Source organism: Actinomadura alba, assembly GCF_014323705.1.
GTDB classification, from domain to species: domain Bacteria; phylum Actinomycetota; class Actinomycetes; order Streptosporangiales; family Streptosporangiaceae; genus Actinomadura_C; species Actinomadura_C alba.
The window spans coordinates 1-40,747 of the sequence record NZ_JABVEC010000051.1 but is presented as its reverse complement, the minus strand read 5'-3'; the positions used below and the strand labels follow the sequence as shown (position 1 = coordinate 40,747).

42 protein-coding genes and 1 riboswitch are annotated in these 40,747 nt (G+C 70.8%); of the genes, 24 read left to right on the top strand and 18 right to left on the bottom strand.

All coding sequences use genetic code 11. From position 1 onward, the window contains the following. Positions 1–234 precede the first annotated feature (234 nt). On the bottom strand, positions 235–1,254 hold the full coding sequence (locus HKK74_RS36325) for a glutathione S-transferase family protein (protein WP_187247957.1): 1,020 nt from the start codon (positions 1,252–1,254) through the stop codon (positions 235–237). A gap of 299 nt (positions 1,255–1,553) precedes the next feature. Here HKK74_RS36325 and HKK74_RS36320 point away from each other — a divergent pair, with 299 nt between their 5' ends. Both HKK74_RS36320 and HKK74_RS36315 read left to right on the top strand, forming a co-directional pair. Continuing rightward, positions 1,554–2,486, top strand: a complete 933-nt coding sequence (locus HKK74_RS36320; protein ID WP_187247956.1) for an ABC transporter ATP-binding protein — start codon at positions 1,554–1,556, stop codon at positions 2,484–2,486. Further along, positions 2,483–3,310, top strand: coding sequence for an ABC transporter permease (locus tag HKK74_RS36315; protein ID WP_187247955.1), 828 nt, complete (start codon positions 2,483–2,485; stop codon positions 3,308–3,310). The genes HKK74_RS36320 and HKK74_RS36315 overlap by 4 nt, the downstream gene beginning before the upstream one ends. A 94-nt stretch (positions 3,311–3,404) precedes the next feature. Here HKK74_RS36315 and HKK74_RS36310 read toward each other — a convergent pair whose 3' ends face one another. Together HKK74_RS36310 and HKK74_RS36305 are read right to left on the bottom strand one after the other, a co-directional pair. Then, positions 3,405–4,685, bottom strand: a complete 1,281-nt coding sequence (locus HKK74_RS36310; RefSeq protein ID WP_187247954.1) for an FAD-binding protein — start codon at positions 4,683–4,685, stop codon at positions 3,405–3,407. Between the two features lie 51 nt (positions 4,686–4,736). Then, complete coding sequence (locus HKK74_RS36305) at positions 4,737–5,756, bottom strand: aldo/keto reductase (RefSeq protein WP_187247953.1); 1,020 nt, start codon at positions 5,754–5,756, stop codon at positions 4,737–4,739. 193 nt (positions 5,757–5,949) lie between these two features. Here HKK74_RS36305 and HKK74_RS36300 point away from each other — a divergent pair, with 193 nt between their 5' ends. From HKK74_RS36300 to HKK74_RS36270, 7 genes are all read left to right on the top strand, one after another. Beyond that, a complete protein-coding gene (locus HKK74_RS36300) occupies positions 5,950–6,906 on the top strand; it encodes a glycoside hydrolase family protein (protein WP_246492340.1) in 957 nt (318 codons plus the stop codon). A gap of 187 nt (positions 6,907–7,093) precedes the next feature. Then, the gene (locus HKK74_RS36295; protein ID WP_187247952.1) at positions 7,094–7,999 is read left to right on the top strand and encodes an ABC transporter ATP-binding protein; all 906 of its coding nucleotides are present in this window, start codon (positions 7,094–7,096) and stop codon (positions 7,997–7,999) included. Position 8,000: 1 nt separating this feature from the next. Continuing rightward, positions 8,001–8,741 (top strand): ABC transporter permease, encoded by a 741-nt coding sequence (locus HKK74_RS36290; RefSeq protein ID WP_187247951.1) that lies wholly within the window; start codon positions 8,001–8,003, stop codon positions 8,739–8,741. Positions 8,742–8,756: 15 nt separating this feature from the next. Further along, complete coding sequence (locus HKK74_RS36285) at positions 8,757–10,043, top strand: sensor histidine kinase (RefSeq protein ID WP_312882143.1); 1,287 nt, start codon at positions 8,757–8,759, stop codon at positions 10,041–10,043. Then, positions 10,036–10,668: a response regulator gene (locus tag HKK74_RS36280; RefSeq protein WP_187247950.1), complete on the top strand. Its 633-nt coding sequence runs from the start codon at positions 10,036–10,038 to the stop codon at positions 10,666–10,668. The genes HKK74_RS36285 and HKK74_RS36280 overlap by 8 nt, the downstream gene beginning before the upstream one ends. A gap of 85 nt (positions 10,669–10,753) precedes the next feature. Continuing rightward, positions 10,754–10,924, top strand: a riboswitch (M-box (ykoK) riboswitch). A gap of 253 nt (positions 10,925–11,177) precedes the next feature. Next, the gene (locus HKK74_RS36275) at positions 11,178–11,363 is read left to right on the top strand and encodes a hypothetical protein (protein WP_187247949.1); all 186 of its coding nucleotides are present in this window, start codon (positions 11,178–11,180) and stop codon (positions 11,361–11,363) included. Between the two features lie 534 nt (positions 11,364–11,897). Beyond that, the gene (locus HKK74_RS36270; RefSeq protein WP_187247948.1) at positions 11,898–14,483 is read left to right on the top strand and encodes an ATP-binding protein; all 2,586 of its coding nucleotides are present in this window, start codon (positions 11,898–11,900) and stop codon (positions 14,481–14,483) included. Between the two features lie 142 nt (positions 14,484–14,625). Here HKK74_RS36270 and HKK74_RS36265 read toward each other — a convergent pair whose 3' ends face one another. Then, positions 14,626–15,183 (bottom strand): GNAT family N-acetyltransferase, encoded by a 558-nt coding sequence (locus HKK74_RS36265; protein WP_187247947.1) that lies wholly within the window; start codon positions 15,181–15,183, stop codon positions 14,626–14,628. A 243-nt stretch (positions 15,184–15,426) separates the two neighbouring features. Here HKK74_RS36265 and HKK74_RS36260 point away from each other — a divergent pair, with 243 nt between their 5' ends. Beyond that, entirely contained in the window at positions 15,427–15,987 is a 561-nt protein-coding gene (locus HKK74_RS36260) for a hypothetical protein (RefSeq protein WP_187247946.1), read from the top strand. Between the two features lie 47 nt (positions 15,988–16,034). Here HKK74_RS36260 and HKK74_RS36255 read toward each other — a convergent pair whose 3' ends face one another. Beyond that, positions 16,035–16,829 (bottom strand): MMPL family transporter, encoded by a 795-nt coding sequence (locus HKK74_RS36255; protein WP_312882141.1) that lies wholly within the window; start codon positions 16,827–16,829, stop codon positions 16,035–16,037. Between the two features lie 38 nt (positions 16,830–16,867). Next, on the bottom strand, positions 16,868–17,512 hold the full coding sequence (locus tag HKK74_RS36250; RefSeq protein WP_187247945.1) for a TetR/AcrR family transcriptional regulator: 645 nt from the start codon (positions 17,510–17,512) through the stop codon (positions 16,868–16,870). 190 nt (positions 17,513–17,702) lie between these two features. Here HKK74_RS36250 and HKK74_RS41175 point away from each other — a divergent pair, with 190 nt between their 5' ends. The 3 genes from HKK74_RS41175 to HKK74_RS36240 all read left to right on the top strand — a co-directional run bounded on the left by HKK74_RS41175 (position 17,703) and on the right by HKK74_RS36240 (position 19,822). Then, the gene (locus HKK74_RS41175; protein ID WP_281398191.1) at positions 17,703–17,828 is read left to right on the top strand and encodes a hypothetical protein; all 126 of its coding nucleotides are present in this window, start codon (positions 17,703–17,705) and stop codon (positions 17,826–17,828) included. Further along, the gene (fabG, locus tag HKK74_RS36245; protein WP_187247944.1) at positions 17,825–18,589 is read left to right on the top strand and encodes a 3-oxoacyl-ACP reductase FabG; all 765 of its coding nucleotides are present in this window, start codon (positions 17,825–17,827) and stop codon (positions 18,587–18,589) included. Before HKK74_RS41175 ends, fabG begins: the two co-directional genes overlap by 4 nt. A 63-nt stretch (positions 18,590–18,652) precedes the next feature. Next, complete coding sequence (locus HKK74_RS36240) at positions 18,653–19,822, top strand: acyl-CoA dehydrogenase family protein (protein ID WP_187247943.1); 1,170 nt, start codon at positions 18,653–18,655, stop codon at positions 19,820–19,822. A gap of 31 nt (positions 19,823–19,853) precedes the next feature. Here HKK74_RS36240 and HKK74_RS36235 read toward each other — a convergent pair whose 3' ends face one another. The 11 genes from HKK74_RS36235 to HKK74_RS36185 form a co-directional block, all read right to left on the bottom strand. Then, entirely contained in the window at positions 19,854–20,567 is a 714-nt protein-coding gene (locus HKK74_RS36235) for a L,D-transpeptidase family protein (RefSeq protein WP_222723176.1), read from the bottom strand. A gap of 212 nt (positions 20,568–20,779) precedes the next feature. Continuing rightward, entirely contained in the window at positions 20,780–21,610 is an 831-nt protein-coding gene (locus tag HKK74_RS36230; RefSeq protein ID WP_187247963.1) for an NmrA family NAD(P)-binding protein, read from the bottom strand. A gap of 202 nt (positions 21,611–21,812) precedes the next feature. Next, positions 21,813–22,208, bottom strand: coding sequence for a hypothetical protein (locus HKK74_RS36225; RefSeq protein ID WP_187247941.1), 396 nt, complete (start codon positions 22,206–22,208; stop codon positions 21,813–21,815). 127 nt (positions 22,209–22,335) lie between these two features. Further along, a complete protein-coding gene (locus tag HKK74_RS36220) occupies positions 22,336–24,366 on the bottom strand; it encodes a bifunctional copper resistance protein CopD/cytochrome c oxidase assembly protein (RefSeq protein WP_187247940.1) in 2,031 nt (676 codons plus the stop codon). Next, positions 24,356–25,015, bottom strand: a complete 660-nt coding sequence (locus HKK74_RS36215; RefSeq protein ID WP_187247939.1) for a copper resistance CopC family protein — start codon at positions 25,013–25,015, stop codon at positions 24,356–24,358. The genes HKK74_RS36220 and HKK74_RS36215 overlap by 11 nt, the downstream gene beginning before the upstream one ends. A 147-nt stretch (positions 25,016–25,162) precedes the next feature. Then, positions 25,163–25,963 (bottom strand): amino acid ABC transporter ATP-binding protein, encoded by an 801-nt coding sequence (locus HKK74_RS36210; protein ID WP_312882140.1) that lies wholly within the window; start codon positions 25,961–25,963, stop codon positions 25,163–25,165. Then, on the bottom strand, positions 25,960–26,607 hold the full coding sequence (locus HKK74_RS36205; RefSeq protein WP_222723175.1) for an amino acid ABC transporter permease: 648 nt from the start codon (positions 26,605–26,607) through the stop codon (positions 25,960–25,962). Before HKK74_RS36205 ends, HKK74_RS36210 begins: the two co-directional genes overlap by 4 nt. Before the next feature lie 14 nt (positions 26,608–26,621). Then, positions 26,622–27,461 carry a transporter substrate-binding domain-containing protein gene (locus HKK74_RS36200; RefSeq protein ID WP_222723174.1) on the bottom strand — a complete coding sequence of 280 codons (840 nt, stop codon included), beginning with the start codon at positions 27,459–27,461 and terminating at the stop codon, positions 26,622–26,624. Positions 27,462–27,499: 38 nt separating this feature from the next. Then, positions 27,500–28,612, bottom strand: coding sequence for a cation diffusion facilitator family transporter (locus HKK74_RS36195; protein WP_246492338.1), 1,113 nt, complete (start codon positions 28,610–28,612; stop codon positions 27,500–27,502). Then, positions 28,609–29,502: a ZIP family metal transporter gene (locus HKK74_RS36190; RefSeq protein WP_187247938.1), complete on the bottom strand. Its 894-nt coding sequence runs from the start codon at positions 29,500–29,502 to the stop codon at positions 28,609–28,611. Before HKK74_RS36190 ends, HKK74_RS36195 begins: the two co-directional genes overlap by 4 nt. A 156-nt stretch (positions 29,503–29,658) precedes the next feature. After that, complete coding sequence (locus HKK74_RS36185) at positions 29,659–30,162, bottom strand: DivIVA domain-containing protein (RefSeq protein ID WP_187247937.1); 504 nt, start codon at positions 30,160–30,162, stop codon at positions 29,659–29,661. 181 nt (positions 30,163–30,343) lie between these two features. Here HKK74_RS36185 and HKK74_RS36180 point away from each other — a divergent pair, with 181 nt between their 5' ends. Beyond that, positions 30,344–30,523: a hypothetical protein gene (locus HKK74_RS36180; RefSeq protein ID WP_187247936.1), complete on the top strand. Its 180-nt coding sequence runs from the start codon at positions 30,344–30,346 to the stop codon at positions 30,521–30,523. 12 nt (positions 30,524–30,535) lie between these two features. Here HKK74_RS36180 and HKK74_RS36175 read toward each other — a convergent pair whose 3' ends face one another. Then, positions 30,536–31,384, bottom strand: a complete 849-nt coding sequence (locus HKK74_RS36175) for an IclR family transcriptional regulator (protein ID WP_312882139.1) — start codon at positions 31,382–31,384, stop codon at positions 30,536–30,538. Positions 31,385–31,486: 102 nt separating this feature from the next. On the opposite strand from HKK74_RS36175, the gene HKK74_RS36170 reads away from it, so the two are divergent. From HKK74_RS36170 to HKK74_RS36125, 10 genes are all read left to right on the top strand, one after another. Further along, positions 31,487–32,707, top strand: a complete 1,221-nt coding sequence (locus HKK74_RS36170; RefSeq protein ID WP_312882138.1) for a CaiB/BaiF CoA transferase family protein — start codon at positions 31,487–31,489, stop codon at positions 32,705–32,707. 5 nt (positions 32,708–32,712) lie between these two features. Continuing rightward, positions 32,713–33,495: an enoyl-CoA hydratase/isomerase family protein gene (locus HKK74_RS36165; protein WP_187247934.1), complete on the top strand. Its 783-nt coding sequence runs from the start codon at positions 32,713–32,715 to the stop codon at positions 33,493–33,495. 11 nt (positions 33,496–33,506) lie between these two features. Further along, the gene (locus HKK74_RS36160; protein WP_187247933.1) at positions 33,507–33,959 is read left to right on the top strand and encodes a PaaI family thioesterase; all 453 of its coding nucleotides are present in this window, start codon (positions 33,507–33,509) and stop codon (positions 33,957–33,959) included. 46 nt (positions 33,960–34,005) lie between these two features. Continuing rightward, a complete protein-coding gene (locus tag HKK74_RS36155; protein WP_187247932.1) occupies positions 34,006–34,992 on the top strand; it encodes a Bug family tripartite tricarboxylate transporter substrate binding protein in 987 nt (328 codons plus the stop codon). Further along, on the top strand, positions 34,989–35,582 hold the full coding sequence (locus tag HKK74_RS36150) for a tripartite tricarboxylate transporter TctB family protein (protein ID WP_187247931.1): 594 nt from the start codon (positions 34,989–34,991) through the stop codon (positions 35,580–35,582). Before HKK74_RS36155 ends, HKK74_RS36150 begins: the two co-directional genes overlap by 4 nt. A 39-nt stretch (positions 35,583–35,621) precedes the next feature. After that, complete coding sequence (locus HKK74_RS36145) at positions 35,622–37,166, top strand: tripartite tricarboxylate transporter permease (protein ID WP_187247930.1); 1,545 nt, start codon at positions 35,622–35,624, stop codon at positions 37,164–37,166. A 6-nt stretch (positions 37,167–37,172) separates the two neighbouring features. After that, a complete protein-coding gene (locus tag HKK74_RS36140) occupies positions 37,173–37,661 on the top strand; it encodes an AbrB family transcriptional regulator (protein ID WP_187247929.1) in 489 nt (162 codons plus the stop codon). Between the two features lie 88 nt (positions 37,662–37,749). Beyond that, the gene (gene lhgD / locus HKK74_RS36135; RefSeq protein WP_187247928.1) at positions 37,750–38,952 is read left to right on the top strand and encodes an L-2-hydroxyglutarate dehydrogenase; all 1,203 of its coding nucleotides are present in this window, start codon (positions 37,750–37,752) and stop codon (positions 38,950–38,952) included. Positions 38,953–39,076: 124 nt separating this feature from the next. Then, positions 39,077–39,850, top strand: coding sequence for an SDR family oxidoreductase (locus HKK74_RS36130; RefSeq protein WP_187247927.1), 774 nt, complete (start codon positions 39,077–39,079; stop codon positions 39,848–39,850). Positions 39,851–39,885: 35 nt separating this feature from the next. Then, a complete protein-coding gene (locus tag HKK74_RS36125) occupies positions 39,886–40,734 on the top strand; it encodes a fumarylacetoacetate hydrolase family protein (protein WP_187247926.1) in 849 nt (282 codons plus the stop codon). Positions 40,735–40,747 lie beyond the last annotated feature (13 nt).

Below are 40,747 nucleotides of genomic sequence, written 5' to 3'. Positions count from 1 at the left end.
AAACGGAAGAACTTCGACATCACCGTGGGCATGCACCTCTGCCGGGGCGACGACCGCAGCGCGTGGACGTCCCAGGGGAGCCACCTCAGCCCCCAGTGCGGCTTCGCCTCGATCGAGAGGGGCAACCTGCTCGCCGTCGACGACGAACGCCGCAGTCCGGAACTCGTCGTCGACACCGCCCAGAGGGTCTGGGGTCGGTTCTCTCCCTCGGCTCCCGGATCGGGCGTCGCGGGATCAGCCGATCGGCGGCACCCGGTCGATCAGCGGTGGGGGACCGGGCGGAGTGCCGTCGCCGAACGGGCGTCCGCCGAGCTGCTCGCGGAAGTGCGGCGTGAGCCATCCGCCCGGGTGCGGGCCCGCGGCGACGACCCGGGCCGGATTGATGGCGGAGTGCACGTAGTAGTAGTGCCGGCGGATGTGGTCGAACTCGACCGTGTCGCCGAAGCCCGGGGTCTGGAACAGGTCGCGCGCGTACGCCCACAGAGCCGGGTACTCGATCAGCTTGCGGATGTTGCACTTGAAGTGGCCGTGGTAGACGGCGTCGAACCGGACCAGCGTCGGGAAGAGGCGGATGTCCGCCTCGGTGATCGTGTCCCCGAGCAGGAACCGCTGCCGGGTCAGCCGGGCCTCCAGCGCGTCGAGCCGCGCGAACAGCGCCGTGACGGCGCGGTCGTAGTTGTCCTGCGCCGGCGCGAAGCCGGCGCGGTAGACCCCGTTGTTCACGTCACGGTAGATGTCCTCGTTGAGGGCGTCGATCTCGTCGCGCAAGGCCTCGGGGTAGAGGTCGGGGGCGTCCTCGCGCCATAGCACGGACCACTCCGACCCGAGGTCGAGGGTGAGCCGGTCGAAGTCGTTGCTCACCAGGTGGCCGGTCGGGACGTCGACGAGCCCGGGGACGCTGACACCACCGTCGTAGTCCGGCTCGCGGGCGAGGTAGGCCTCGCGGAGGGCGTGGATGCCGAGGACGGGGTCGAGGTCGTTCGGGCTGCCGGTCTCGGCGGTGAAGACCCAGTGCGGATCGCCGTCGATGATCTCCTGGACAGGGTCGGTCACCGCCAGCGAGATGGCCTCGTCGAGTCCCATGAGGCGGCGCACGATGACGACCCGGTGCGCCCACGGGCACGCGCGGTTGATGACGAGCCGGTAGCGGCCCGCCTCGATGGGCCAGCCGTGCCGGGCGTCCGCCGTGACCCGGTCGGTGAACCGCATCGGCGTCCGCTCCACCTCACGGGTCGGGATCTGGTTCGCTCTCATGTACGCATCTCCCTCTGCTCGATGTCGGTGACGACGACGCCGGCCGCGGTGTGCGGCAGATCCTTTCATGACCGTCATGAGAAGGTCGCATGACGCCTGCCGCTTCGGTAGCGGAGTGCCGCACGGGAAGGGGCCTTTTCCGTGCGAGAAGGATGCCGGAGGCCGATTCGTCGGCCGAAGGGCTTGGGCCTGAGGCGGAGAAAGAAATCGTCCGGTAGGTGGATACGCCCGACAACATACGGACGCTACCGTTACCTCGCTCTTGACGATCGAATGATGAGACCCTGGGACGAACCATAATGATCGAGGCGAAGAATCTCACCAAACGCTACGGCGACAGGGTCGCCGTACGCGATTTGTCCTTCACGGTCGAGCCCGGCAGGGTGACCGGCTTTCTCGGCCCGAACGGCGCGGGCAAGTCGACCACCATGCGGCTCATCCTCGGCTTGGACCGCCCGCATCAGGGCGACGCGACCATCGGTGGCAAGCACTACCGGGACCTGGGCCAGCCGCTACGGGTCGTCGGCGCGCTGCTCGAGGCCCGCGCCGTGCACACCGGCCGCAGCGCCTACAACCACCTGCTCTGCCTGGCGCAGACCCAGGGCATCCCGAAGAAGCGCGTCGACGAGGTCATCGAGCTGGTCGGCCTGAGCGAGGTCGCGCGCAAGCGCACCGGGGGCTTCTCCCTCGGCATGGGTCAGCGGCTGGGCATCGCGGTGGCCCTGCTCGGGGATCCCTCCGTGCTGATCCTCGACGAGCCCGTCAACGGGCTCGACCCCGAGGGCATCCTGTGGATCAGGAACCTGATGAAGCAGCTGGCGAGCGAGGGACGGACCGTCTTCGTCTCCAGCCATCTGATGAACGAGATGGCGGTGACCGCCGAGCACCTCATCGTCATCGGCCGGGGTCAGTTGATCGCGGACTGCTCGACGGAGGAGTTCATAGAGCGCAGCACCAAGCAGATCGTCGTGGTCCGCAGCCCGGACGCCGAGGGCCTGGTCGGCGCCATCACCGCCGAGGGCGGGACCGCCACGGCGAACGGCGACGGCATGCTGACCGTCACCGACCTCGATGCGGCGCGCGTCGGGCAGCTCGCCGCCGCCGGGGGCTTCGTCCTGCATGAGCTGACCCCCCGCCGGGGTTCGCTGGAAGAGGCGTTCATGGAACTGACCAAGGAGAGCGTCGAGTACGGCACGACCGTGGCCGCCGACGGTCAGGGAGGTGCCCGATGACCGCCGCGACGAGTACCGCTCTCGCGCCCGCGGACGGCCGCAACCGCTTCGACCGGCTTCTGCTCGCCGAGTGGACCAAGATCCGTTCAGTCCGGTCGACCATCTGGTCGCTGATCCTGCTCGTTGTGCTCAGCGTGGGCTTCACCGCGCTGTTCACCGCGCTCACCGCCACGGGCTGGGACGACTTTACCGAGCGGGACCAGGCGTTGATCGCCGGAGATCCCACCAGCATGATCCTCGGCAGCGGGTTCATGCTCGGCCAGCTGACCGTCTGCGTTCTCGGCGTGATGGTCATCGGTTCCGAGTACTCCACCGGAATGATCCGGGCCAGCGTGCTCGCCGCGCCGCGGCGGCTGCCGATGCTCGCCGCCAAGTCGGTGGTGTTCGGGGTGCTCGTCCTCGTGCTCGGGGTGCTCGTCTCGTTCGCCTCGTTCTACCTCGGCGCCGCGATCATCAACGAGAAGGCCCCGGTCTCGATCGGCGACCCGGGCGTGCTCCGCGCCGTCGTGGGCGGCGGGCTGTACATCGCGGTGCTCGGGCTGTTCGCCCTCGCCATCGGCTCGATCGTGCGGCACACGGCCGCGGGCATCACCGGGGTGATCGGGTTCGTGCTCGTGCTGGCCCCGCTGGCGCAGCTGATCCCGGGCCGGGCCGGCGATTACATCCACGCCTACCTGCCGTCGGAGGCCGGTCACCTGATCGCCCAGGCCAAACAGGCCCCGAACGACCTGCTCACCCCGTGGCAGGGGTACGGGGTCTTCTGCCTCTGGACGGCCGCTCTTCTGCTCGTCGCCGCGTTCCTGCTCAAACGCCGCGACGCCTGACCCACCGCAGCCGCCGACGGGCGCCGACGACAGTGATGTCGTCGGCGCCCGCGGCCTTTCCACCGCGGTGTCCTCCGCGTTTCCCTGAGTGTTCTCAATGACCTCCGAGCAGGTGCCGGTCGAGGAAGTCGTTGGTGAACGTGCCGCCCGGATCGAAGTGGCGCACCAGGGCGTGGAAGTCGGGCAGCCGCGGATACCTGGACCGGAGAGCCTCGGGCGGGGTGGTGAAGAGCTTCCCCCAGTGCGGCCGGGCGTCGAAGGGTGCCAGCCGCTCGTCGAGAAGTGAGATGACCGGCAGCACCGCCCCGGTGTCCGGGATCCAGGTGAAGTGCAGCGCGACGGTGTCCCGCCCGTAGGAGGGGCTCATCCAGAGTTCGTCCGCGGCGATGGTGCGGATCTCGGAGATCTGCAGCACCGGTGCCACCCGGTCGCGGATCCCGTTCACCGCGTGCAGGGCGTCGACGGCGTACCGCCGGGGCACGAGGTACTCCGACTGGAGTTCCGCCCCGCTGCTCGGAGTGAAATCGGGCCGGAAGTGCGGCAGCCGTTCGAACCACGGGCCGGGCATGCCCAATTGTTCGGTGCAGTGCACGGCGGACATGCCGGGCACCGGATGCCTTGGGCCGCCGGCCGGCCGCGCCCCGAACCAGTCCTCCTCGTCCGCCGACCGCTCGCCGGGCCGGTCGACGCGGTACTTCACCCACACCTGGTCGATCCGCGCGTCCCGCCAGCCGGTGAACAGGCTGACGCTGTACGCGCGGGAGACCACGTCGGAGAAATGCTGGTCCAGGACCTCGAACGGCAGCCCTTCGTAGACGTGCTGGCGCACGTCGAAGGACGGCGTGATGTCCAGCGTCACGCTGACGACGATCCCGAGGGCGCCGAGCCCGACGACGGCCCCGTGGAACCGGTCGCCGTCCCGGCTCCGGGTGAGCGAGACGAGGTCGCCGTCGGCGGTGACCATGTCCAAGGCCGACACCGCCGTGGCGAGGTTGCCGTTCGTGTCGCCCGAGCCGTGCGTCGCCGTGGCGATCGAGCCGGCCACGGAGATGTGCGGCAGGGACGCGAGGTTGGGCAGGGCATGCCCCTTCTCGTGCAGACGCCGGCCGAGCTCCGCGTAGCGCACGCTCGCGCCGACCGTGACGGTGCCGGCGGCGGCGTCGATCTCCAAGGTGGGGGGCAGCCCGGCGAGCGAGACCAGCGCGCCGGGGGTGTCGGCGATGTCGTTGAAGGAGTGTCCGCTGCCCAGGGCGCGGACCTTCCCGTTCCGCGCGACCAGGCTCTGGACCTCCCGCAGTGACGCCGGGCGGTGAACGCCGTCCGCCCGGAACGCGACGTTGCCCGCCCAGTTCGTCGATCTTCTGGTCACCGGCATCCGCGCCTCTCCTCCACAGTGCCGCGTCGGGACGACCCCGACGCGGCCGGTTCACAGTCGGCGGGACCGCTGTTCGACGCCCGGCACGCCGTACGGGTAGTCGGCCACCTCGGGGGCGCTGACCTCGTCGAGCAGCGCGGTCTGCTCCGCCGACAGACGCAGCCCGGCGACGGCCAGGTTGTCGTCGAGCTGCTCGACGGTGCGGGCGCCCAGGATCACCGAGGTCACCGCCGGGCGATCGGCCACCCACGCCAGCGCCACCCGCGACATCGACACCGACTGCTCTTCGGCCACGCGCCGGACGGCGTCGATGATCCGCCAGGTCCGCTCCTGCGCGTTGCGCGGGCCGTACGCCTCCATGCCGCGCTCGGGGTCCTCGCCCAGCCGGCTCGCTCCGGTCGGTTCCTCGTCGCGCCGGTACTTCCCGGTCAGCCAGCCGCCGGCCAGCGGCGACCACGGCAGTATCCCGATGTTCTCGTTCCGGCAGACGTCGACGAGTTCGAATTCGATGTCGCGGGCGAGCAGGTTGTACTGCGGCTGCAGCGTCACGATCGGAGCGAGACCATGCACCTCGGTGAGAATGGCGGCCTTCTGCAACTGCCAGCCGACGAAGTTGCTCACCCCGATATAGCGGATCTTGCCCGCGCGCACCGCGTCGTCGAAGAACCGCAGGGTCTCCTCGATCGGGGTGATCGGATCCCACGCGTGCGCCTGGTACAAGTCGATGGTGTCCACGCCCAGCCGGCGCAGGCTGGCGTCCAGCGCACGGGACAGGTGGGTACGGGTCAGGCCGCGGTCGTTGGGCCCGTCGCCCATCGCGAACCGGCCCTTGGTGGCGATCACCAGCTGGTCCCGTACGGCCGGCCGCGCCGCCAGCCACCGGCCGACGATCTCCTCGGAGACCCCGTACGAGTAGACGTCCGCGGTGTCGACGAAGTTGCCGCCGCACTCGACGAACCGGTCGAGCTGGGCGTGCGACGTCTTCTCGTCGGTCTCGTCCCCGAACGTCATGGTGCCGAGGCACAGCGTCGAGACCGCGGTGCCGGTGCCGCCGAGAGGGCGGAATTCCATGTGCGCGCCTTCCACCAGAGGATCTGCGACCGCACGGTGCCGAGGTGGCCCGGGTCGTCCTGTTCGATCATTATGGCGGTCTTCGGGAACGGGCCGGGTCGCGGGGCCGCTCCCGCTCAACGACCGTCGGCCGGTACGGCCTCCAACCACGCGACACCAGGGGCATCGATCCCTGAACTCCTATCATTGCCCCGTGCCCACCGATGTGCCCGCGCCAGAGCCCGTGCCCGCCGACGAACTCGAGCCGCCGTTCGCCGCTCCCCGGATCGGCCGGTCCCGTCCGGTGGTGCCGCCGCCCCAGGAGGCGCACGGCTACTGGGCCGGGGCGCCCAGCGCCTGTGTCGTGAACGGGGTGACGTATCTGGCCTACCGGCTGCGCCGGCCGGTCGGGGCCGGCCGCGGGTACGCCATCGTCGTGGCCGCGGCCGCCGACGGAGAGCGCTTCGAGACGCTGACGGTCATCGGCAAGGAGCAGGTTGCGGCCGAGTCGCTGGAGCGGCCGGCGCTGGCGGTGACCGACGACGGGACCTGGCGGCTCTATCTCAGCTGCGCCACGCCCGGTACCAAGCACTGGCGGGTCGAGCTGCTCGAGGCGGCGGACCCCGCGGCCTTTGACCCGGCCCGCTCCAGCGTCGTGCTGCCCGGCAGCTTGAACGTCGGCGTCAAGGACCCGGTGATCCTGCGGCACGGCGGCAAGTGGCATCTATGGGCGTCCTGCCACCCGCTGGCCGATCCCGACCAGGCCGACCGGATGGTGACCGACTACGCCACCAGCGCCGACGGGCTGGACTGGTCCTGGCACGGCACCGTGCTGAGCGGCCGGCCAGGGCAGTGGGACGCGCGGGGCACGCGCGTCGCGGCGGTCGTGCCGCACGAGGGCCGCACCTTCGCCTACTACGACGGCCGCGCCAGTACCGCGGAGAACTACGAGGAGCGCACCGGCCTGGCCGTGGGAACGGGGTTCGGCGTGCTCGTGGCGCAGGGCGGCGGGCCCGTCGCCGCGTCACCGTACGGTCAGCGAGGACTGCGCTACCTGTGCGCGCTGCCGCTGCCCGACGGCGGGTGGCGCCTCTACTACGAGGCGACCCGGGCCGACGGGGCCCATGAGCTGCGTACCGAGCTGCACCCGGGCGCAGGCCAAGCCGGGTAGCCCCCTGCACCCGGGCGCCGGCCGGGGAGGGTGGCTCCCCGCCCCGGGCGCCCGTGGCCGCCGCTCGGGCGCGCTTCGCCCGGCCTCGCGAGCACCGAGGTCGTACGCCCGGATCAACCGATCGGTGGATGCGTTCAGAGCGCGATGGGCGATGCCGCGAGCGGTGGTGCTCCGGGATCGTCGGAGCATGCCAATCATCGAAGTCAACGGCCTGCGCAAGGTCTACGGGGGCCGGGCCGTGGTCGACGGCATCACGTTCGCCGTCGAGGAGGGCGAGATCTTCGGCGTCCTCGGCCCGAACGGCGCGGGGAAGACGACGACCGTCGAGTGCGTCGAGGGGCTGCGCGTCCCCGACGCCGGTGAGGTCCGGGTGGCCGGCCTCGACCCGATCCGCGATCACGACCGGGTCACCCGCTTCCTCGGCGTCCAGCTCCAGCAGAGCGAGCTGCAGGCCAAGCTGACCGTGCGCGAGGCACTCGAGGTCTACAGCGCCTTCTACTCCCGGCCGGCGGACTGGCGGTCCCTGGCCGAGCGGCTCGGTCTCACCGACCGGCTGGACGCCCGGTTCGGCAAGCTGTCCGGTGGGCAGCGGCAGCGGCTGTCCATCGCCCTCGCCCTCATCGGGAACCCCAAGGTGGTCGTGCTGGACGAACTCACCACGGGGCTCGACCCGCGCGCCCGGCGCGAGAGCTGGAAGCTCATCGAGGAGGTACGGGACTCCGGGGTGACAGTGCTCCTCGTCACCCACTTCATGGAAGAGGCGCAGCGGCTGTGCGACCGCGTGGCCGTCATCAACGCGGGCCGGATCGTCGCCCTCGACAGCCCCGCCGGTCTCATCGACCGGTCGGCGAGCGCGGCCGTCGTCTCCTTCATCCCCTCTGAACCGCTCGGCGACGATGAGCTCGCCGCCCTGCCCGCGGTCAAGTCCGTCGAGCGAGGGGACGACGACACTCTGGTCATCAGCGGGACCGACGAGACCGTCAGCGCACTGATGTCCATGCTCGCCCAGCGCCGGATCACCGCCCGGCGGCTCCGCGTCACCGAGGGCACGCTCGACGACGCCTTCCTCGACCTCACCGAGCAGGAGAACTGACATGTCCGCGTCCACCGCCGTCCTGAAGTCCGAGGCCCGCCTGTTCGGCCGCGAGCTCGGCGCCGTCTTCTGGATCGGGGCCTTCCCGACCGCCCTGATGGTGATCCTCGGCCTGATTCCGGCCTTCCGCGAGACATCCCCGGATCTGGACGGCCGCAGGGTCATCGATCTCTACGTCCCCGTGTCGGTGCTCCTCGCCTTGATCATGGCCGGGGTGCAGGCCATGCCGGCCGTGCTCACCGGCTACCGGGAGCGCGGGATCCTGCGGCGCATGTCGACCACACCGGCACGGCCCGCGACACTGCTCATCGCGCAGATCGTCCTGCAGGGCGCCGCGGCCCTGTCCTCGGCGCTGCTCGTCCTGGTCGTGGGCCGGCTCGCGTTCGGGGTCGACCTGCCCGGGCAGCCGGCCGGCTACGCGGTCGCGCTGATTCTCGCGACACTCGGGGCGATCGCCCTGGGTGCGGTCATCTCCGCGGTCTCGCCCACCGTGAAGGCCTCCACCACGATCTCCACGATCGTCTTCTTTCCGATGATGTTCGCCGCGGGCGTGTACGTGCCGGTCCAGGTCATGCCGGACGGCCTGCAGCGCGTCATCGAGTTCACCCCCTTCGGCGCCGCGTCGCAGGCGCTCGATCAGGCGATGGCGGGCGACTGGCCGGACGTTTCGCACCTCGGAGTCCTGGCGCTGTGGACGGTGCTGCTGGTCGGCGCCGCCGCGCGCTGGTTCAAATGGGAGTGACCAGGGAGAATGCTCGTGGCCGTGGACAAGATGACCGTCGAGGAATGGTGGGACCGGTTCTTCCGCTGGGGTCCCTACGCCCTGCTGCTTCTCGGCGCGCTGCTCACGGCCGCCACCGCCCATCTGCTCATGACCCGGGCCGAGATGTACGCCGTCGTGCCGGTCGGCCTGACCGCGCTCGCGCTCCAGCTGTGGTGGAGCCGGCCCGAGCGGCGGCGGCCCGAGGTCAGGCAGCGGCCCGGGGGTGCCACGCCGTCCGAGTACACCGTGGCCGGCCGGGTCTACTACACCGTGCGCCTCGCGCTGGCCTTCGCGCTCACCTGGCTCAACCCGTTCTTCGCCGTCTACGCGGTGCTCGGTTACTTCGACGCCGACCGGCTGATGCCGCGCCCTGCGGCGTACGCGGGAGTGGTCGGAACGGCCGTGACCATGGCGGGTTCGCAGTCCGGGGGGTTGCCGCCGGAGAACGCGGTGCAGTGGGTGGGCTTCGGCGCGCTGTTCGCGCTCAACACCTCGCTGTCCCTCTTCTTCGGGCACCTCGGGTTCCAGGAGGAGCAGAACACCAGGGCGGACGAGGCCACCATCGTGGAGCTGGAGCGGACCAACGCACGGCTGGAACAGGCGCTCCAGGAGAACGCGGCGCTCCACGCCCAGTTGCTCGTCCAGGCCAGGGAGGCCGGTGTCGACGACGAGCGCCGCCGCCTCGCCGCGGAGATCCACGACACCATCGCCCAGGGGCTCGCGGGCATCATCACCCAGCTTCAGGCGGCGGCCGACCAGGAGGACCCGTCGGCCGCCCGCGACCACATCGAGCGGGCCGCGGCCCTCGCCCGGCAGAGTCTTGGTGAGGCCCGCCGCTCAGTGCAGGACCTCGGGCCCGGGGCACTGGAGCACGATGCCCTGCCCGAGGCCCTCAAGAAGATGGCCGAGGCATGGTCGGCGTCGTCGGGCGTCGCCGCCGATTGCACGGTCACCGGCATCGTCGAGCCGTTGCACGACGAGGTCGAGGCCACGCTGCTGCGCGTCGCCCAGGAGTCCCTCGCCAACGCGAGCCGGCACGCCCGCGCCACACGGGTCGGCGTCACCCTCTCGTACATGGACGACGAGGTGAGCCTGGACGTCCGCGACGACGGTCGCGGCTTCGATCCCCTTGCGCCGCCCTACCGGGAGGCCAGCCGGGGCTTCGGCCTCGGTGGCATGCGGATGCGCGTGGAGCGCATCGCCGGGGCCTTCGACATCGAGACCGAACCCGGACGGGGCACCGCCGTCTCCGTTCGCGTACCGTTGGTGCGCTATGGCTGAGCGCACCGTCACCCTGCTCATCGTCGACGACCATCCGGTCGTACGGGACGGGCTGCGCGGCATGTTCGCGTCGTCGTCCGGCTTCGAGGTGCTCGGCGAAGCCGCCAACGGGGCCGAGGGTGTCGCGCTCGCCGCCCGCCTCGATCCGGACGTGGTCCTGATGGACCTGCGGATGCCGGGCGGGGGCGGGGTCGACGCGATCTCGGAACTGATCCGCCGTGGGCTGCGTTGCAAGGTTCTCGTGCTCACCACGTACGACACCGACTCCGACACCCTGCCGGCGATCGAGGCCGGCGCGACGGGCTACCTGCTCAAGGACGCGCCGCGCGACGAGCTCTTCACGGCGGTACGCGCGGCGGCCGAGGGCAGGACGGTGCTGTCTCCGGCCGTCGCCTCCCGGCTGGTCTCGCGGGTGAGGGCACCGGGCAACGAGCCGCTGAGCGGCCGCGAGCGCGAGGTGCTGCGGCTCGTCGCCAAGGGCACGTCGAACCGCGAGATCGCCTCGGTCCTGTTCATCAGCGAGGCGACGGTCAAGACCCACCTCACCCACATCTACGGCAAGCTGGGCGTCAAGGACCGGGCCGCGGCCGTCGCCGTCGCCTACGACCGCGGCATCCTCGGCTGACCCCGCCCGCCGCCTCCACGGGGATCCGGCCGCCTTGCCCGCCACATCGTTTGACAAGGCGCTGACCAGCGGGTCCACTAGAAGTGCCGCACCTCGTTAGGTGAGGCGTATGCGCGGACAAAGGCCACTGACCCGCAACGTCGAGAGACGCCCTGGGTCAGGACAGGTCTCCCCGGCTCAAGGGGTGACCCCAGGTGGCTTCCCGCTTGCGGGATCACGCCGTGCATTGCCAAAGCTCTTACGTGAGGGGTGCGTCCTGCCGTCGTCACCACGTCGTCGACCGTGCGCGGTCCCGGTCCGGCGTGGCATGAGCGCGAGGAGGTGAACGGGATGAGTCCCGGCAGCGATCATCATCATCGCTGGTTCGATTCCGCTTCACCTGGCATGCGTGGCGTACGCCGCCTGCGCTGACCCGCGCCGTCGAGCCGGCCGACCCCGGCCGGACATACCGGCGGTCACGCGTGACGGGTTGCGCAGCGCCGCGGCACGCCGCGGACGGGAGGTCCGTCATGACGATCACCATCACGATTCCGAAGCTGACCCTGCCGGATGGTCTCGCGGGAACGGTGCGGTTGCTGCTCCCGATCGTGGAGCCGGTCGCGCTCGCCTTCGCCGGCGCGTGTGGTGTGGGAATCCCGCTTCAGCTGGGGCTGGGCTTCGGGTTCAAGCTCGCCCGCCGGGCGCTGCGGGGCTGACCGGCCCCACCACGTGACCCGCGTTCCCGACGGCCCGTCGACGGTCGCGCCCGTCCGGGGCGGTACCCCGTCCCTCTGCTGCCTCCGACCCCCGACCGGCGCGAGCCGTACACCGGGGAGAACAACGTCGAGTTGTGGACCAGGCGCGCCAACGTGCTCGTGCGTGTGAGCTTCATGGCAGAGCGTCCCGCCGCGCAGGTACGGGCCGAGGCGGAGACGCTGGTACGCCAGGCGCTCAGCCGCATCCGGCTCGAGTGAGGCAGGGAATCCGCTGAGACGACGGCGGGGGCGGGGGAACGGTTCGCCGAGCCACGGAGTCGTACTCAGTGAGGTCGCCGGTCGGTGAACAGTTGGCTAACGCCAGGATGCGCCGCTGCCGGGCCTACCACCGATGAAGCCACGCCGACCAGCGGAAATCGGCCTGGCGAGGTGCACGGCGCCGTCGGCCCCGAGCGCCACCGGCCTTGGCCGATGTCAGTGGTAGACGAGATCGTGTTCACCGGGACAGACGGGAACCGGTAACGGAGGGCGTCGATGGCCAGAAGGGCGTCCGGAACTGTTGCCGGCGCTGAGCGGGCGTCGCGGGCGACCCGGCTCGCGGCGCCGTGGACGGTCGGCGGTCTAACCGCTGCGGTCACCGGCCTGACCATGTCGCTCGACCTGGTGGAGCTTCCGGTCGCGGCACGGTTCGCCGTGACGGGCGGGGTGACGCTGCTCGCCGGCCTGGTCGCCTGGAGCACCCAGCGGGCGGGCGGGTCGGCCGAGATCGAGGCGGCCGCCGAGGACGCCGGTCACCGGCCGCCCGCTCAGCTGCCCCCGGTCATCGCGCACTTCACCGGCCGCGCGGACTCGCTCGCGGAGCTGCGGCGGCTGTTCGAGGATGCCCACCCGAGAAGGCGCTCACGCGACGACGCGCCGACCGGCGCGCGCGTCGTGTCGATCCACGGCCCGGCCGGGGTGGGCAAGTCGGCGCTCGCCACGCGGTTCGCCCATGAGGTGGCCTCACGGTATCCGGACGGCCAGCTCTACTTCGACCTGCGCGGCGGGGGAGCGTCACGGGTGCGGCCCGAGGAGGTGCTCACCGGCTTCCTGCTCGCACTGGGCGCCCGGCTGACGACCGCTCCCGGTGGCCTCGAGGAACTGCGCAAGCTCTGGTGGACGTGGGTGCGGGGGCGGCGCATCCTCGTCCATCTCGACAACGCGCATGACGCCGAGCAGGTACAGGCGCTGATCCCGCCGGAGCCCGGCTGCGCCGTCCTGGTGACCTCCCGGCAGCCCCTCTACCTGCGCAACACCAACGACCGCCGGCTCCGCGAGTTCACCGAGGCACAGGGCATCGAGCTGCTCACGAGGCTGGCCGGTGACGACCGCGTGTCCGACGACCTCGCCTCGGCCGTCGCGATCGTCGAGCTGTGCGGCCGGCTGCCGCTGGCGATCAGCATCTGCGGTGGACGGCTGGCCGCCCGGGAGAACTGGTCGCTACAGGAGATGGCCGACCGGCTGGCCGACGAGAGGCGCCGGCGGCTGGACGAGCTCGAGGTCGCGCAGCGCATCGACCAGAGCGTCCGGGCCTCTCTGCAGCTCAGCTACGACGACTGCACCGAGACCCAGCGCCGGCTGCTGCGCTCGTTCGGGTTGCTCGCGGCACCCGACGTCCAGGGCTGGGCGGCGGGCGAGCTGCTCGGCGTGTCGGAGCTGGAGGGCGGCGACCTGCTCGAGGCGCTGGTCGACGCGCAGCTGGTCGAACATTCCGGCGTGGACCGTACGGGGGCGACGCGCTATCGGCTGCACGACCTCGTACGGCTCTATGCGCGTGAGCGGGCCGACAAGGAGGACACCGTCGAACACCGGCAGGCGGCCATCGAGCGGGTCCTGGGTGGTTACCGGGAGCGCGCGGAACAGATGGCGGCGGCGCGGTGGCCGCAGGACTGGCATCGCCAGGGCGGCGGGGGCGGCGGATCCCGTGGTGGCACGGTCGCGATGGACTGGCTCACCAGCGAGCGGATGGCGCTGCTCGCCCTGGTGGACCAGGCCACCGGCCTGCGGCTGTGGGCTCTCGTGTGGCGGCTCGGCCGTGCGTCGTGCTCGCTGTTCCATTCCATGCGGGTGTTCTGGACCGAGTGGCGGCACGTCGCCGAGGTCACGTGCGATGCCGCCGGGCGGCTAGGGGATCGCCGCGCGGTCGGCATCGCGCGGCTCGAACGGGCGGCCGTGCTCGGCGGGCTGGGCCAGATCGGCCGGGCGCGGGCCGACGCCAAGGAGGCTCTGGAGATCTTCGAGGAGTCACGTGAACGGTGGTGGGCCGCCCGCGCCCTCCGTACGGTGGGCATGACCCTTCGCGACGAGGGCAATCTCGACGAGGGCCAGCGCTACCTCCTCGACGCGATCGCCGCCTTCCGCGAGGAGGGCGACCAGTGGTGGCACGCGCGCACCCAGCGGAACCTCGGCGAGCTGCGATTGGCGCAACGCCGGTACGACGAGGCCCGTGAACTGCTGGAGCAGGCCCTCGACGTCTTCAAGAGCAACGGCAACGCCTACTCCGAGTCACAGACGCTGCGGGCGCTCGGTGAGGTGCTGGCCGCGGAGGGACGCCATCTGCGCAGGCGCGGCGACCAGCGGGCGGCGGACGCCAAGCACGCCCAGGCGGCGGCGGTCCTCGAACGCGCCGCCGAGAGCTTCCGGGTGCGCTCCGAGCACTGGGAGGAGGCGCGCTGCCTGCGCGCGGCGGGCGAGGTCGGCGACCCCCGGAACGGGTTGCGCGAACTCGCCTTCGTTCGGCGCGCCGAGAACACGCTGGAAGGCCTCGGTGACTCGTGGGGGGTCGCCCGCACGCAACTGTCGGAGGGCCGGGCCCTCGGCCGCCTCGGCCGCGACGCCGACGCGGTCGGCGTCCTGTGGCAGACGGTCGAGAGCTTCCGCCGGCTCGATGATCGCTGGTGGGAGGCGCGCGGCCTGCGCACCCTGGCCGAGGTCCTCCTCGACGCGGGCCGCGCCGAGGAGGCCAGGGAGCCCGCCGCCCAGGCACTGGACATCTACCGCAGTCTCGGCAACGAGGCGGGGGTGAGCCGCGCACGCGACGTGCTCGCGCGGAGCCTGGGTGAGCGGCGGGCCGGCAGGTGAGCCTTCGCCCGGCCTGAGGTGGTTCGCCGGATGTTCACCGGCGCCCAGGTGAGGGAAGTACTCAACGCGGGCAAGGCGTGTTGGCGGGTCAGGTTCTTGAGGCCATCCCGCTGCGGAGCCGAAATCAGGCTGCCGTGATCGGTTACCGGGAGCTGCTGCTGGAGTCGGGGACTGAGCGCAAGGCCATCACGTAGAGGTCGAACGCGGGATTTGTTTCGCCCGCCGTGCCGGGGACGCGGCCGACCCTGCTCCAACCCCAACGCTCGTACATCTGCTGGACGCCACGCTCGTCCGGATTCGTTGCGAGCGTGGCACGCTCCTCGGACCGTGACCCAAGCAGCTCGTCCATGAGGCGTCGGCCAAGCCCTTGGCCTCGGTGCGAGGGGAGCACCGCCAAGTCGATCACGGCGAAGGTACGGCGCCCGGTCTCGGCGGTAAAGTCATCCGAGCGAGACGGCTTGAGACCCTTCCACCATGCAGAGTGCAGGGAGAGCGGCAAGCCGTAGACGAAGCCCACCAACGTTCCTTGCGTGCTGGCTGTGACCGTTTCGAATCCGGCAGACGCGGCCTGTCCCATGGTCCTGTGCTCGTGGTCGCCGAGGTCGTTGCCAGGGAACGCTGCCGCGTAAACGACCTGGATCTCTTCGAAGTGTGCCCGGGTCTGTGCGCCGTCAAGGCGCTGCAGTTCGACGTCGCCCATGGGTCCATGCTGTCTCTTGCGGCGAGAAGAGGCCAGCTGTGAAGTGGGCGTGCCGGATCGATCATCGGTCCCAGCGCGCCCGCCGGGCGGGCCGGCGGTCCCCGCCGCAAGGTGGCCGCCGGGCAGCCCCTTTAGACACACGTACGGGTGATGGCCGGCGCCCAGGGCGGGTTCGTCGGCGGTCCTCGCCCAGGCATGCCCGCGGGCCGATCAGTGATCAACGCGTCGATAAGGTTGCCGGTCATGCAACGTATGACCGGAATGTTGATCGGTGCGACCTTCGGTGCCGTCTTTGTGATCGTCAACGCGCACAGACCGCTGAACGGTGCGGTCGGAGCGGTCCTCCGCGCGCTCGCGATCCTTGCGCTCGTCAGCGTCGTCGGGATGTGGGTCCTCTCGATCAGACGGGCGAGGGCCACCGGTGCCGAGCCGGAGGCCGTTCCCGGGGTGACGAACATGTTCAGCCGGGCTTACTGGCTGATCGTCGCGGCCGAGGTCGTACTGCTCTTCGGTGGGATCGCGTTGCTGGGCGCCTGGGACCGGCCCGAGGAGACCAACGTCGCGTGGGTCGCGGTCGTCGTGGGCGTCCATTTCATCGCACTCGCACCGGTCTGGAAGCACCGCGGAATTCTTCTGCCCGGTGTGATCCTCAGTTTGTTCGGTGTCGCTGGGCTCGTCCTCGCCGCGACGTCCGCCGTCGAGTGGGTGCCCCTCGTCAGTGGCGTGCTTTCCGGAGTGACGCTCATGGCGGGCTGCGTCCACTTCGCCTGGCGGGGGCTGGCGTCCCAGGCCGCGCCGGCCTGAGCGGTGCTCGCCTGAGGGGCCCGGAGAGCGGGCCCCTCAGGTGAGGATCAGCGGGTCGACGGAATGGACGGCTCCGCCGGTACCGCCGGTTCCACCGCGGCGTCGCGATGGGCGAGCCGGCCCGGCCACCAGAACAGCCGGCCCAGGTCCAGCGCGAGAGCGGGCACCATGACCGACCGGACGAGGAAGGTGTCGAGGAGGACGCCGAGAGAGACGAGCAGCCCCATCTCGATGAAGAGCACCAGGGGGAGCGCGCCCAACGAGCCGAAGGTGGCGGCGAGCACGAGACCCGCGCTCGAGATCACTCCGCCGGTCACGGCGAGCCCGCGGAGCACTCCGTCGCGATGGCCGTGGCGGGCCGTCTCCTCCCGGATCCTGGAGACCAGGAAGATGTTGTAGTCGACGCCCAGGGCGACCAGGAACAGGAAGCCCATGAGCGCGACCTGCACGTCGACCGCGGGAAAACCGAGCAGATGGTTGAAGATCAACCAGCTGCCGCCCAGGGCCGTGAAGTACGACAGCACGACCGAGGCGACAAGCAGCAGGGGAGCGACGAGCGACCTGAGCAGCACGATCAGCACCCCGAGGACCACGGCCAGCACGAGCGGGATGACCACCCGCCGGTCATGGCCCTGGGCGCGCGCGATGTCGAGATCCTGGGCGGTGCTGCCGCCGACGCGGGCGTTCGCCTCCGGCACCCCCCGGAGGGCCGTCCGGACGCGATCGACCGAGGCCGCGGCCGCTTGCAAGGGAGATTTGCAAAATGGCCTTGCAGCTCTGTACGACGGGTGAGCCGGACAGAACGGGCCGACGCGAAGCAGGTCGCCGGGGCTGAGCGCCACCGCCGTGCGCCGACCCGGCGGGCCCGGTGGATCGCCGGTCAGCGCACCGCCTGCCGGTACTGCAGGGCGAGGCCGTCGAGCAGGGCCTGGAGGCCGGCCTCGAAGGCGCTCTCGTCGATCTCCCGCTGCCGGTCGGCCAGCAGGTGCGCCTGGTCGAGATGGGGGTACTCGCCGGCGTAGACCTCCGCGTCGTCGGGGAAGCCCCCCGCGAACGAGCCGAGGGCGGAGCCGGTGATGAAGTACCGCATGATGGCCCCGACCCGGGTGGCCTGCGCGCGTGGCCAGCCCGCGTCGACGAGGCCGCCGAACACGGCGTCGGCGAGCCGCAGGGCGTTGGGGCGGCGGCCCGGTCCTTGAGCGAGGGCCGGTACGAGATTGGGGTGGGCGGCGAGCGCGGCGCGGTAGGACCGCGCCCAGTCGCGCAGCGCCGTGCGCCAGTCGCACTCGCCCGCGCCGAGTGCGCGGAACATATCGGTGTCGACCTCACCGAGGACCGTGTCGACGACGGCGTCGAGCAGATCGTCCTTGGTCGTGAAGTGGTTGTAGAGGGACGGCCCGCTGACGCCGAGTTCGGTGGCGAGCCGCCGGGTCGACACCATGTCGAGGCCCTCGGCGTCGACGAGGGCCAGGGCCGCCGCCACGATCCGCTCGCGACTGAGCAGCCGCCGGCGTGGTCGCGCCACGGTGGGTACCTCCCGGGTCGAGGCGGACGGCCGGGCGGCCGTCCGGGGCCGTCCAGTGCCGCGGTGATCAGGACCGGCAGAAAACTTGCACTGCTAGTTTAGCGGAGCTAGCATCAAAACTAACAGCGCTAGTTTAGGGCCGCCCAGCGAGCCGGGGCGCCGCCGCTCACCCCCTTAGCGAGGTAGGCAGATGAACCTGGAGCTGTCCGAGGAGCAGTCCGCCATCCGGCGGCCGGCGGCCGAGTTCGCCGAGCGCGAGATGCTCATCAGCGACATCGCGGTGGACGTCGACGCTCCCGCGAGGAGAACCCCATGAGCCGGTTCACCGGCAAGATCGCAGTCGTCACCGGAGCGGCCCAGGGGATCGGCGCCGCCACCGCCCGCCGCCTCGCCGAGGAGGGCGCCGCCGTCGCGGTGGTCGACCTCACCGCCGATCGCGCCAAGGAGACCGCGGCCGCCATCACGGGCGCGGACACGGGCGCCACCGCGCGGGCGTACGGCTGCGACGTGGCCGACCGGGACGCGGTGGGGGAGCTCTTCACAAGCGTCGCGGACGATCTCGGCTCGCCGCACATTCTGATCAACAACGCCGGCGTCCCCCGTGACGACCTGCTGTTCCGGATGTCGGCCGCCGACTGGGACACCGTGCTCGCCGTCAACCTCACCGGTGCGTTCAACTGCGCGCAGGCGGCGCAGAAGTACATGGTCGGGCAGCGTTACGGCAAGATCGTCTCGTTGAGCAGCCGGTCGGCGCTCGGCAACCGCGGGCAGGCCAACTACGCCGCCGCCAAGGCGGGCATTCAAGGACTCACCGCCACGCTGGCGATCGAACTGGGCCCGTACAACGTCAACGTCAACGCGGTCGCGCCCGGTTATGTCGCCACCGCCATGACCGAGGCCACCGCCGAGCGGGTCGGCCTCAGCGCCGAAGAGCACCAGAGCGCCGCCGCCGAGCGCATTCCGCTCCGGCGGGTCGGGCGCCCCGAGGACATCGCCTCCGTCGTCGCCTTCCTGGCCAGTGACGACGCGTCGTACGTGAGCGGCCAGACCCTCTACGTCAACGGCGGAGCCCGCTGACGTAGAGTCCCCGCCCTTCGCGTCTCACCGTCCACGTCCCACCGTCCGCACCCTGGAGCCGACATGGATTTCTCGCTCTCCGACGAGCAGCAGGCCGTTCGCGACACGGCGCGTGCCTTCATCACCAAGGAGATCATGCCGCTGGAGCAGGAGGTGCTCCGCCGGGAGCGCCTGCACCAGCCCGGTCTCGACCGCTCCGAGCTTCGTGAGCTGCAGCTCAAGGCCAAGGAGTTCGGCTTCTGGGGGCTGTCCACCCCGGAGGAGTACGGCGGGATGGATCTGCCCGCCGTCGTCCAGTCGCTCATCTGGACGGAGATCGGCCGCTCCTGGGTGCCGTTCCGGTTCGGCGGCGAGGCCGACAACATTTTGTACTACGCCGACGAGGAGCAGAGGAAGGAGTACCTCCTGCCCACCATCGCCGGCGACCGCGTCTCCTGCTTCGCCATCACCGAGCCCGATGCGGGCTCCGACGCCGCGAACATCAAGCTCGCCGCCAGGCGCGACGGTGACGACTGGGTCCTGAACGGGGAGAAGACGTTCATCACCAACGGCAACGACGCCGACTTCGCGATCGTCGTCGCCGTCACCGACCGGGAGAAGGGCGTGCGAGGCGGTGGCACCACCGCCTTCCTGGTCGACCGCGACATGGGCTGGACGTCGGAGTTCATCCAGACCATGGGGGAGGGCGGCCCCGCCGCGCTCGTCTTCGACGACGTCCGGGTACCGGCCCGCAACATCCTCGGCGAGATCGGGCAGGGCTTCGAGCTGGGCATGAAGTGGATCGTCAAGGGCCGCTTCACCATCCCGTCCCACGCGATCGGCATCGCCGAGCGGGCACTGGAGATGGCGATCGAGTACGCCCGAACCCGCCAGACGTTCGGCAAGCCGATCGGCGCCAACCAGGCGATTCAGTGGATGATCGCGGACTCGGAGGTGGAGTTGGAGGCCGCGCGCCTGCTCGTGCTGCGCGCCGCCTGGGCCGTCGACCAGAACCTGGACCCACGCCACAGCTCCTCGATGGCGAAGCTGTACGGCGCCGGCATGGTCAACCGGGTCGTCGACCGGGTCATGCAGATTCACGGTGGCATGGGCTACACCCGTGAGCTGCCCATCGAGCGCTGGTACCGGCAGGTGCGGCTCTACCGCATCTTCGAGGGCACCGACGAGATGCAGCGGCTGATCATCTCCCGCGATCTGCTGAAGGGCTACACCAAGCCCGGCCGGATCGGCTGAGGGCGCCGCGACGAGGGTCAGGGTGTGACCCCTATGACCTGAAGAGCGCCGCCCGTGGGCCCATGATGATCCGATCGCCCTTGACCAGCGTGCGCATGATGGCGCGCAGCTTCGGCTTTTCGATCGAGATGCAGCCGGCTGTCGGCATCACGCCGCCGACGTGGAGGAAGATGGCGGAGCCGTGACCATCGACGGCCTCCGGCCGGTTGTAATCGATGACGACGGCCTGCCGGTAGGCGCCCTGCCGCATGATCTGGGAGAGGTCTTCGTCCGTGGAACGGCAGGTCCCGGAGTAGTACTGGTTGTAGTCGCTCTTTCCGGACGTGGAACCCCAGCAGTCGCCACTGCCGCTCAGACGGCGGTACGGAAGGCCCGTGCCGGGGTCGCGGACGCCGAACGCCTCGCTGAGGACGTAGGAGCCGGTCGGGCTCTTGCCGTCTCCCTCGCGCTTCTCGCCGGGCTCGGCGAAACCGTTCCTGCCCGCGCGCCCGCTCGTCACCGACACCTTCTCCCATGAATCGCCCGCCTTCACGCACTCGGTCACGACGACCTTGTTCGATGAGTAGCCGGGGGAGACCGCGAAGACGAGATGCCGCGCCGTGCCCGTGGAGTAGCGCAACTTCCCGTTCCCGGTGTCGGCGCACGGATCGGTCGTGGCCGCCTGAGCCGACGGTGCGGGTACCGCCAGCGCGGCCCCGCCGGCCAGCATGATCGAAATGAGCATTGCCCTGCGACGTGTGTTCAACTGCCCTCCAGACCTCACTGCCGGACCGTGGCCGCGCGCGGGACCCATCGATCGCGCGCGCGGACAGGCGTTTCACCAGGTTAGACGGGGTTTCGCCATGCTCGGGTGGATCGGGCGGAGACCGGTACCAGGGCGGCACATCGCCCACAGCGCGGCACGGCGGCCGGTGCGCTGCCCGGCCCGCGCGACCCGGCAGGCACGAAGCCCATGGCCTAACCAGCTATAACGCGGGGGGCCTTGAAGCGTTCTGCGTGCTCGGCCGTCCACTGTGCGAACGTGCGCGACGGGCGGCCGGTCACCTGCTCGATGGTGTCGACGACGGTTGTGGAGGCATCGTTGGGAGCGGAGTACCAGCCGATGACATATTCGGCGTCCGCCCGGGACACGCCGGTGGCCATCAGCCTGTCGACGGCCTGTTCGTGCGTGATCGAGACGAAAGCGATGTCGCGGCGGATCGCCCGAGACAGGATTGCGATCCGTTCACGCGGGGTCAGCGATTCGGGCCCGGTGAGGTTGTAGGCACGCCCCGCATGGCCATCGTCGAGCAGTGCGACTGCTGCCACTGCCGCTATGTCGGCCTCGTGGACGAGCGCGCTGGGAAAATCGTATGGCTCGCGCACGATCCCCTCGGTCCGAACCGATTCGATCCAGGTCAACGTGTTTGACATGAACTCCTGCGGTTCCAGGCGTGTCCACTCCACACCCGAGTCCGCCACAGCCTGCTCGACCGGCCCCACGCCACCACCCCACACCACGGTGATGCGCCGCACACCCGCACCGACCGCCCGCCGCACCAACTCGGGCCCGACCTCGGCGAGCCCCGCCGTCACCGTGATATGCAACCGGCTGACGCCATCGAGAGCGGCGTCCAACCTCTCCGGTGCCGTGTGCGTGCCGGCCACCAGCTCCACCTCGGCCGGCAACCTTCCCGCGGCCGCAGCCGGATTTCGCGTCAGTGCCCGAACGCGCTCTCCTCGGCGGACCAGCTCTGCCACAACGTGCCGGCCGGTGTTCCCGGTGGCACCCGTAACCAGTGTCGTCACAGTCGAGCTCCTTTTCGTCGTCGACGACCCTAGAAGCTCAAGTGCACTCGAGGTCAAGAAGCCCGCCCGGATCAACCAAGCCCGCACCCTCTGCCCGGAGCGGTGGGGAATTGTCATTCCGGCGTCGGCCGCGAAGCCGGGCACACCACCGGCGCCCGACGAATTTCTCGTGGGCGCCGGTGGTCTCGGTGCTTTCCGGTGCTCAGCGTCCGTGCCCGGAGCGCCCGGAGTCATGGTGTTTGTTGCCGGAGAAGTGCCAGCGGTCGAAGTCGTGGCGGTGCGCATAGTCGGCCGTCACGAGCCGCCATTTGCCGCCCTTCCACTGGTAGAAGCGGTGGCCGTCGAACCGGTAGCGGTCGCCGTGGTCGGTGCTGTACCAGTGGCCGTGTCCGTTGTGGCGGTTCCACCACCGGTGACCGTCCCAGCGATGGCCGCTGTCGCCATTTCGCGTCCCATGGTCGCGGGCGACGGCGGTGGTACCGCTCTGCAATTCGGTGCCGTTCGACGCCGCCGAGGCGGCACCGGCGGTGAAAAGGATTCCGCCCGCGACCGTGAGGGTGGTGGCCGCGGTCGCCAGGTGACGAGTGATCTTACTCATGACCGTGTTTCTCCTTGCTTCGCACGCTGGTCCAGTGGTTCCGGACGATCACGTGCTGAGGTGTTACATGGGCGTTAACTCCCGCTATATGACCCTTAGTCCGAATAATCCTGATATGTGACACTACTCACGAGCGGCGAGCGTGAATGGAAAGCATGTCCTCGTGCTGCCGGTCACAAAGCCCGGCATCGAGCTCGCCGTCGACTCCGGCTGGACCCGACCTCCGCCACCGGCCGGCCAGGACCAGCAGCACCAGCGACGCGGCGGCCACTCCGGCGCCCAGTGCCAGCCCGCCGGCCGCCTGCTGGTCGCGCAGGGGCGGGAGCCCCCAGTCACGTCCGAGCGCCGCGTACCAGTCCGGTGCGAGCACGCCTTCGGACCTCATGAGGCCGATGCCGAAGACGGCGTGCAACGGCAACATGGCCAACGCCAGGAGGAATCGCGTCACTGCGGCCGGCCGGTGCGGAGCCGTGCGTCCGATGATGGGCCACAGGTACAGCAGGCCCGTCACGACGAAGAACAGCATGGTGAGCGAGTGGACGGCGTGGTCGCGCAAGGACGCCTCGAACAGCGGCGAGCGGTAGAAGCCGTACAGGCCGGCGACGAACACCGGCAACGCCACCAGAGGATGGGCGAGGAACCGTATCGTCCTGCTGCGCACCGCGGCCGCCGGCAGTTCGCGCGGGCTCACGCCCGTGCCGGCCCGGCCCGGGTGAAGGGCCCGCAGGGCGAGCGTGACGGGGGCGCCGAGCAGCAACGCGATCGGTGCCAGCGCGCTGAGCGCCATGTGCTGTGCCATGTGCGCGCTGAACAGCACCATGCTGTACCTGCCCAGGCCACCGCAGGTCGCGATCAGCACGATCGCCAGGCCGGCGTACCACGCGACGGTTCGGGCGATGGGCCAGCCGCCGCCCTCGCGGCGCAACCGGAGCACCGCCGCGCCGTACAGCACCGCCCCGATGAGCACCAGCGTCAGGAACAGCGGATCGACCCACCAGTCCAGCGCGTACGCCCGAGGGCCGGGTGGCCCCGGGAGCGGGAAGCCCAGCAGGACGGCCGCGCTGGTCTCCAGCGGCAGGTCGGCGGGCGGCGGAGGCGTCCGCGACAGGCCGGTCGCGAGCGCGAACACGGCCGCCATGACGATGATCTCCACGGCGGCGAGCCGGACGAAGGCGCCGACGCGTCGCCGGTCCCGCAGTGCCGGGATGCTGGAACGGCGGTGCCACCAGCCCAGTACGGCCAGGGCCGCGAGCGCCGCGGCCTTGACCACCACCAGCACGCCGTAGCGCGAGCCCAGGTGCGGGCCGCCGAGCCGAATCCAGGCGTTGATCAGGCCGGTCGCCCCGACCGCGGCGAAGCACACCAGGGCGAGCCGGCTGTACCGGGGAACGATCTCGGGCAGGACGGCCGTCCGCGCTCCGATCGCGAGCAGCACGACCAGCCCGCCCACCCAGGTGGCCGCGCCGACGACATGAACCGCCAGGCTGAAGACGGCCAGTGAGTGTGCACCCGTGGACATCGAGTGGCCGGTGAAGACCGGTGGCAGCAGGGCGAGCATCGCGAGGATCAGCAGGTGGCCGGCTCCGCCGAGGGTGCGAATCCGGCCGGCCGCGACGGACAGGACGGCGGCGAGGGCGGTGACGGCCAGCAACGCCCGGCCCTGGGACAGGTCGGTCAGGTAGCCGAGCAGGTCGCCGCCCCCCGCCAGCGCGGTGACGGGCACGCCCAGCAACTCCGAGGCGGAGAAGGCCGCCAGCCCGAGCGCCGACACGGCCCAGGTGACCGCGCTCAGCGAGGCGGCGCGCGCGCAACGCCGTCCGGCATCGGACAGCTCACGCCCGTCGGGCGGGAGGAGGACCACGGCCATCAGCAGCCAGCCCACGGTGATGGCACCGGCCACGTTCATGGTGAGCCTGGCGATCGGCGACCCGACGGTCGTGAAGTATCCCGCCTGCCTCAGCGTCGGCACATTGGGGCGGAAGGCACCACCGAACCGCAGGACGACGGCCAGTGACAGCAGCGCGACGGCGGTGGCGCCCAGAACCGGAAGCGTGCGGTCCGGTGGGGTGCGGTCCGGCGGCGGATCCGGCGGGGTGCGACCCGGCGGTGTCCGATCCGGTTCGGGTGAGCCGTGCTCGCGTCGGCGCTCAGTCATCATGGCGCCGCCTCCGGATCGCCGTCACGGACGCGGCCGGCAGCGCCACCGCCACACCGCCCAGGACCACCAGCGCGACCCACGACGATCCGGTCGAGGGACCCTCGTCCGGATTCCCGGTCGCCACCGGTGTGGCCGCGGCCGCGTCGGCCGTCGGGGGGGTCGGGGAAGCGGGTCCCGACGGGATCGCGGGTCTGAAGGTGAACCGCCGCGACCCGGAGATCACATGCCCGTCCGCCGACACGGTGCGGTACGCCACCACGTACCGGCCGGGCCGTGGCAACGGCCGGAGCCGCTGCCGCACCACCGCCCCGTCGACCGCGGGATCGCCCGTAGCCGCCTGCCCGCCACCCGGCCCGGTCACCCTGACGTCGGTGTAACGGCGATTCACCGGCTGGTCGAAGGTGAGCACGACGACCGGGGGCATGGACGTCTGGACCGACCCGTCTCCCGGCGTGATGCTCTTCAGCGTGGCGTGCGCCATCGCCGGGCCCGCGGAAAGGACCACCGCCGCACCGGCCGCGATCAACGCCGCCGGCGCGGTCGCCGCGCGCACCCGCCGCCGTGGCCGGCCGCGGGCTCCGCCGTACCGGCCGGGACGGTCCGGATCGCCGCCGGCACCACACCGGCCGGCGGAAAGCCAGCCGTGCACAAGGCACCTCCAGATCACCGGGCACGCGGGCAGGGCGGCCGAGCCCGCCTCTCCCCTCAGGGGGTACGGGCGGCGACGGGCGATGTGTTCAATGAACTTGGCCGAGAGCGCCGATCGGCACCTGTCGCGGACGGACGTGGCGCCGTGTCAGTTCGTCCGCTCCAGCTCAGGAGGCGAGCCGTCGCCTTCGGACACCAGGCGCAGGAACGACCTTGCCCTGGGCGTGGCGGGATTGCTGAAGAAGACGCTGGGGTGCTGTTCCTCGAGGATGTAGCCGGCGTCCATGAAGACAACGCGGTCGGCGACTTCACGTGCGAAGGCGATCTCATGGGTGACGATGACCATGGTGATGCCGCGGGCGGTCAGGTTCTTCATGATGTGGAGGATCTCCGCGCCGAGTTCGAGATCGAGGGCTGAGACGGGTTCGTCGAAGAGGATGACCTCGGGGTCCATGGCCAGTGCCCGGGCGATGGCCACCCGCTGCAGCTGGCCGCCGGACAGCCTCGACGGGTACTCGTCCCGCTTGTCGGTGAGCCCGAGCCGGCCGAGGAGCCGGTCCCCGATCTCGACGGCGTAGGACCGGGGAAGCCGCCGTACCGAGATCGGGGCTTCGATGACGTTCTCGAGGACCGTCAGGTGCGGGAACAGGTTGTAGTTCTGGAACACCATCGCGGTGCGGGTGCGTATGTCGCGGATCACGCGGCTGCGGTGGCGGGTGCGCCTCGGGGACGTGCAGTCCACGGTCCGGCCGTGGACCGTGATGGTGCCGGCATCCGGTTCCTCGAGCAGGTTCAGGCAGCGCATCAGCGTGGTCTTGCCCGCACCGGACGGCCCCATGACCGCCACCACCTCACCGCTGCGCACGGTGAGGTCCACGCTCTTGAGCACCTCGTGCCGGCCGAATCGCTTGTGCAGGCCCCGTACGTCGATGGCCACAGTGTCGATCACGTGTACGCCCTTCCCATGCGTCGTTCCAGGATCGCCTGCCCGATGGACAGTACGGCGTTGATCAGCCAGTAGACGGCTCCGGCCAGCACGAAGGCCTCGACGTACCGGAAGGAGGAGCTGCCGGTGCTCTCGGCCACCCGGGTGAGTTCTACGACGGTGATGACCGAGGCCAGGGAGGTGTCCTTCATGAGGGCGATGAAGCGGCCGCCGATCGCCGGGGTGGCGACGCGCAGGGCCTGCGGGTAGATGATGCGCCGAAGGCTCCGGCCGTGGCTCATGCCCATGGAGTCGGCGGCCTCCCACTGGCCCTGGTCGATGGCCAGCACGCCGCCGCGGAGGTTCTCGCTGAGGTAGGCCGCGGAGTAGAGGGTGAAGGCCAGGATCGCTGAGGGTATGGGTGCGATCCGCACGCCGAGCTGGGGCAGCCCGAAGTACACCAGCATGATCTGGATGAGTAATGGGGTGCCGCGAAGCAGCGAGACATAGGCGATCGCCGTCGCCTTGAGCACCGGCGATCGCGAGATCCGTGCCAGGGTGATGAGCCCGCCGAGGACGAAGCCGAGCACGAACGACACCACGCCGAGCATGATCGTGACGCCCAGGCCCCTGAGCAGGCCGGGCATCGACAGGACGAGATGGTCCACGGGCACTCCTTTCGCTATGGCCGTGCGGAAGGCCGGGCGGCCGGGTCCGGTGGCAGGCCGCGGAGCTCGGCCGCCATGTCGAGTCCGCCCAGCCACCGGCGCGAGATGGCCGACAGGGTGCCGTCGCCGATCATGTCGCTGATGGCGGTGTCGAGGGCATGCCGGAACGCGGGGGAGTGCTTCCGGAAGGACATGCTCAGCGGGTAGGTGCGCCAGACCGGCCCGACGGGGGTGATGGCGAGCCCCTTCTCCGCCGCCAGATAGATCCCCTGGAAACGCGACACCAGCGCCGCGTCGGCGCGACCCCACGACAGGTCGGTGAGGACGAGGGTGGCGTTCCGGTAGGTCTTGACCTTCGCGTCCCGGACCCGGTCGCGCGCGAACTCGGCCTGGACGGTGCCCTCCGAGACGGCGACCCTCTTGCCGGCGAGATCCTTGACGCCGCTGATGGAACGGTCGCCCCTCCGGACGAACACGGCGACGCCGTTGAGCGCGTAGGGGCGCGAGAAGTCGACCTCCCTGCGGCGCTTCGCCGTGACCGACTGCCCGGCGATCACGACGTCGAACCTGTCGGCTCGGATGCCTCCGACGAAGCTCGCGAAGTCGGCTCCGATGAACGTGACCCTGCGAACGCCGATCCGCCGGGCCACCTCACGGGCGACGTCCACGTCGTAGCCCACCGGGCGAGCGGCGCCGTCGAGGAAGTTCCACGGCGGATTGGCCGTGGTGAGCGCCACCCTGAGGGTTCCGCCGGCGCGCACCCGGCCGAGGGTGTCCTCGTCCGCGGCACGGGAACAGGCGGTGGCCGCCAGGCACAGCGGCACCATCGCCGCGACGGCGTACAGCGGTCTCACCTCACGCCCCTTCCGAACGGGAGCCCGTCGCCGGTCGCTCAGCCACGGGGAGACAGGTAGTGGGGACCGTGCGGATCGGCGCAGTGACGGGTGTCGACGCACCCGCCGCCCGCGACGCCGCCATCGGGGACGGGGTCGAGCTGCAGGGTGGTGTGCGTGATCCCGTACGAGCGGACGATGAGGTCCTGGAGGCGGCGCCGCACCGCGACCGGGTCACCCTCACGCCGGACGAGGACATGGGCCGACAGCGAGGCGTATCCGGAGGTGAGCTCCCAGACGTGCAGGTCGTGGACCTCGGCGACTCCGGGCTCGCCCGCCAGCCGCGCGCCGACCTCGGCCGGAACGAGCCCGGTGGGCGCGGCCTGTAGAAAGATCCGGCCGGTGTCGCGGATGAGCCCGTACCCGGCCCTGAGCATGAGCGCCGCCACGATGAGCGTGGCGACGGCGTCCGCGCGGACGAACCCGGTCAGCAGGACCACCAGCCCGGACAGGGCGGTGGCGATGAACGCGAAGAGGTCGTTGACGATGTGCTGGTAGGCGCCTTCGACGTTCAGGCTGGTCCGGTCGGCCCTGCTGAGCAGCCAGGTCGCCGCGAGGTTGACGCCGATACCGGCGAGCGCGGTGATCAGCACCAGCCCGCCCTCGACCTCGGGCGGTGTCACGAGCCGCCGGATCGCCTCGTAGCAGAAGAGCCCGGCGAGCACGAGCAGCGTGGCGCCGTTGAGCTGCGCCGAGAGGATCTCGGCGCGTTTGAGGCCGAACGTGAAACCACCGCGCGGCGGGCGGACGGACAGCCGCATCGCCACCAGGGCGAAGACGATCGAGGCCGAGTCCGTGAGCATGTGGCCGGCGTCCGAGAGCAGCGCCAGGGAGCGTGCCGCCAGCCCGACCACGACCTCGCCGGCCATGTAGGCCATCAGCAGGATCAGGGCCGCCGTCAGATATCTCCGATCCGCGTCGGCCGAGATCCCGTGCCCGTGCCCGTGCCCGTGCCCGTGTCCGTGCCCGTGCTCATGCCCATGGGCACGGCCCTCGTGCTTCGCGGGTGCGCGCCGCTTCGCCGCGGCGGAGACGAGAGCACGGTCGTGTCCTTTCCGGTGCACATCACCGTGGCGGTGCCGGTCGGACCCGTCGTACGGCTGGACGTTCAAGGCCGGACCTCCAACGGCGACGGGGCCTCCGCCGGGCCTCCCGCGTGTTCGGAATGGCCGTCACCCGCATGGGCCATGGTCAGCAGAGCACCGACCGTCACGGCGGTGGCGGTCGCGATGACCACGTGCCGCCGCGACAGGCGGCCGGTCGCCTGCCTGCTGGCCGCGAGTTTGATGCCGACGATCGCGGTCCGCAGCAGCACCCCGCTGATCATTCCGAGCAGTACGGGGACCACGCGCCCGGGCAGCGGGCTGACGGTGGCGAACAGGACGCCGACCGCCGGACTCACGCAGGACACCACCAGCCATGGGGCCAGCCGCTGCCGGGCCATCTCCAGGAGCGCGGCGAGTGCGAGCCCCTCGCTCGCGGAGTGCACCATCAGCGCGACGACCACGACGATGGAGGCGCTGAACGCCAGTGTCGCCCCCTCGATCGCCCGATGCGTGGTCAACGCCGCCGCCGTTCCCATCCCGCCGAACAGCGCGGCGCCGACCGCCTCCTGCAGGCGGCGGCGGTGGCGGCCGGGGGTGTGCCGGCCCGGGGGCCGATGCGCGGCGGCCCCGTGGTCGTGGCCGCAGCCCTTGCGGGTGAAATAGGTGATCACCAGGAAGCCGGTGGCCGCCGCGACGCCGATCACCCAGAGCGGAAGCCCGGTCTCGACGGCCTCCCGCCACGCATCGGGAAGCAGGTCGGTGAGCGCGATGACCAGCATCGTGGCGGACGCGATCGCCAGCCACACGACCAGGCGCGTCGAGTTACGGCGGGCCAGCCATGCCCCGGCGAGCGTCGACACCGACACCAGCAGCACCGCGATCCACGCGCTCGCGCCGGGGGGCTGCCCCTCCTCCAGGATCGGATCCATGGCCTGCACCAACTGTGTAGACAGCATGCGTCAGCACCTCCTTGTCGAGTCCGGACGCGGCAGGGCCGCGGCGTGACCCGGGAAAGCCGGCAGAGCGGGTGGCTCACCGGCGAGAGATCTTCTGGTGGTACGGAGACCGGCCGCCGCGACGGGTACCGGCCGGCCGGTCGCCGCACGGGTCGGTCAGTGACGCGCGCCGTCCTGTTCCCGCAGTTCGTCGAGCAGGTCCCGCAGCCGTCGCAGCTGGTCGTCGAGGCCCTCCCGCATTCGGGTGGCGTAGCCGAGCGCTTCATGTCTCGCGGTCTCGGCCTGGGCGCGGGCGTCGGCGACGATCGCCCTCGCCTCCTCCTGCGCCAGGGCGACCGCCCGGTTCGCCGCCTCGTGGGCCAGCCCGACGATGTGCGCCGCGCTGTCGCCCGCCTGCCGTGGGCTGTCCAGCCGTGCCTTCAGCGCCGCGTTCTCCCGCAGCACGCTGCTCAAGGTGCCTTCGACCTGATCCAGGAAGACGTCGACCTGGGCGAGGTCATAGCCCTCACGAAGGCGGACGGTGGTGAACACCTTTCTGCGGATGTCGGCCGGGGTCAGCAGACCGGCACCACCGGTGACGTCGGGCGGGAGCTCGATGACCGGTGCCGCCTCGCCAGCGCTCGTGGGAGGGTGCCGGTGCCCTCCGGGTTCTTCGTGCATCGTGTGTCTCACCGAACCTTTCACCAGGGATCGGCCCCGATACACAACGCTGCACCTTCATCGCTGAGAGTGACCATCCGCTCCGCGGTTAGTGCCCTCTAGGGGGCCGGTCAGGATGCTGTCACCAATATATGAACGCCTGCACAGATGAGAAGGTGCGTGGTAGACAGAGGCCACTGACGTGCGGGTGGACCTCGTGCCGGCCGAGGGCGAGCGCGACGGCACCGGCGGTCGTTCCTTGGTGCGGGCCACCCGGCGGGTGGCCGCCGCGGTGCCGCTCGCCGCACTCATCGCCTGGCAGGCGCTGGTCGACACCGCCCATGACGCATCTGCTGTTCCGCGTCACGAAGTGACGACGTGAGCGGGGGCGCGCTCAGGGGCTGCCGTCGGGGGCGGCGGCCACGGCGTGGCGGCGCGCGACGCCCTGCGGCGTCGCCCCGAGGGCCTCCGACACCGTCCACGCCGTCCCCATCACCTCCGCCGCCAGCTCGTCCATCCGGTCGCGCGGCATGCGGGTCTCGGGTCCGCTGAGGCTGAGGCAGGCGATCACGCGGTCCGTGTGATCGAAGATCGGTGCGGCGACCGTGCGGATGCCCGGGGTGCGCTCGGAGAACGACATCGCGTATCCCGACGCGCGGACCTGCTCGAGCTGCGCGCGGAGCGCGTCCGCGTCCGTGATCGTCGCCGGGGTGATCTGCTGGATCGGCGTGGCGAGTGCCCTCTCCCGTACGGCGTCGGGAACGAAGGCGAGCAGCGCCTTGCCGGGCGCTCCGTAGGGCAACGGGATCGGCTCGCCTATCTCGGTGTAGGTGCGCCGGAGCGCCTGGTGGCTCTCCACCTGGTCGATGACGGCGCGATCGCCGGACGGCAGCAGCTCGTGCAGGCCCACCGTCTCGTCGGTCAGGTCGCGCAGCTGGCGCATGGGGCCGAGCGCGAGGTCGCGAAGCGTCGTCGGCACGGCTCCGCTGCGCGCGAGCTGGACGAACAGCGGGCCGAGGGCATAGCGGCGGTGGGCCGTCTGCCGGACGAGCCGGTTCTGCTGCATCGCGGAGAGCAGGCGGTGGGCCGTGCTCGTCGAGAGCCCGGTGAGCCGCGCGATCTCGCTGATGCCCAGCTCGGGTGTCCGCGGGCCGAAACAGCGCAGGATCGAGACGGCCCGGTCGATCGCCTGCACGCCGGACCGGGCCGCCCGTTCCGCGGGCTCCCCGAGAGATGTGGTCACCGGTACCTCCCCTGCGAACTCTGGCTGGGACCTCATTGACAGTCAAGGTGCGCGTATCTAAATTATCCTGTATCGCGACATAATATCCCACTATATGGGAAGGTGTCCGTGCTACCACTCGATGGCTTCAAGGTCCTCGACCTCACCCGTTTCCTCTCCGGCCCCTACTGCACGATGGTCCTAGCGGAGCTCGGCGCCGACGTCGTCAAGGTGGAGCAGCCGGGAACCGGTGACGATTCGCGTCGGCTCGGCCCGAAGATCAATGGCGAGAGTTACCCCTTCGCCATGCCGAACCGGAGCAAGCGCAGCGTGTCCCTCGACCTCAAGGACGAACGCGGCCGGGACATCTTCGTGGGCATGGCGCGCGAGGCCGATCTGATCATTGAGAACTTCCGGCCCGGCGTCGTGAAACGCCTCGGGATCGACTACGAAGCGATCCGCGCCGTACGGCCGGGGATCATTTACTGCTCCATCAGCGGTTTCGGCCAGAGCGGGCCGTACCGCGATCGCCCGGGCTTCGACATCATGGCGCAGGGCGTCACCGGCCTGATGCGCATGACGGGGCAGCCGGACGGGCGGCCGGCCAAGGTGGGCATCGCCGTCACCGACCTCGCGGCGGGCTCGACGGCGATCTATTCGATCCTGGCCGCCGAACTTCTGCGCCGCCGCACGGGCGAAGGCCAGTACATCGACATCTCCCTGGTGGACGCCGCGCTCGCGTGGACCGTCTGGGAGTCCGGCGCCTACTTCGCCGACGGCGAGGTCCCGCAGGCGACCGGCACCCGGCACCGGAGGTCGACGCCGTATCAGGCGTACCGCACCTCCGACGGGTTCGTGACCATCGGCGCCAACAACGAGCGCCTGTGGCGGCGGCTGGTCCTCGACGTGCTCGCCAGGCCGGAGTGGCTCGAGGATCCGCGGTTCGTCACCCTCAGCGATCGCATGGCGATGATCGACGAGCTCGAACGCGAGATCGAGGCCGTCACGATGACCCGGACCACCGCGGACTGGACCGCGACGCTGCAGGCGGCCGGCGTTCCGGGCGGTCCGGTCCTCACGTACGACCAGGCGCTCGACGACCCGCACGTGATCGCCCGCCAGATGATCGCCAAGCTCGAGCATCCCATCATCGGCCCGATGCGCACGATCGCCCCGCCCTCGAAGTTCAGCGACCTGCCGTTCGACGTCCGCGGCCCCGCCCCCTGGCTCGGCCAGCACACGACCGAGGTGCTGCGTGAGACCGGCTTCGCCGACGACGAGATCGAGGTGCTGTACGCGGAGGGCGTCGCGTTCGACCAGCACCCGGGCCTTCACAAGGAGTGACCAGCATGTCCGACGATCTGCGCATCGAACGTTCCGGAGCCGTGGCCACGCTGGTCCTCGACCGGCCGGGCAGTCACAACGCGATCCGGCTGGCGATGTACGAGGAACTGCCGCACCTGATCGAGGAGATCGCGGCGGACCCCGACGTGAAGGTACTGGTCGTACGCGGCGCCGGCCGCAAGGCCTTCGCCGCCGGGGCCGACATCAGCGAGTTCCAGGAGGTGCGCGGTGACGCCGCCGGCGCGCGCTCCTACAACGAGCGCGTGGCCGGGGCCGAGCGGGCCCTGGGGGCATTGCGCAAGCCGACGATCGCCATGGTGCACGGCTACTGCATAGGCGGGGGCTGTGGACTCGCCCTGGCCTGTGACCTGCGCTTCGCCGACGAACGGGCCCGGCTCGCCATCACCCCGGCCAAGCTCGGGCTCGTCTACAGCCTCGAGTCGACCAAGCGGCTCGTCGACCTCGTGGGCCCGTCGCGGGCCAAGTGGATGCTGATGTCCGGCAAGCAGCTCGACGCCGGAACGGCACTGCGCGTCGGACTCGTCGACGAGGTCACCTCGCCGGACGACCTCGAGGCGCACACCTACGACTTCGCCGAGCTCCTCACCACGCGCGCGCAGTTCAGCGTACGGGCCGGCAAGGAGATCATCGGGCGGGTCGTCGCCGGGCAGACGGAGGAGGACGAGGCGACGCTGGATCTGCGCAACTCCTCCTTCGACACCAGTGACTATGCCGAGGGCGTACGGGCCTTTCTCGACAAGCGGTCTCCCGCCTTCACCTGGTCCTGAGGACGGCCGTCATGGATCCGAGCATCGACCGGGAAGAGTTCTTCGCGCGTTGTGAACAAGCGCTAGGTGATGCGGTCCCCGGTTTCGGCACCTTCTTCCTGGCCCGGTTCCTCGACCTCACCATCTCCTACGACGACACCGAGCAGCGGTGCGTGGTCGAGCTGCCCTACGCGAGCTTCCTGTGCAATCCGCAGGGCTCGCTGCACGGCGGGGTCATCACCACCGCGCTCGACATCTCCATGGGGCACCTGTGCCACCGCTACGTGTCGACGGCGATGACCGTCGAGATGCAGACGCGGTTCTTCCGCCCGATCACGGGCGACTGCCGGTGCGAGGCCCGGTTGCTGCGACCGGGCCGGCGCATCGTCCACCTCGAGTCACGCATGTACGACACCGCCGGGCGGCTCGCGGCCTTCGCCACGGGCTCCTGGCACCGCCTCGAGACGGGGGAACGTCAAGGCTGACCCATTCCGAATCCCGGTGAACGGACACCGGGGGAGGAGGTTCCACATGCGAAAGCGCATCAGTGCACTGCTCATGGTCGTGGCCGCCGCCGTATCACTCACCGCATGCGACGCCACCAACGCGGGCTCGGGCGAGACGGCGGAGAACTATCCCCGCAGGGAACTGGACTGGACGATCGCGTTCGGGCCGGGCGGCGGCAACGACATCATGGCCCGCACCATGGTGGACCTGCTCAAGAAGAACAAGCTCTATCCGGAGGACATCCGGGTGGAGAACCGCGAGGGGGGCAGCGGCGCCACCGGCTGGGGCTACCTCTTCAGCCGGCGCGGCAACCCCTACGCGATCTCGACCACGTCCGGCTCGTTCATCACCACGCCGCTCCAGGCCGACACCGGCTGGACGTACAAGGACTTCACCCCCGTGGGCCTGCTCGCCACCGACAACGCGCTGTTCACGGTGTCCGCGTCCAGCCGGATCACGTCCTGGCAGCAGTGGGTCGAGCACGCCAAGCGCAAGGGCACGGTCGCGGTGGGCGGCATCGGCACCATCAACGTCGACTACATCCTGCACGCCATCCTGGCCAAGCAGGCCGGCTACAAGATCGACTACGTGCCGTTCAACGAGGAGGGGCCGCTCCAGACGTCGCTGCTGTCCGGCGCGCTGGACGCCGTCGTGTCGAACCCGGCCGAGATCGCCGGCCAGGTGCAGGCCCGCAAGATGACCGGCCTGCTCTACACCGGCAAGAAGCCGCTCGGCTCCCTGCCCGACATCCCCACCGGCGAGTCCCTCGGCTACAAGGACCTTCCCTCGATGCCGCGCGGCCTGATCCTGCCGCCGAAGGCGCCGGAGTTCGCGCAGAAATGGTGGATCGAGACCATGAAGAAGGTCGTGGTCACGCCCGAGTGGAAGAGCTACGTCGCCAAGAACGACCTGACCGAGGACGTGCGCTGGGGCGCTGACTTCAGCGCCTACCTCGAGCACACCGTGACCGAGCTCGAACGCATCCTCAGGGAGCAAGGGGCCCTGAAGTGACGGCTCCACCGGCCGAGGGGGCGCCGGCCGTGGTCCGGCCGCCGAACCGGCGGCCCCGGCCGACGGCGCTCACCGCGTTCCTCGGCGTACTCGTGGTGGTCCTCGCGGTCTACACGCAACTCGCGATGGGCATGGAGTGGCGCACCCACGCGGGCCGCATCGGTCCCGGCTTCTTCCCGCGCATCATCGGGATCCTCGGCATGGTGCTGTGCTGCGTGGCGGCGGTGCGGTCACTCGAGCCCGCCGCCGAACCCGCCGGGCCGGTGGAGGCGGTGCGGTCCGCCGATCCGGTGCGGGCGGTCGAGGTGGTGGAGCCGGACGGGGAACCGGCCGGCGAGGCCGAGCCCTCGCGGCACCCGTGGCTGCTCGCGGTCACGGCCGTCGGGTTGGCGGCCGTCGTGATCACGCTGCTGCCGCTCGGCGCGATCCTCACCTCGGGGCTGTTCATCTTCGGCATGTCCCGGCTGCTCGGCCGCAGCCGGTTCGTGTTCGACCTCGCGCTCAGCCTGCTGGTCCCGCTCGCGCTGTACCTGCTGTTCGAGGTCGGGCTCAACGCGGGTCTGCCCACGGGCGTCCTCCCCATGTTCTGACGACCGCCCGCACGCCCGACTCCGGCTCGGAGGCCCCCGGTGGACATTCTCAGCAACCTGGTGAACGGGATCGGCCAGGCCCTCTCGCCGACCACCCTGCTCCTGCTCGGCGCGGGCGTGCTCATGGGCATGATCGTGGGGGTCATGCCCGGGCTCGGGCCGTCGGCCGCGCTCGCCATCCTGCTTCCCGTCACGTTCGGCATGGAGCCCGGCGGCGCGATCGTCATGCTCGCGGCGGTCTACTACGGCGCGATGTACGGCGGAACGATCACCTCCGTTCTGATCAACACGCCGGGCGAGTCGGCCACCGTGGCGAGCACGTTCGACGGCTACCCGCTCGCCAAACAGGGCCGGGCCGGCCCGGCGCTGGTGATGGCGGCGGTCGCCTCGTTCGTCGCGGGCACGGTCGGCACTCTCCTGCTCAGCCTGGCCGCGCCGGTCACGGCCGCGGTCGCGACCAGCTTCGGGCCGCCGGAACTCTTCCTGGTCGTGGTCGCCGGCCTGCTCGCGCTCATCGTGATCGTGGGAAAGAACCGGCTGCTCGGCGCGATCTCGGCGCTCATCGGGTTCGCCCTGGCCACGGTCGGCATCGACATCGGGGGCGGGGAGCAGCGCTACACCTTCGGCTCGACGGAGCTCATCAACGGAATCGACTTCATCCCCGTCGCCATCGGGCTCTTCGGGGTGGGCGAAGTTCTCTGGACGCTCTACAACGGCGGGCATCTGGAGCGCCTGCAGTACTTCGACGTGCGCGCACGGGGCAGCCGGTTCTGGCCGACCGCGCGCGACTGGCTGGAGTCGCGGTGGGCCATGGTCCGGGGCTCGTTCCTCGGCTTCTTCGTCGGTTGCGCGCCCGGCGCGGGGGCGACGGTGGCCTCGGTGATGTCGTACAGCGTCGAGAAGTCGGTCTCGAAGAAACCCGAGCGGTTCGGCAAGGGCGCCATGCCGGGACTCGTCGGCCCCGAGGCGGCGAACAACGCCGCCACCTCGGGGGCGATGGTGCCGCTGCTCACCCTGGGCATACCGGGGTCGGCCTCGACCGCCGTGCTGCTCGGCGGATTCCTGATGTGGGGCCTGCAGCCCGGCCCGCTGCTCATGGAGGAGAACCCGGACTTCGCCTGGGGGCTCATCGGCAGCATGTACCTCGGCAACGTGATGCTGCTGGTCCTCAACGTGTTCTGCATCCCGGTCTTCGCGAGCATCGCCCGGGTGCCCTTCCACGTCCTCGCACCGATCATCATCGTGCTCTGCGTCCTCGGCACCTACACCGTCAACGGCAGCATCGTCGAGGTCGGCATCATGCTCGCGTGCGGGGTGCTGGGCTTCTTCATGCGGAAGTTCGGATTCATCCCGGCGGCCACCGTCGTCGCGCTCGTCCTCGGGCCCATGGCCGAGGAGACGCTCCGGCAGACCCTCATCATCTCCGGCGGCAGCTTCACGATCTTCGCGCAGCGGCCCGCGTCGGTATCGCTCCTCTGCGCGGTCGGGCTGCTCCTGCTGCTGCCGCTGATCACCCGAGCCGTACGGCGGCGGACGAGCACGGCCCCGGTCCGCAGCGCGCCCGACGACCGAATCGAGGTATGAGCCGCCATGCCCGCTGCCATCACCCTGCTCGCCGCCGTTCTCGGTGCGCTGCTGGCGACCCTCCTGCGCATCCCGGCCGGCGCGCTGATCGGCGCGATGCTCGGCGTGGGACTGCTCAAGACCGCCGGCGTGACGACCTTCGACATCCCCGCCGTGGGGCGCTTCGCCGTCTACTGCGCGGTCGGCTGGCTGCTGGGCCAGACGTTCACGACCGAGTCGCTGCGTCAGTTCAAGGACGCCGCCGTGCCCATCGTGGTGTGCGTCGTCCTCTTCGTGCTCTTCGGTCTCGCGCTCGGCTGGGCGCTGTGGCGGTTCGGGGGCTTCGATCCCCATACCGCGTTCCTGTCCACCGCGCCCGGAGGCATCGCGCAGATCGGTGTCATGTCCGCGGAGTCGAAGGCCAACGCGCCCGTCGTCCTCGCCGTGCACGCGCTGCGGATCACCTCGGTCATCTTCATCATGTCCGCCGGGCTCAGCTGGCTGGGAAAACGCTGATGACCGGCGGCGACGAGAGAGGTGCGGTGCCCCCGCCCGGCCGTACCATGTGCCCGCTCACCTTCGCCGCTGAGAGATCGGAGCCGGCATGCCCGGTCCACGCATCGCCGTGATCGGTGGCGGCATCATCGGGGCGGCGGTCACCCGGCAACTGCTCCGGGAGCGCTCCGACGCCGAGGTCACGCTGCTGGAGAAGGAGGACCGCCTCGCCACCCACCAGACCGGCCGCAACAGCGGCGTCGTGCACGCCGGCCTGTACTACACGCCCGGTTCGCTCAAGGCCCGCCTGTGCCGCCAGGGGGTCGGCCTGCTGCGCGACTTCTGCTCCGAGCATGATCTGCGTTACGAGGAGTGCGGCAAGCTGCTGGTCGCCCGCGACCCGGTGGAGCGGGAGCGCCTGGCCGGCATCGCCGCGCGCGCCGCGGCCAACGGCGTTCCCGGAGTGCGCACCGTGGACGCCGCGCAGATGCGCGACATCGAGCCGAACGTCGCGGGCATCGCCGGCCTGCACTCGCCCTCCACGGCCATCGTCGACTTCGCGGCCGTCACCCGCCGGCTGGCGGACACGGCACGCGAACTCGGCGCCGCCGTGCGCACCGGCTGCGCGGTGACGACGCTGGACGACCGCGCGAGCGAGGTCGTGGTCGGCGGCGCGGGCTTCGCCGACGGCTACGACCTGGCCATCGTGTGCGCCGGGCTGCACGCCGACCGGGTCGCCCGGCTCGCCGGGGACGGCGACGACCCGCGGATCGTGCCGTTCCGCGGTGAGTACTACCGGCTCAAGCCCGCCCGGCGCGGCCTCGTGCGCGGCCTGGTGTATCCGGTGCCCGACCCCCGCTATCCCTTCCTCGGAGTCCACATCACCCCGCGGGTGGACGGCGAGGTCCTGATCGGGCCCAACGCGGTGCTCGCCCTGGCCCGCGAAGGCTATCGGCGCCCCGACGTCCGCCTCGCCGACGTGCGCGAGACCTTCGGCTGGCCCGGCTTCCGCCGCTTCGCCCGCAGGCACTGGCGCACCGGAGCGGCCGAGGTGGCGGGTTCGCTGAGCAGACGAGTCTTCATCGCCCGGGCCCGCAGGTACGTTCCCGAGCTCACCGTCGACGACGTCCTGCCCGGGCCCAGCGGGGTACGGGCGCAGGCCCTGGGGGCCGACGGCGCACTGGTCGACGACTTCCGGATCACCCGCAATGGACGCGTGGTGTCGGTGCGCAACGCGCCGTCGCCCGCCGCGACGTCCGCCCTCGCCATCGCCGAGCACATCGTCCGCACGGCCCTGGACCGACGTTCCTGATCGTAGTTTCCGCATGCGATGCGAAAGAGAGCGACCAGATGGCAGAAACCGCCGTTCCCCTGAGACCCGTGCTCTGGGCCGAGCTGATCGAGGCGCTGCGCGCGTTGAAGGAGACCGGAATCTGATGGACATCGGGCTGAGCGGCAAGACCGCGATCGTCGCCGGATCCACCTCGGGTCTGGGGCTGGCCGTCGGCCGTGCCCTCGACGCCGAGGGCGCGAACGTCGTCATCAGCGGACGGCGCGGGCACCTCGCCGAAAAAGAAGCCGAACGGCTTTCCGGCGGGCTCGGACTGGAGGTCGACCTCGGTACGCCGGACGCCCCCGACCGGCTGGTCGGGACGGCGCTCGACCACTACGGCCGGATCGACGTGCTCGTGCTGAACAGCGGCGGGCCGCCGCCCTCCACCGCCAGGGACATGTCGCCCGACCAGCTGGACAAGGCCGTCCACCAGCTGCTCACGCAGCAGATCCGGCTGGCCTCCCTCGTCCTGCCCGGCATGTGCGAGCGCGGCTGGGGTCGCATCGTCGCGATCGGCTCCAGCGGCGTACAGCAGCCCATCGAGAACCTTGCCCTGTCCAACGTGGCGCGCGCCGGGCTCGCGGCGTATCTCAAGACGCTCTCTCGTGAGGTCGCCGCTCAGGGCGTCACCGTCAACATGGTGCTGCCCGGACGGATCGACACGGCGCGGGTGGCGGAGCTCGACGCCGGTCGCGCCAAGCGCGAGGGCGTCTCGGCCGAGGAGGCGCGCCGGCGCTCACAGGCGGCCATCCCCATGGGCCGCTACGGCACGCCGGAGGAGTTCGCCGCCGTCGTCGCCTTCCTCTGCGGCGAACCGGCGTCCTACGTGACCGGAGCGCAGATCCGCTGCGACGGAGGTCTCGTCGGGTCCCTCTGACCACGGCCTCCCGCCTGACAACTTACGGAGAACCGATGCGACTTGCGACCGTCCACGACGCTCGCGGCGAGACCCCCGTCCTCGTGCATCCCGGGCGCGGCGTCGCCGACGTGGCCGAGCTGATGCCCGACCACTCCGGTGACGTGATGGCGCTCCTCGGCGACGGCCGGGCCCGGCGCCTCGCCGCGCTCGCCGAGACCGCGCCCGCCGCCGTGTTCCGGCCGGAGGAGTCGGTGCGGTTCGCCGCTCCTTACCGTCGTCCCCGCAAGATCTGGGGAATCGGGCTGAACTACGTGGCCCACGCCGGCGACCTGACCGAGTCGGTACCCGAGGAACCGGCGTCGTTCATGAAGGGCGACCACACCATCATCGGTCCCGGCGACCCGATACCGCTCCCGCCGCAGAGCGAGCGGGTCACCGCCGAGGCGGAACTCGGGCTCGTGATCGGCCGGCTCTGCCGGAACGTCGAGCCCGAGGACGCCCTCGACCACGTCTTCGGCGTCTTCCCGGTGCTGGACCAGACGGCCGAGGACATCCTCGCCCGGAACCCGCGCTTCCTCACCCGCTCGAAGAACTTCCCCGGGTTCCTCTCCTTCGGCCCGGCGATCGTCGCGCTGCCAGAGGTCATGTCCGCCTTCGGTGGCCTCGCCGACATCGAGGTCTCGACGGTGCTGAACGGTGAGGTGCGTCGCCGCGACACCGTCGCGCACATGCGCTTCGCCCCGGCGTTCCTGGTGAGCTTTCACAGCAAGGTCATGCCGCTCTTCCCCGGTGACATCATCTGCACCGGGACGCCGGGAGCCGTGGTCCTGAGCCCCGGCGACGTCGCCGAATGCCGCATCGACGGCGTTGGGACGCTGCGGAATCCGGTAGTGGCGGGGTGATCGGCGAGCGACC

Coding starts and splice junctions, on each gene's coding strand:
- HKK74_RS36275 (WP_187247949.1), top strand. CDS start 11,178: ATGACGATCACCATCACGATTCCGAAGCTGACCCTGCCGGATGGTCTC.
- HKK74_RS36160 (WP_187247933.1), top strand. CDS start 33,507: ATGGATCCGAGCATCGACCGGGAAGAGTTCTTCGCGCGTTGTGAACAA.
- HKK74_RS36155 (WP_187247932.1), top strand. CDS start 34,006: ATGCGAAAGCGCATCAGTGCACTGCTCATGGTCGTGGCCGCCGCCGTA.
- HKK74_RS36130 (WP_187247927.1), top strand. CDS start 39,077: ATGGACATCGGGCTGAGCGGCAAGACCGCGATCGTCGCCGGATCCACC.
- HKK74_RS36140 (WP_187247929.1), top strand. CDS start 37,173: ATGCCCGCTGCCATCACCCTGCTCGCCGCCGTTCTCGGTGCGCTGCTG.
- HKK74_RS36125 (WP_187247926.1), top strand. CDS start 39,886: ATGCGACTTGCGACCGTCCACGACGCTCGCGGCGAGACCCCCGTCCTC.
- HKK74_RS36265 (WP_187247947.1), bottom strand. CDS start 15,183: ATGGGCGACGTCGAACTGCAGCGCCTTGACGGCGCACAGACCCGGGCA.
- HKK74_RS36270 (WP_187247948.1), top strand. CDS start 11,898: ATGGCCAGAAGGGCGTCCGGAACTGTTGCCGGCGCTGAGCGGGCGTCG.
- HKK74_RS36315 (WP_187247955.1), top strand. CDS start 2,483: ATGACCGCCGCGACGAGTACCGCTCTCGCGCCCGCGGACGGCCGCAAC.
- HKK74_RS36165 (WP_187247934.1), top strand. CDS start 32,713: ATGTCCGACGATCTGCGCATCGAACGTTCCGGAGCCGTGGCCACGCTG.
- lhgD (WP_187247928.1), top strand. CDS start 37,750: ATGCCCGGTCCACGCATCGCCGTGATCGGTGGCGGCATCATCGGGGCG.
- HKK74_RS36305 (WP_187247953.1), bottom strand. CDS start 5,756: ATGGAATTCCGCCCTCTCGGCGGCACCGGCACCGCGGTCTCGACGCTG.
- HKK74_RS36240 (WP_187247943.1), top strand. CDS start 18,653: ATGGATTTCTCGCTCTCCGACGAGCAGCAGGCCGTTCGCGACACGGCG.
- HKK74_RS41175 (WP_281398191.1), top strand. CDS start 17,703: ATGAACCTGGAGCTGTCCGAGGAGCAGTCCGCCATCCGGCGGCCGGCG.
- HKK74_RS36310 (WP_187247954.1), bottom strand. CDS start 4,685: ATGCCGGTGACCAGAAGATCGACGAACTGGGCGGGCAACGTCGCGTTC.
- HKK74_RS36260 (WP_187247946.1), top strand. CDS start 15,427: ATGCAACGTATGACCGGAATGTTGATCGGTGCGACCTTCGGTGCCGTC.
- HKK74_RS36225 (WP_187247941.1), bottom strand. CDS start 22,208: ATGAGTAAGATCACTCGTCACCTGGCGACCGCGGCCACCACCCTCACG.
- HKK74_RS36320 (WP_187247956.1), top strand. CDS start 1,554: ATGATCGAGGCGAAGAATCTCACCAAACGCTACGGCGACAGGGTCGCC.
- HKK74_RS36290 (WP_187247951.1), top strand. CDS start 8,001: ATGTCCGCGTCCACCGCCGTCCTGAAGTCCGAGGCCCGCCTGTTCGGC.
- fabG (WP_187247944.1), top strand. CDS start 17,825: ATGAGCCGGTTCACCGGCAAGATCGCAGTCGTCACCGGAGCGGCCCAG.
- HKK74_RS36295 (WP_187247952.1), top strand. CDS start 7,094: ATGCCAATCATCGAAGTCAACGGCCTGCGCAAGGTCTACGGGGGCCGG.
- HKK74_RS36185 (WP_187247937.1), bottom strand. CDS start 30,162: ATGCACGAAGAACCCGGAGGGCACCGGCACCCTCCCACGAGCGCTGGC.
- HKK74_RS36220 (WP_187247940.1), bottom strand. CDS start 24,366: ATGATGACTGAGCGCCGACGCGAGCACGGCTCACCCGAACCGGATCGG.
- HKK74_RS36190 (WP_187247938.1), bottom strand. CDS start 29,502: ATGCTGTCTACACAGTTGGTGCAGGCCATGGATCCGATCCTGGAGGAG.
- HKK74_RS36325 (WP_187247957.1), bottom strand. CDS start 1,254: ATGAGAGCGAACCAGATCCCGACCCGTGAGGTGGAGCGGACGCCGATG.
- HKK74_RS36280 (WP_187247950.1), top strand. CDS start 10,036: ATGGCTGAGCGCACCGTCACCCTGCTCATCGTCGACGACCATCCGGTC.